The sequence below is a fragment of the Planotetraspora sp. A-T 1434 genome (assembly GCF_025420585.1).
GTDB lineage: Bacteria > Actinomycetota > Actinomycetes > Streptosporangiales > Streptosporangiaceae > JAOEGB01.
Map to the genome: position 1 here is coordinate 113,398 of NZ_JAOEGB010000010.1, position 57,530 is coordinate 170,927.

At 68.8% G+C, this 57,530-nt stretch carries 51 protein-coding genes and 1 tRNA gene (1 of these 52 running past the window's edge); 25 read left to right on the top strand and 27 right to left on the bottom strand.

Annotated elements, in window-relative coordinates; genetic code table 11:
- A protein-coding gene (locus N5079_RS15085; protein WP_410007793.1) for a TatD family hydrolase crosses the window boundary here: on the top strand, positions 1-296 show its 3' portion. It extends 598 nt beyond the left edge of the window; only the last 296 of its 894 coding nucleotides appear in the window; its start codon lies beyond the left edge, outside the window; the stop codon is at positions 294-296.
- Positions 297-406: 110 nt separating this feature from the next.
- Here the strand turns inward: N5079_RS15085 and N5079_RS15090 are convergent, their stop codons facing one another.
- Together N5079_RS15090 and N5079_RS15095 are read right to left on the bottom strand one after the other, a co-directional pair.
- A complete protein-coding gene (locus N5079_RS15090; RefSeq protein ID WP_261584381.1) occupies positions 407-1,870 on the bottom strand; it encodes an FG-GAP repeat protein in 1,464 nt (487 codons plus the stop codon).
- Complete coding sequence (locus N5079_RS15095) at positions 1,867-3,483, bottom strand: serine/threonine-protein kinase (RefSeq protein ID WP_410007791.1); 1,617 nt, start codon at positions 3,481-3,483, stop codon at positions 1,867-1,869. The genes N5079_RS15090 and N5079_RS15095 overlap by 4 nt, the downstream gene beginning before the upstream one ends.
- Before the next feature lie 89 nt (positions 3,484-3,572).
- Between N5079_RS15095 and rsmA the strand changes: the two genes are divergently transcribed.
- The gene (rsmA, locus tag N5079_RS15100; protein ID WP_261584382.1) at positions 3,573-4,472 is read left to right on the top strand and encodes a 16S rRNA (adenine(1518)-N(6)/adenine(1519)-N(6))-dimethyltransferase RsmA; all 900 of its coding nucleotides are present in this window, start codon (positions 3,573-3,575) and stop codon (positions 4,470-4,472) included.
- 144 nt (positions 4,473-4,616) lie between these two features.
- Here rsmA and N5079_RS15105 read toward each other — a convergent pair whose 3' ends face one another.
- The 4 genes from N5079_RS15105 to N5079_RS35355 all read right to left on the bottom strand — a co-directional run bounded on the left by N5079_RS15105 (position 4,617) and on the right by N5079_RS35355 (position 9,877).
- Positions 4,617-5,981, bottom strand: a complete 1,365-nt coding sequence (locus tag N5079_RS15105) for an FG-GAP repeat protein (protein ID WP_261584383.1) — start codon at positions 5,979-5,981, stop codon at positions 4,617-4,619.
- Positions 5,978-6,463 (bottom strand): hypothetical protein, encoded by a 486-nt coding sequence (locus tag N5079_RS15110; RefSeq protein WP_261584384.1) that lies wholly within the window; start codon positions 6,461-6,463, stop codon positions 5,978-5,980. Before N5079_RS15110 ends, N5079_RS15105 begins: the two co-directional genes overlap by 4 nt.
- Before the next feature lie 144 nt (positions 6,464-6,607).
- Positions 6,608-8,272 carry a hypothetical protein gene (locus tag N5079_RS15115; RefSeq protein WP_261584385.1) on the bottom strand — a complete coding sequence of 555 codons (1,665 nt, stop codon included), beginning with the start codon at positions 8,270-8,272 and terminating at the stop codon, positions 6,608-6,610.
- 69 nt (positions 8,273-8,341) lie between these two features.
- The gene (locus N5079_RS35355; protein WP_315967838.1) at positions 8,342-9,877 is read right to left on the bottom strand and encodes a serine/threonine-protein kinase; all 1,536 of its coding nucleotides are present in this window, start codon (positions 9,875-9,877) and stop codon (positions 8,342-8,344) included.
- Between the two features lie 32 nt (positions 9,878-9,909).
- Between N5079_RS35355 and N5079_RS15125 the strand changes: the two genes are divergently transcribed.
- Together N5079_RS15125 and N5079_RS15130 are read left to right on the top strand one after the other, a co-directional pair.
- A complete protein-coding gene (locus N5079_RS15125; RefSeq protein WP_261584387.1) occupies positions 9,910-10,842 on the top strand; it encodes a 4-(cytidine 5'-diphospho)-2-C-methyl-D-erythritol kinase in 933 nt (310 codons plus the stop codon).
- Between the two features lie 80 nt (positions 10,843-10,922).
- Positions 10,923-12,749, top strand: a complete 1,827-nt coding sequence (locus N5079_RS15130; protein ID WP_261584388.1) for an ABC-F family ATP-binding cassette domain-containing protein — start codon at positions 10,923-10,925, stop codon at positions 12,747-12,749.
- 243 nt (positions 12,750-12,992) lie between these two features.
- Here the strand turns inward: N5079_RS15130 and N5079_RS15135 are convergent, their stop codons facing one another.
- Together N5079_RS15135 and N5079_RS15140 are read right to left on the bottom strand one after the other, a co-directional pair.
- Positions 12,993-14,504 carry a trypsin-like serine peptidase gene (locus tag N5079_RS15135; RefSeq protein ID WP_261584389.1) on the bottom strand — a complete coding sequence of 504 codons (1,512 nt, stop codon included), beginning with the start codon at positions 14,502-14,504 and terminating at the stop codon, positions 12,993-12,995.
- A gap of 339 nt (positions 14,505-14,843) precedes the next feature.
- On the bottom strand, positions 14,844-15,407 hold the full coding sequence (locus N5079_RS15140) for a MarR family winged helix-turn-helix transcriptional regulator (RefSeq protein ID WP_261584391.1): 564 nt from the start codon (positions 15,405-15,407) through the stop codon (positions 14,844-14,846).
- Positions 15,408-15,493: 86 nt separating this feature from the next.
- Here N5079_RS15140 and N5079_RS15145 point away from each other — a divergent pair, with 86 nt between their 5' ends.
- Together N5079_RS15145 and N5079_RS15150 are read left to right on the top strand one after the other, a co-directional pair.
- A complete protein-coding gene (locus N5079_RS15145; protein WP_261584392.1) occupies positions 15,494-16,252 on the top strand; it encodes a trans-aconitate 2-methyltransferase in 759 nt (252 codons plus the stop codon).
- Between the two features lie 166 nt (positions 16,253-16,418).
- A complete protein-coding gene (locus N5079_RS15150) occupies positions 16,419-17,870 on the top strand; it encodes a CYTH and CHAD domain-containing protein (RefSeq protein WP_261584394.1) in 1,452 nt (483 codons plus the stop codon).
- Positions 17,871-17,915: 45 nt separating this feature from the next.
- Here the strand turns inward: N5079_RS15150 and N5079_RS15155 are convergent, their stop codons facing one another.
- The 4 genes from N5079_RS15155 to N5079_RS15170 form a co-directional block, all read right to left on the bottom strand.
- Complete coding sequence (locus N5079_RS15155; protein WP_261584395.1) at positions 17,916-18,836, bottom strand: NUDIX hydrolase; 921 nt, start codon at positions 18,834-18,836, stop codon at positions 17,916-17,918.
- A 9-nt stretch (positions 18,837-18,845) separates the two neighbouring features.
- Positions 18,846-20,948: an RNA degradosome polyphosphate kinase gene (locus N5079_RS15160; protein ID WP_261584397.1), complete on the bottom strand. Its 2,103-nt coding sequence runs from the start codon at positions 20,946-20,948 to the stop codon at positions 18,846-18,848.
- A 58-nt stretch (positions 20,949-21,006) separates the two neighbouring features.
- Positions 21,007-22,140 carry a TetR/AcrR family transcriptional regulator gene (locus tag N5079_RS15165; protein WP_261584398.1) on the bottom strand — a complete coding sequence of 378 codons (1,134 nt, stop codon included), beginning with the start codon at positions 22,138-22,140 and terminating at the stop codon, positions 21,007-21,009.
- A gap of 127 nt (positions 22,141-22,267) precedes the next feature.
- Complete coding sequence (locus tag N5079_RS15170) at positions 22,268-23,206, bottom strand: acyl-CoA desaturase (RefSeq protein ID WP_261584399.1); 939 nt, start codon at positions 23,204-23,206, stop codon at positions 22,268-22,270.
- A gap of 286 nt (positions 23,207-23,492) precedes the next feature.
- On the opposite strand from N5079_RS15170, the gene N5079_RS15175 reads away from it, so the two are divergent.
- From N5079_RS15175 to pth, 6 genes are all read left to right on the top strand, one after another.
- Complete coding sequence (locus N5079_RS15175; RefSeq protein WP_261584400.1) at positions 23,493-24,362, top strand: helix-turn-helix domain-containing protein; 870 nt, start codon at positions 23,493-23,495, stop codon at positions 24,360-24,362.
- A 110-nt stretch (positions 24,363-24,472) separates the two neighbouring features.
- Positions 24,473-24,544: transfer RNA gene (locus N5079_RS15180), tRNA-Gln, on the top strand.
- A gap of 171 nt (positions 24,545-24,715) precedes the next feature.
- Complete coding sequence (gene glmU, locus N5079_RS15185; protein ID WP_261584401.1) at positions 24,716-26,176, top strand: bifunctional UDP-N-acetylglucosamine diphosphorylase/glucosamine-1-phosphate N-acetyltransferase GlmU; 1,461 nt, start codon at positions 24,716-24,718, stop codon at positions 26,174-26,176.
- Positions 26,177-26,457: 281 nt separating this feature from the next.
- A complete protein-coding gene (locus N5079_RS15190) occupies positions 26,458-27,435 on the top strand; it encodes a ribose-phosphate diphosphokinase (RefSeq protein WP_261584402.1) in 978 nt (325 codons plus the stop codon).
- Positions 27,436-27,836: 401 nt separating this feature from the next.
- Positions 27,837-28,463: a 50S ribosomal protein L25/general stress protein Ctc gene (locus tag N5079_RS15195; RefSeq protein ID WP_261584403.1), complete on the top strand. Its 627-nt coding sequence runs from the start codon at positions 27,837-27,839 to the stop codon at positions 28,461-28,463.
- Between the two features lie 81 nt (positions 28,464-28,544).
- Entirely contained in the window at positions 28,545-29,159 is a 615-nt protein-coding gene (gene pth / locus N5079_RS15200; protein WP_261584404.1) for an aminoacyl-tRNA hydrolase, read from the top strand.
- On the opposite strand, the gene N5079_RS15205 is transcribed toward pth, so the two are convergent.
- Complete coding sequence (locus tag N5079_RS15205) at positions 29,134-29,847, bottom strand: exonuclease (protein ID WP_261584405.1); 714 nt, start codon at positions 29,845-29,847, stop codon at positions 29,134-29,136. The two genes, pth and N5079_RS15205, sit on opposite strands and share 26 nt — an antisense overlap.
- A gap of 108 nt (positions 29,848-29,955) precedes the next feature.
- Between N5079_RS15205 and N5079_RS15210 the strand changes: the two genes are divergently transcribed.
- From N5079_RS15210 to N5079_RS15240, 7 genes are all read left to right on the top strand, one after another.
- Complete coding sequence (locus N5079_RS15210) at positions 29,956-31,419, top strand: sugar transferase (RefSeq protein WP_410007792.1); 1,464 nt, start codon at positions 29,956-29,958, stop codon at positions 31,417-31,419.
- Positions 31,420-32,271: a 3'(2'),5'-bisphosphate nucleotidase CysQ gene (locus N5079_RS15215; protein ID WP_261584406.1), complete on the top strand. Its 852-nt coding sequence runs from the start codon at positions 31,420-31,422 to the stop codon at positions 32,269-32,271. It abuts the gene before it with no gap.
- Between the two features lie 18 nt (positions 32,272-32,289).
- Complete coding sequence (gene cysD / locus N5079_RS15220) at positions 32,290-33,204, top strand: sulfate adenylyltransferase subunit CysD (protein ID WP_261584407.1); 915 nt, start codon at positions 32,290-32,292, stop codon at positions 33,202-33,204.
- Between the two features lie 220 nt (positions 33,205-33,424).
- Complete coding sequence (cysN, locus tag N5079_RS15225) at positions 33,425-34,687, top strand: sulfate adenylyltransferase subunit CysN (RefSeq protein ID WP_261584409.1); 1,263 nt, start codon at positions 33,425-33,427, stop codon at positions 34,685-34,687.
- 181 nt (positions 34,688-34,868) lie between these two features.
- Entirely contained in the window at positions 34,869-35,780 is a 912-nt protein-coding gene (locus N5079_RS15230; protein WP_261584410.1) for a sulfotransferase, read from the top strand.
- Between the two features lie 26 nt (positions 35,781-35,806).
- Positions 35,807-36,811, top strand: coding sequence for a glycosyltransferase family 2 protein (locus N5079_RS15235; RefSeq protein ID WP_261584411.1), 1,005 nt, complete (start codon positions 35,807-35,809; stop codon positions 36,809-36,811).
- Positions 36,811-37,803 (top strand): WecB/TagA/CpsF family glycosyltransferase, encoded by a 993-nt coding sequence (locus N5079_RS15240; protein WP_261584412.1) that lies wholly within the window; start codon positions 36,811-36,813, stop codon positions 37,801-37,803. Before N5079_RS15235 ends, N5079_RS15240 begins: the two co-directional genes overlap by 1 nt.
- Before the next feature lie 165 nt (positions 37,804-37,968).
- On the opposite strand, the gene N5079_RS15245 is transcribed toward N5079_RS15240, so the two are convergent.
- The 4 genes from N5079_RS15245 to N5079_RS15260 form a co-directional block, all read right to left on the bottom strand.
- Positions 37,969-38,544, bottom strand: coding sequence for a DUF6082 family protein (locus N5079_RS15245; protein WP_261584413.1), 576 nt, complete (start codon positions 38,542-38,544; stop codon positions 37,969-37,971).
- 224 nt (positions 38,545-38,768) lie between these two features.
- Entirely contained in the window at positions 38,769-39,311 is a 543-nt protein-coding gene (locus N5079_RS15250; RefSeq protein WP_261584414.1) for a DUF6879 family protein, read from the bottom strand.
- A gap of 39 nt (positions 39,312-39,350) precedes the next feature.
- Entirely contained in the window at positions 39,351-39,590 is a 240-nt protein-coding gene (locus N5079_RS15255; protein WP_261584415.1) for a hypothetical protein, read from the bottom strand.
- A gap of 226 nt (positions 39,591-39,816) precedes the next feature.
- Positions 39,817-40,581 (bottom strand): MerR family transcriptional regulator, encoded by a 765-nt coding sequence (locus N5079_RS15260; protein ID WP_261584416.1) that lies wholly within the window; start codon positions 40,579-40,581, stop codon positions 39,817-39,819.
- Between the two features lie 559 nt (positions 40,582-41,140).
- Between N5079_RS15260 and N5079_RS15265 the strand changes: the two genes are divergently transcribed.
- Positions 41,141-42,157, top strand: a complete 1,017-nt coding sequence (locus N5079_RS15265; RefSeq protein WP_261584417.1) for a Ca2+-dependent phosphoinositide-specific phospholipase C — start codon at positions 41,141-41,143, stop codon at positions 42,155-42,157.
- A 70-nt stretch (positions 42,158-42,227) separates the two neighbouring features.
- Here N5079_RS15265 and N5079_RS15270 read toward each other — a convergent pair whose 3' ends face one another.
- A complete protein-coding gene (locus tag N5079_RS15270) occupies positions 42,228-42,908 on the bottom strand; it encodes an NADPH-dependent F420 reductase (protein WP_261584418.1) in 681 nt (226 codons plus the stop codon).
- A gap of 401 nt (positions 42,909-43,309) precedes the next feature.
- Between N5079_RS15270 and N5079_RS15275 the strand changes: the two genes are divergently transcribed.
- On the top strand, positions 43,310-43,438 hold the full coding sequence (locus N5079_RS15275; RefSeq protein WP_261584419.1) for a hypothetical protein: 129 nt from the start codon (positions 43,310-43,312) through the stop codon (positions 43,436-43,438).
- Positions 43,439-43,754: 316 nt separating this feature from the next.
- Positions 43,755-43,964: a hypothetical protein gene (locus N5079_RS15280; RefSeq protein ID WP_261584420.1), complete on the top strand. Its 210-nt coding sequence runs from the start codon at positions 43,755-43,757 to the stop codon at positions 43,962-43,964.
- Positions 43,965-44,326: 362 nt separating this feature from the next.
- Here N5079_RS15280 and N5079_RS15285 read toward each other — a convergent pair whose 3' ends face one another.
- The 3 genes from N5079_RS15285 to N5079_RS15295 form a co-directional block, all read right to left on the bottom strand.
- On the bottom strand, positions 44,327-45,172 hold the full coding sequence (locus N5079_RS15285) for a bifunctional 5,10-methylenetetrahydrofolate dehydrogenase/5,10-methenyltetrahydrofolate cyclohydrolase (protein ID WP_261584421.1): 846 nt from the start codon (positions 45,170-45,172) through the stop codon (positions 44,327-44,329).
- Entirely contained in the window at positions 45,169-45,789 is a 621-nt protein-coding gene (locus N5079_RS15290) for a cyclodeaminase/cyclohydrolase family protein (RefSeq protein WP_261584422.1), read from the bottom strand. Before N5079_RS15290 ends, N5079_RS15285 begins: the two co-directional genes overlap by 4 nt.
- A 206-nt stretch (positions 45,790-45,995) precedes the next feature.
- A complete protein-coding gene (locus N5079_RS15295) occupies positions 45,996-46,829 on the bottom strand; it encodes a TIGR02391 family protein (protein ID WP_261584423.1) in 834 nt (277 codons plus the stop codon).
- A gap of 259 nt (positions 46,830-47,088) precedes the next feature.
- Between N5079_RS15295 and N5079_RS15300 the strand changes: the two genes are divergently transcribed.
- From N5079_RS15300 to N5079_RS15310, 3 genes are all read left to right on the top strand, one after another.
- Entirely contained in the window at positions 47,089-47,478 is a 390-nt protein-coding gene (locus N5079_RS15300; protein WP_261584424.1) for a hypothetical protein, read from the top strand.
- Positions 47,479-47,966: 488 nt separating this feature from the next.
- On the top strand, positions 47,967-48,323 hold the full coding sequence (locus tag N5079_RS15305; RefSeq protein ID WP_261584425.1) for a nucleotide pyrophosphohydrolase: 357 nt from the start codon (positions 47,967-47,969) through the stop codon (positions 48,321-48,323).
- 105 nt (positions 48,324-48,428) lie between these two features.
- Positions 48,429-50,288 (top strand): DUF2075 domain-containing protein, encoded by a 1,860-nt coding sequence (locus N5079_RS15310; protein ID WP_261584426.1) that lies wholly within the window; start codon positions 48,429-48,431, stop codon positions 50,286-50,288.
- Positions 50,289-50,450: 162 nt separating this feature from the next.
- Here the strand turns inward: N5079_RS15310 and N5079_RS15315 are convergent, their stop codons facing one another.
- The 6 genes from N5079_RS15315 to N5079_RS15340 form a co-directional block, all read right to left on the bottom strand.
- On the bottom strand, positions 50,451-51,386 hold the full coding sequence (locus N5079_RS15315) for a sulfotransferase (RefSeq protein WP_261584427.1): 936 nt from the start codon (positions 51,384-51,386) through the stop codon (positions 50,451-50,453).
- Positions 51,383-52,879 carry a lipopolysaccharide biosynthesis protein gene (locus tag N5079_RS15320; RefSeq protein WP_261584428.1) on the bottom strand — a complete coding sequence of 499 codons (1,497 nt, stop codon included), beginning with the start codon at positions 52,877-52,879 and terminating at the stop codon, positions 51,383-51,385. Before N5079_RS15320 ends, N5079_RS15315 begins: the two co-directional genes overlap by 4 nt.
- A complete protein-coding gene (locus N5079_RS15325; RefSeq protein ID WP_261584429.1) occupies positions 52,867-53,724 on the bottom strand; it encodes a sulfotransferase family protein in 858 nt (285 codons plus the stop codon). The genes N5079_RS15320 and N5079_RS15325 overlap by 13 nt, the downstream gene beginning before the upstream one ends.
- A gap of 63 nt (positions 53,725-53,787) precedes the next feature.
- Complete coding sequence (locus N5079_RS15330; protein ID WP_261584430.1) at positions 53,788-54,927, bottom strand: hypothetical protein; 1,140 nt, start codon at positions 54,925-54,927, stop codon at positions 53,788-53,790.
- Complete coding sequence (locus tag N5079_RS15335) at positions 54,924-56,273, bottom strand: hypothetical protein (protein WP_261584431.1); 1,350 nt, start codon at positions 56,271-56,273, stop codon at positions 54,924-54,926. The genes N5079_RS15330 and N5079_RS15335 overlap by 4 nt, the downstream gene beginning before the upstream one ends.
- Positions 56,270-57,484 (bottom strand): Wzz/FepE/Etk N-terminal domain-containing protein, encoded by a 1,215-nt coding sequence (locus N5079_RS15340; RefSeq protein WP_261584433.1) that lies wholly within the window; start codon positions 57,482-57,484, stop codon positions 56,270-56,272. The genes N5079_RS15335 and N5079_RS15340 overlap by 4 nt, the downstream gene beginning before the upstream one ends.
- Positions 57,485-57,530: the final 46 nt, after the last annotated feature.

Sequence of the window (57,530 nt, forward strand, 5' to 3'; positions counted from 1 at the left end):
ATGCCGAGATGGCGAAGCGGTGTTCGGACGCCGGATACTTCATGTCGTTCTCGGGGCCGGTGACGTACAAGAACGCCGACTACCTCCGGGAGGCCGCCCGCGTGGCGCCCCTGGAACTGATGCTCGTGGAGACCGACGCGCCGTACCTTCCTCCGGTGCCGCACCGGGGCAAGCCGAACGCGCCCTACCTCATCCCGCTGACGCTGCGCTGCCTGGCGGAGGTCAAGGGCGTCGAGGTCGCGGACCTGGCCGCCGCCATCACCGCCAACGGCGAAACCGCCTTCGGAGCCTGGTGACCCGCACTCGGACGCTCAGCGGCGCCGGTAGGCGCGGCTGAGCCCATCGTCGCCGCAGGTCAGGGCACTAGTCCGGTCGGGAGGGGAGACCGGCGACGCTCCGCCCGCGCTTATCCCGCGACGGCGGAGCCGAAATCGGCCGAGGCGCCGCCGTCGATCTTCCCGGGGCCGTAGTACACGGGGTCGCCTTCGCTGATCAAGGCCACGGCGCCGGTCGGGCCTCTGTCAGGGACGCCGATAAGGAGCCGTTCACCCGGCGACAGCGCGTTCTGGCCGCCGAGGTCCGCGACCGAGGCGCCGAAGCGCTCCTGGCGGCCGCTCGGCAGCCACATGGTCTCGTCGGCCCCGTTAAGGAAGATCCATCGCACGAGTCCAGACTCCTTTGGGCCTGACCCGGCCGTCGCGTACGGGCTGCCGACGGCCAGGGACAGGATGCCTCTGGGGCTCCAGAAGGCGAGGCTCCACCCTCCCAGCCCGCCGGATCGCCCCTTGACTGTCCGCACGGGGGTCAGCTCGCTGCTCCCCTTCCTGACGAACACCTCCACGATGCCGGGTTCCTTCCCGCCCGCGTCGGCCAGCGGCGCGCTCGCGGCGAGGTAGCCGTCGCCCTTCCATTCGGCGTAGTCCAGCGCGTATCCGAACCGGTCGCCCGAGGCCTCCCGGACGGTGGCCGACGCCTGGCGGAGATCCCATTTCCGGCTGGTGTAACGACCCGCGGCGCCCCGGACGTCGAAGATCACGCCTACCATTCCGGCGTCGATCTTCCCGGACGCGACCTGCCTGCCGGTGCCGTCGTCGTTCTCGTACGGCACGCCGACGGCGAGGTCCAGCTCGCCGGGCTTGCCACCGAGGTGGCCGAGGGCGAGGGCCCAGCCGTACATGTCGCCTACCTCGCTGTTGCCGATGACGCCCTCGGAGTCCTGAGTGATGACCGCGGTAGCCTTCGCCGTGTCGCCCACGTCGAACAGGTGGACGGCTCCCGAGTCCGTCACGCCGTCCCGGTCGGCGTGCGGCTCGCCCACGGCGACGAGCGCGCCGCCTTGGGCCGCCTGCGACGGTGGTAGCTCGGCCGCCGCGAGCGACCAGCCGAAGTGAGCGTTCGCCTGAGGTTCCCGGGGAAGTGGCGTGACCCGTGGCGGGCCGTTCGGCGTGCCGTAGAAGACGTAAGCGGCCCCGGCGTCCGTGCCCCCGCCTGAGGCATCCGCGTACGGCGCGCCCACGATCACGTCCAGGCATCGGTCACCGTTGACGTGAGCCGTCCGTACGGACCATCCGAACCCGTCGCCCGCCTTGCCATCGGGGCTCTGGAGCACCAGGACGCCGCCCCGCCCGCCATCGAGCAGGACATGTACGGCTCCCGCACCCTCGGCGACCGCGCCGTCCCCGCTTGTGCCCTGGCCACCCCGGACGTCGGCGAACGGGTCACCGACGACGGCGTCGTCGGTCCCGTCGCCGTCGAAGTCGGCCGCGGACGCCTCCGAGCAGTCGGCGCGGGCAAAAGCCGTACCAGGGCTGGACAGCCCGGTGACGAGGAGAGCGAGGAGAAGCGCCGGCACTGCGCGCAGGAGCCTCACAGCTGCACCTCTACACCGTCGGTGAGAACGAGTCTCGTGGGCTTGCGGCCCGGCGGAAGATCGAAAATGAGGACTCCGTCAACCTTGGCGCCCGGCACGAGAGCGGTCGGCAGGGGAGTGGACGCCTTGTCGGCGTCATGCTCGCCTCCCCGGTCGTCGAACAGCCGGGGGGACATGGTGGAGACAGGCGCGAGGTCGCCTCCCAGGTTCACCATCGTCCAGCGCACGACGCAGAGGCCGCCCTTCGTCGCGGTGACGCTCTCGTAGGCCGGCAGCCCGCAGCGTGGCTGCTGCGGCACGAGTATCTGGGTGTCCAGCGTGAAGGCGCCGGGCGTTCGGGTGCCGGGCGTTCGGGTGCCGGACGTTTGGGTGCCGGGCGTTTGGGTGCCGGTCCCGGCTAGCCGGATCCGCCGCCCGACATCCGCGCCCACGGCGGGGGCCTTCCCGGCCGCCGGTGCCTTGGCCGCCACGACCGTGCCGGCGTCGCCCGGCCTCTGACGGGCCGTGACCAGCACGCCTACGGTGACGCCCAGCGCGACCACTACGGCGGCCGCGGCGAACAGCCAGCGGCTCGCTCTGGAACGCCACCGCGTGGCGAGGCCCGGCTCCGTCGCGGTGGGAGCGCCGAGGATCTGAGTCGCGTCGGGCTCCGCCGCGACATTGGGCGGGGGCTCCCACGACTCGGTGAGCATCTCCGTGGCCGTCACGGCAGGCGACGGTCGGTCCGGAACCGGCGCGACGCCGCCGACCAGCGCGAGGAGCAGGTCCTGCGCGCTGGGCCGCTGCGCGGGGTCGGGGTGGGTGGCCCGGCGGGTCAGCTCGTCGAGCGGCGGGGGCAGGACACCCAGGTCGGGGCCGTTGTTGACCACGCGGGCGGCGAGCGTGACCGCGTCGCCCCGGCCGTAGGGGTGGCGCCCGCTCCCGGCGTAGCCCACCAGGCATCCCCAGGCGAAGATGTCCGTCGCCGGGGTGATCTCCTCGCCGCGGACCTGTTCGGGAGCCCACCACCCCGGGCTGCCGAGCAACTCGCCCGACTGCGTGAAGCTGTGCGTGGTGTCGAGCGCCCGCGCGATCCCGAAGTCGATCACCCGTGGTCCCGACATGGACAGGATGACGTTGGCGGGCTTCAGGTCCCGGTGGACGAGCCCCGCGACGTGGATGGCTGCCAGCGCCGCCGCCACGCCGAGCGCGACCCCGTGGAGCGGGCCCGCCCCCAGCGGGCCGTACGTCGTGATCTGCCGCGACAGCGGAGTCCCGGCGATGTACTCCGTGACCATGTACGGCCTGCCGTCCGCGGCGTTGCTGTTGTCCAGCACCTGGGCGGTGCAGAACGAGGCGACCCTGCGGGCGTTGTCCACCTCGGCGTGAAACCTGGCGGCGAAGTCGTCGTCGGCCGTGAACTCGGTCTTCACCACCTTGACCGCGACGACCTGGCCGGCCGGGGCCACGGCGAGATAGACGGTGCCCATGCCGCCCTCGCCGAGCCTGCCCAGCAGCCGGTAGGGGCCGATCGCCGCCGGGTCGTCCGGGCTGAGCGGTTCGGCGCCGGTGGGTCGCATGGGCGCGCCTCCTTGCCTGGCGGCGTCGGTGCCGCGCGTCGCCACGTTATCCACGTCCGCTCCCTCCGTATATGGCATGTTCGGCACCGAAAGAAGAATGGATGGCCGTTGGCCGGGAGTACCAGGTAAATCGACACGCTCGCATGCAGGACACTGGAGGCATGAGTCTGCTCGGCCCGGTCGAAGTGCGCACGTTGGCGGAGAAGCTGAACATCCGGCCGACGAAGAAGCTGGGGCAGAACTTCGTGATCGACGGCGGCACGGTCCGCCGGATCGTCCGGGTGGCCGAGGTGACCCCTGACGACGTGGCCATCGAGATCGGGCCGGGGCTGGGCTCCCTCACGCTGGCGCTGCTTCCCCAGGTCGCGAAGGTCGTCGCGGTCGAGATCGACCCGGTACTCGCGGAGCAGCTGCCGTTGACGGTGGCGGACATGGCTCCTGAATACGCCGACCGGCTGTCCGTGGTCCACGCCGACGCTTTGCGGGTCCGTCCGGGTGACCTGGCGGCCCGGCCGACCGCGCTGGTGGCCAACCTGCCCTACAACGTGTCCGTTCCGGTCGTGCTGCACCTGCTGGAAGTGCTGCCGTCGTTGCGTCGCGGCCTGGTGATGGTTCAGGCCGAGGTGGCCGACCGGCTCGCGGCGACGCCCGGCTCGAAGATCTACGGCATTCCCTCGCTCAAGGCGGCGTGGTACGCCGACGTCCGCCGCGCCGGGCCGGTCGGCCGCAACGTCTTCTGGCCGGCGCCGAACGTCGACTCCGGGCTGGTCTCCCTCGTGCGCCGCGACCCCCCGGAGACGACCGCGACCCGTCAGGAGGTCTTCGCCGCCATCGACGCGGCGTTCGCGCAGCGCCGCAAGACCCTGCGGGCCGCCCTCGCCTCCTGGGCGGGTACGGCCGCCGCCGCCGAGGAGGCGCTCGTCAAGGCCGGGGTCGACCCGTCCGCGAGAGGGGAGCAGCTCGGCATCGACGACTTCGCCCGCATCGCGGAGCACTCTCCCGTAGCCCACTCTCCCGCAGCCGCCAGACGATCCAGCCCGTAGGGTCACAGAGGCCCCCGCGGCTCCCGCGGCCGGCGATCCCGCGTCCGCCGGGCGGGAGCGCCGTGGCCGGGGAGTATCGGTAGCCGGGGGCGTATCGGCCTGGGATCCGCGCGACGGCGGCCGCCGCAAGGGGTGACGGCTCGCTCAGCCGACAGAGGCGCCGAAGTCGAGCGCGGTCCCGGCCTCGTGCGGCCGGAGTCTGCGAGTAGGGGAGACGCCCGGAGGCGGCGGGACGTAACCGTCGCCGGGGGCCAGCCAGGTCATCTCGCCCCCGCCCAGCGGGATGAGGGCCGCGGCTCCGGTCGTGCCCCGGTCGGGGGCGCCGACGAGGAGCCACCCGCTGTCCGTGCCGGTCACGGCCCAGCCGAAGTGGTCACCGGGGCCGCCTCCTCGGATGACCTTCCCGGCCCCGCCTTCCAGCGGCACCGTCGTCACCAGCCCGCTCCCGGAAGGCACTCCGCCATACGGGGCGCCCACGACGAGGTCGCCCCCCACGACGCCGAGGGAGAAGCCGTGAGACGCGTCCCCCTTCAGGACACGGAAAGGCCGGACCCCGCCGCCCGGCGGCGCGCGAAAGAGTTGCACCTGGCCGGCTCCCGGCGCTCCGGCCGCGAGGTAGGCCACGCCGCGCCACTCACCGGTGGCCACGGCGTAGCCGTACCGCCCGCCGGGTGAGGAGAGCCTGAACTGCTCGCCTCGGGGAGCTGGAGAGGTCACATCGCTCAGCACGGTCACGGCCCCGGAGTGCGGCACGCCGCCCGGGCCGGTTTGAGCACCCGAGCCGTCGTCGTTCTCGTACGGCGCGCCGACCGCCAAGTCAGCGACGCGGGTGTCGCCGGCGAGACGGCCGAGGGAGAGCGACCAGCCGAACATGTCCCCCGGCTCGCTGTTGCCCTGCACTCCGGGCGAGTCCTGGGTGAAGCGCCGGGGAGTGCCCGCCAGGCGGCGTCCGCTGAGGCGGAACAGATAAACGGCTCCCGAGTCGGGCGCCCCAGGGCTGTCCTCGTGTGGCGCCCCGATGGCGACCATGCCGCTCCACGCGGACACCGACCAGCCGAAATGCCCTTGAGGGTGCCCCGGCGCCCGCAGCACGGTGACCTCGTGGCCGCCGCCCCAGATGATCTGCGCGTATCCGTCGTCTCCGGGGCTGTAGGTGTAGTCAGGCACGTCCGTCCGTTCGCTGGCGATCATCTGAGGGCTGCCGACGACGAAGTCTGTGCAGCCGTCCCCATCGATGTCGTACCGGGCGATCGGGCCCGCAGGGGTAGTGGGAAGCCGCGCCTGTATCAGGCGTGGGCGGACGCGGGGAAGCCCGTCGCCGGTCGCCTCCAGGGAGTACACCGCTCCCAACCCCGCTGAGCCGTACTGTTGCGCGTTGGGATCGGCCACGACCAGCTCCATCGCGCAGGCCGGAGTGCCGCCCGACGCCGATGCCGACGCCGGGGCCGGGATCGGGAGGAGCATTCCGCCGAGAACGGCCCCGGCGGCCAGCGCTCGATGGATCCTCACAGCAGCACCCGGACAACAGGGCCGCCGGGAACCAACCGGCCCTCCAGCCGGACCGGTCGCCGTTCCTTCGGCATGCCGTACTTCACGATCAGCGGGGCGACGCGCCGGCCCGGGAACAGAGTGGGCAGCGGTTCGGCGGTTTGTAGCACCGCGTCGTGGCCGCCGCCCGTGTCATCGATCAGCTCGGGGAACCGCTCGGTGAGGTGGATGGTGGCCGGTCCGGGGTTGCCCAACAGCACGATCATCCGGCAGGTCTGGCGGTCCGGATGGCGGAACCCTCCCACGTAGTTCGGGTAGCCGCAGCCGTGGGTCTGGATGATCATCCAGGGCGCGTCGAAGTCCGGCCCGAGCGGGATCCTCCTGCCGAGATCGGTCACCTGGGCGGCGGCCGGTCGTGGTCGGCGCGGCACGTCCGAGCGGGTCACCGCCATCGCGCCCACTACGACGAGCGAGGTGACCACCACTGCGGCGAGACACACCACGGCTGTCAGCGGGCGAGGGCGACGCTTCGGGTGGCGTTGTGGCGGGTCTTTTGGTGGGTCTTTTGGCGGGTCTTGGGGCGGCCCTTGCGGGCGGCCGACGCCTCCGACCTGGGTGGGCAGATCCCGTATGTCCACAGCCGCTCCCTATCCCGCCAGGGTGGCTCCGAAGTCCAGTCCGAAGTCCAAGGGGTTCTTTCCACTTGGATCCGCGTGCGGGGGGAAAAGTTCGTGGGGATTTCCACTTCCCATCACGGTCACCGCGCCCGTGACACCCCGATCGGGAGCGCCAACCAGGAGCCAGTCGTCCCCGGCCCCGCTCACGCTCCACCCGAAATGGTCGTACGCGCCGGGCTGTGCCTCCCTGATCATTCGCCCGCCGGACACGCCCTCGATCGGAAGGAGGTGTACGGCACCGCTCTCCGGCGCCGTGGGATAGCTCTCGCCCGGGACGCCGACGACGAGAAAGGCCCCACCCAAGGCCGCGGCCCATTCCCCAGACGAGGCCCCGGACGAGGCCCGGGAAGAGGTCCCCGACGAGTCCGGGCCCAAGAACGTCGAGGAGCCCGTCAAGGAAGCCGCGGGGGAGGCGGCAGGGGAGGTCGTGGAGAACGCCACCGCGAAGCCGAACCTGTCGCGCTCGTCCGTGGTGTCCCCCACCTCGGCCGTTCCCTGGCGCAGCACCCGCAGAAAGCGCGGGCCCGTGCCGGTGGTCTCGAAGAGCAGGACCGCTCCCGCGTCGCGCACGCCGCCGGGGTCCGCGCCGGGCGCGCCCGCGGCCAGATATCCGTGGTCTCCCTGCCGGCCGTACGCCACGGAGTAGCCGAGATGATCGCCCGTGGCCGGAGACAGTTCGTTGGTGACCGAGGAGAGATCCCAACCGGCTCCACTGTAGGACCAGGGCCGCGTGGACACGTCGTAGATCACAGTGACCCCACCGGAGTCCGTCGCGCTGGTCTCCTCCCGGTCCTCGAAAGGAGCTCCCACCGCCAGGTCCACTGAGTTCGGATAGCCGCCGAGCCTGCCCAGTGCCACGGACCACCCGAACATGTCGCCCGCCTCACCGCTGCCAGGAACCCCGGGCGTGTTCTGCGTGATCCGCTGGGGCCGGCCCGGGTCCCGGCCGCTGAACTGGTACACGTACACGGCGCCCGAGTTGGCCACCTCGTCGGCGTACTCGTGCGGAGCGCCGACGACCAACGTGCCGCCGCCTCCTGCGCCGCCACTGAGCACGCTGCCGCCACCTGTGCCGCCTGCCCCTGTGCCGCCTGCTCCTGTGGCACCGACCGGTGCGATGCCGAATCCCGCGCCGCTTTCCGGGCCGTCGCTCACGGCCACGGACCAGCCGAAGTGGGCGCCGGTACGCGCCATGGGGGCCTTCAGCTCCAGCCGGGCCGCGCCGGTCCGGCCGAAGTCCCGCCCACCCCAGTAGACGTAGGCCACCCCTGCTCCGCGGACCTGTGCGGAGCCGGCGGTGCCGTACGCGAAGGGGTTGGTGACCACCAGATCCAGGCAGCGGTCGCCGTCGAGGTGGCCCGCGCGGGCGGTCCAGCCCGGCGCTCCCGCGGCGAACTCCTTGATCACCGGGTTGAGCAGCCCGGCGGATCCGCCGCCCAGCAGGAACAGCCTTCCCGCCCCGTCCGCGCCGAACGGATCACCCGCGACGGCGTCGTTGTCGCCGTCTCCGTCGAAGTCCGAGGTGCCCGCGTGCGCGCACTCGTCCTGGCCGCGCCGGTCGGGCAGGTCTGGCGCGGGCGACACCGCGCCGACGGAGGTCAGCAGGAGCATCGCGACGAGAAGCAGGCGTCTCACAACCGCAGCCCTCCCAGACAGACCTTCACAACCGCGCCCTCACGCAGGGCTCCCGCGGCGGCGCACCGTTCACAGACGCACCTCGATGTCGTCGCCCCCGGCGACCACGGATCCGGTGAGGCGGGCCGGCGTGCGGTCGGCGGGGATCGCGTACTCCCCGCCCAGCCGTAGCATGTCGCCGGGCTCGATGAAGGCCGCCTCGGGCCGGAGGTTCCGTACGGCCTTGTGCGTGACTCCCTGGTCGTCCACCAGATCGAGGGGGCCCGCCAGATCCACCGCCGTGCCGCCCATGTTGACCACCAGCCAGCCGACCCGGCAGGAGGTTTCGCGCTCTCCGCTCTCGCAGGCGGGCCGCTGGACGATGACCTGGACGTCTCCTATTTCGATGTGGCGGCCGATGTCGTTCGCCCGGCCCGCGCCGGAAGGCTGCCCGTCCTGTCGGCTCGCGCGCAGCCCGATGAGCAGACCGGTCGCGACGGAGAAGATCACCGCGACGACCAGCGCGGTGGTCAGATGCCTGCGGCGTCTCTTCGGAGCGGGGAGGAGGTTGGGCGGGGGATCCCAGATGTCCTCGATCACGTCGGTGACCTGGGTCGTCGGCTCGGCGCGCCCGCCGACGAGGGCGAGCAGGAGCTCCTGGGCGGTCGGCCGGTGCCGCGGCTCCTGATGCAGCGCGCGGCGGACCAGATGGTCGAGCGGCTCCGGCAGGCTGCCGAGATCGGGCTCGGTCTCCAGCACGCGGTGGGCCAGCACCATCGGGTCGCCCTCTCCGAAGGGAGAGCGGCCGTTTCCGGCGTAGGCCACCAGGCAGCCCCAGGTGAAGATGTCGGCGGCGGGGGTGATCGGCAGGCCGCGCAACTGCTCAGGGGCCCACCACCCCGGAGTGCCGACGACCTCACCCGTCTCGGTGTGCCCGTGGGTGGCGTCCACGGCCCGGGCGATGCCGAAGTCGATCACGCGTGGCCCGGACATCGACAGGATCACGTTGGCGGGCTTCAGATCCCGGTGGACCAGCCCGACCGCGTGGATCGCGGTGAGCGCGGCGGCCACGCCGAACGCGACGCCGTGGAGGGTGGCCGGTTCGAGCCGGCCGAACGTGGCGATCTGGCGGTCGAGCGGCGTCCCCTGGATGAACTCGGTGACCATGTAGGGCCGCCCGTCGGCGGTCTCGCCGTGGCCGAGGACCTGGGCCGTGCAGAACGACGCGACCGCCCGGGCGTGCTCCACCTCCGAACGGAACCGTGCGGTGAAGTCCTCCGCCACGGCGTACTCCCGCCGGATCACCTTGACCGCGACCAGCCGGCCGTCCTCCGACGCGCCGAGGTACACGGTGCCCATCCCGCCCGTGCCGAGCCGGCCGAGCAGAGTGTGGTCGCCGATGGTGGCGGGGTCGCTCGGAAGGAGGGGGTCGCTAGCGGGGGTGCGGAGGTCTATGGGCGCTCCAGATGACCTGTGGATTGCCGCAACCGTACCGTGACCTGTACGGCTTTCGCCCTGGTTTAGGTGGATCTCTTGACCGGCGTAGGGCCAGGTCACGTTAGGCTCGGGTCTCGTGACCGCAGTGAGCCGGCGCACAGGGAAGAGTCGGCGAGCGGGCGCGATCACATGGTCTCGAGTGAGGAAGCGGTGAGCGAGCGATGAACAGGGTGACCGTGCGCGTCCCCGCCAAGGTCAACCTCCAGCTCGCCGTGGGCCCGCTGCGCGACGACGGCTACCACGACCTGGTGAACGTCTTCCACGCCGTCTCGCTGTTCGACGAGGTCACCGCCACCGAGCACGAGCCCGCCTCGTCCACCCCCGCGGCCGGGATGCTGACGGTCAGAGTCGAGGGCGAGTCGGCGGCTGACGTGCCGGCGAACAGCGACAACCTGGCCATCCGGGCGGCCCGGGCGCTGGCCGGGTGGGCCGGCCGCTCCTACGGCGCCGACCTGCTCATCCGCAAGTCGATCCCCGTGGCCGGCGGGATGGCCGGAGGCAGCGCGGACGCCGCCGCAGCGCTGGTCGCCTGCAACGAGCTGTGGGGCCTCGGCCTGCCGCTCGGCGACCTGATGGAGATCGGCGCCGACATCGGCAGCGACGTGCCGTTCGCCCTCTTCGGCGGCACCGCCGTGGGCACCGGGCGCGGCGAGAGGCTCACGGCCGTCGAGACGTCCGGGGCGTTCCACTGGGTGTTCGCGCTGGCGGACGGCGGCCTGTCCACTCCCAGGGTGTACGGCGAGTGCGACCGCCTGCGGGAGCTCGCGGGGGAGACCGTGGCGTGGCCCGCCGTGAGCGAGCCCCTCATGGCGGCCCTGCGGGACGGCGACGCCAAGGCGCTCGGCCTGGCCCTGGCCAACGACCTCCAGCCCGCGGCCCTGGCGCTGCGCCCCTCGCTGGCGCGCACCCTGGACGCGGGCCGGGAGCGGGGAGCGCTCGGCGCGATCGTCTCCGGCTCGGGCCCCACCTGCGCCTTCCTCGCCGAGTCCGAGACGCACGCCGCCGAGCTCGCCGCCGCCCTCGAAGCCGCCGGAGTGTGCCGCTCCGCCGTCACCGCCTTCGGCTCCGTCCCCGGGGCCGTGCTCGTCCACTAGATCACCGCTGGATCACACCAGATCTCCGCGGATCGGCCGAATAGGCTCGCGGGACGGTTGCCGGATAGGCTTTACGGGCGATGAACCTGGTCAATCTTGAATCCGTCTCCCATGCCTTCGGGCCCAAGCCGCTGCTCACCGACGTCTCCCTCGGCATCGAACAGGGCGACCGGGTCGGCGTCGTCGGCCGCAACGGCGGCGGCAAGACCACACTGGTCTCGATCATCGCCGGGGAGCTGAAACCCGACAGCGGCCGGGTCACGCACAACCGGGGGCTGCGGGTCGGCATCCTGTCCCAGCGCGACGACTTCGATCCGGCGGCAGCCGTACAGGACCTGGTCCTTTCGGACAGGGCCGAGCACGAGTGGGCCGGCGACCCGGCCATCAGGGAGATCCTCGCCAACCTGCTCGGCGACATCGACCTCTCGGCGCACGCCGGCGCCCTCTCCGGTGGCGAGCGGCGCCGTACGGCTCTCGCGAAGCTGCTCATCGGCGAGCACGACCTGATCATCCTCGACGAGCCGACCAACCACCTGGACATCGAGGCCATCGCCTGGCTCGCCGGGCACCTCGCGCAGCGGAAGTCGGCGCTGCTGGTGGTCACCCACGACCGGTGGTTCCTGGACGCGGTCTCCACGCGGACGTGGGAGGTCGTGGACGCCTCCGTCGAGCGCTATGAGGGCGGATACGCGGCGTACGTCCTGGCCAAGGCCGAGCGGGCGCGGATCGCCCAGGCCGCCGAGGACCGCCGGCAGAACCTCATGCGCAAAGAGATCGCCTGGCTGCGGCGCGGGCCGCCGGCGAGGACGTCCAAGCCCAAGTTCCGCATCAACGCCGCCGAGGCGCTGATCGCCAACGAGCCGCCCCCTCGGGAGACCGTGGAGCTGCTCAAGTTCGCGTCGGCGCGACTCGGTAAGACCGTCTACGACCTCGAAGACGTGACGCTCCACGCGGGCGGCCCCGGGACGGGCCCGCTCGTGCTCGACCACTGCACCTGGCAGTTCGGCCCCGGCGACCGGATCGGTCTGATCGGCGTCAACGGCTCGGGCAAGTCGTCGGTGCTGCGCCTGCTGTCCGGGACCGTCGCGCCCGACTCGGGCCGGGTCGTGCGCGGCAAGACGGTGCGGCTCGCGCACCTGTCCCAGGAGCTGGCCGAGCTCGACCCCTCTCGCCGGGTGCTGGAGACGGTCGAGGAGGTGCGGAAGTACATCACGGTCGGCAAGAAGGAATGGTCGGCCTCCCAGCTCCTCGAACGCCTCGGATTCAAGGGCGAGGCCCAGTGGAAGGTCGTCGGCGACCTGTCCGGTGGTGAGCGCCGCCGCCTCCAGCTCCTCAGGCTCATCATGGACGAGCCCAACGTGCTGCTCCTCGACGAGCCCACCAACGACCTCGACATCGAGACGCTCACCGAGCTGGAGGACCTGCTCGACGGCTGGCCGGGCACGCTCGTGGTGGTCAGCCACGACCGCTACTTCCTGGAGCGCGTCGCCGACCGATCAGTGGCCCTCCTGGGCGACGGCAGGCTCTCGATGCTTCCCGGTGGCGTGGACGAATACCTGGAGCGGCGCGCGGCCGGTGGGGCGCTGTCCGCCCGCGCCGCGGCCTCGGACGGTACGGCTCCCGCCGCCGCGGCCGAGGACGGCACGCCGAACGGCCAGCCGGCCGCGTCCGGGGGGATGTCGGCAAAGGAGCAGAGGGAGCTCCAGAAGGAGCTGAACCGGCTGGAGCGGCAGCTCGACAAGCTCGGTGAGCGAGAGGCGAGCCTGCACGCGCAGATGGCCGAGGCCGCGAGCGACTTCGAGCGCCTGGGCAAGCTCGACGCGGAGCTCCGGGAGGTCGGCGTGCAGAAGGAAGCGGTCGAGCTCGAATGGATGGAGCTAGCCGAACGCCTCGACGCCACCCCCTGACCTACCCCCGCTCGTGATCATGCACCCCCGGCCGTGACCACGCACCCCCGCTCGTGATCATGCCCAGGTTCCCGGACGCACGGCCTGACCTGCCGCGATCCTGGCCGTGATCATGCACGCTGTCCCGCGCACGCCCGCCAGCCAGGCGCGACGCGGTCCGTGATCTGGCACTGAGAACGCGAAAGGGCCCGGCGGGATGCGCCGGGCCCTTCCGTTCGACCACTAGATCATCTAAGGGATGACTCAGACGATCTTGCCGGACCAGAGGTTGGCCGCGGACTTGTAGACGCCGTACAGCTCACCGTCGAAGTACGGGGAGATGCTGGTGTCGATGCGGTTGTTCTTGTCGGTGTCGGAGACGCCGATGGTCACACCGTTCAGGTAGCCGAGACGACGGCCGTTCTTGTAGCTCAGCAGCCAGGAGGAGCCGATCGAGCCCTCGCCGGTGAAGGACGACTTGACACCCACGAGCTCCTCGCCCTTGATGGCGGCGGCGGAGGCGGCGAAGGTCTTGCCGTACGACCACTTGAGGGTCTTGCCGGTGTAGGCGTAGTTGCCGTCCGGGTGCGATCCGCTCGGGTAGCCGAACACGAAGACCGGCTTGCCGACCTTCTGGTTGTAGGCGAGACCCTGGCCACCGACGTTGTCACCGAGGCGGCCGACGTCCGTCAGCGCGATCGACAGGATCCTGCCCTTGAGGACGTAGTCGGTGTCGAAGACGCCCCAGAAGGTGGCCTTGTACTTGTCCTCGCCCTTGGTGAAGTAGAAGACCGTCTGCTTCTTGGCGTCGGTGGAGTTCCAGCCGCCGTTGCCGTACTCGGCGTCGGTGGCCTTGGTGACGACGGTGCCCCACGTGTTGTCGCTGAAGGTGGAGGTGCCGTGGTCCTTGGCCTGGTTCTCGAGGGTGGTCCGCGCCGAGTCGATGGTGCTCGGGTCCACCGCGAGCTGGGCGACGCTGGCGTCGACCTTCTGCGAGTCGGCGGTGCCGACGGTCACCTTGTGGGCCCAGTCCACCACGGGCTTGATCCAGAGCCTGGAGTAGCCGTTGGTCTTGTCGGCCTCGAGCTCGGCCTTCTTCTTCTCGGCCAGGTCCTTGGTCTCGAAGGTCTGCGAGACCCAGTCCTTGGCGGCCGACGTGGGCAGGACGCCGTTGTACACGGTCACGAACGCGTAGTCGCGGTCGCCGTCCTCGTAGACGTCGTAGTCGTAGTGCGTGAACGCCTGCTTGCCGACGTAGATGCCCCACGGGGTCTTGCCCTGGTAGTAACCCGGGATGAAGACCCACTTGTCGAGGGTGGCGGCGTTCGACTCGGTGTCGTACACGCAGTGACCGGCGGTCGCGACCAGGTTGTGGTACGCGGACTGCACGGAGGTCGCGGTGCACCAGTGCGGCTTGTGGTCGGCGCCGATGAAGAAGACCTTGCCCGTGGTCTTGGGCAGGTTGATGTTCTTCGACTTGGCGGCCGACTTCTTCTCGTCGCCGATCGCCGGGACGACGCCGGGCTTGCTGTCCGCGGCCGGGCCACCCGTCGAGACGTGCTTGGCGACGACCTTGGTCTCCACGTCGTACGGCGTGGCGTTGATCAGGTTGGCCTTGTTCTCGCCGTACCAGAACGCGGCCACCTGCTTGGCGGCGAGGTTGGTCTTGGCCAGCGGGTCGGCGGAGACGTCGCCGGAGGCGTGAGCAGGGGCGGCGATAGCAGCGGAGGCCAGCAGCCCAGCTGCGACGCCACCAAGTGCGAGGGTGCGCTTCAAGGGGGATCTCCCTGGTCTGTCGTGAGGCGGCTCTTGCGCCCCATGCGTCAGTAAAGGAACGGTTGACAAGTTATAAGAGAAATCGGGTGGGCATCTGGTAACCAGCCGTGCTTTTTGTGGCGAGGCGGACTGGGGCCAACAAAGGCGGCGATAGCGGCCGTCGCACGCGACAGAAGTTTGCGCAGATCACCAGTCATGTCGCGCGGAGAGCGCTTACAGAGCGTGATAGATCGATCCACTCGGCGATGTGACCTAAATCACATCACTGACATGAAACCGGAAAGCCTTGTGACCACGTCTGAGCCTGCCGTGTTAGCGAGCGGATCGTGGGGGTAACAGCTACTGCACTCCGCTGTCGGAGGCGTCAAAAGGGGCGTCAAAAGGGACGAGCAGCGTGCGCAGCAGGCCGGCGAGGGCCTGCTGCTCATGCTGTTCCAAGCCGGCCAGCAGCTCGCGCTCGCGTCGCAGCAGATCGGTGAAGGCGGCGTCGACCCGGTGCAGTCCGGCGGGGGTCAGGCGGACGAGCACTCCGCGCCGGTCCTCGGGGTCGGGCCGCCGCGTCACGAGCCCGGACGCGGCGAGCCTGTCGATCCGGTTCGTCATCGTGCCCGACGTGACCAGGGTGGCCCGCAGCAGCGTTCCGGGGCTCAGCTCGTACGGCTCGCCGGCCCGGCGCAGGGCCGTGAGCACGTCGAACTCCCATGACTCGACGCCCTGGTCGGCGAAGGCGGCGCGGCGCTCCCGTTCCAGGTGCCTGCTCAGCCGTGACACCCGGCTCAGCACCTCCAGCGGAGTCACGTCCAGGTCGGGGCGCTCCTGTCGCCACGCCGCGACCAGCCGGTCCACCTCATCCTCGACCTGCCTGGAGTCCTCGACCTGCCTGGAGTCCTCGACGTGCGTCATGGGCCGAGTCTAGCTGTCTTGACATCGAGATATCCTGCCCGATATCAACTATCTCGATATCAAGATATCTGCCTCGCGGAGGAGCGATGAAGCACGACATCTGGGATCCGGCGGTCTATGAGAGGTACTCCGGCGAGCGCTCCCGCCCGTTCTTCGACCTGATCGCGCGGGTGAACCCCGCCGACCCCCGATCCGTCGTGGACCTCGGTTGCGGCACGGGGGAGCTCACCGCGACGTTGTGCCGCCGCTGGCCCGCGGCCACCGTGCATGGCGTCGACTCCTCACCCGCCATGATTGAGAAGGCGCCGCCCGGGCCGACCTTCGAGGTTGGGGACCTCCGGGACTGGCAGCCCGCACGGCCCGTGGATGTGATCGTCTCCAATGCCGCCCTCCAGTGGGTGCCGGAGCACCGCGATCTGCTCGACCGCTGGATCGGCTACCTGGCACCCGAAGGCTGGCTGGCGTTCCAGGTGCCGGGCAACTTCCACTCGCCCAGCCACGCGCTCATCCGCGAGCTGTGCCGTACGAAATGGCGGGATGAGCTGGGCGACCTCGCCCGGGACGCCCCGGTGGGGGAACCGGTGGACTATTTGCGCCGGCTCGTCGCCCTCGGCTGCACGGTGGACGCCTGGGAGACCACTTACGTCCACGTCCTGCCGGGGGAAGACGCCGTGCTCAACTGGGTCAAGGGCACCGCCCTGCGGCCCATGCTCGACCGGCTCTCCCCAGACCGCCGGGCGGCCTTCCTCGCCGACTGCGCCCGCGTCCTCGCCGAGGCCTACCCACGCGAGCCGTACGGCACGGCGTTCCCCTTCCGGAGGATCTTCGTCGTCGCCCATCTTTGAGCCGTTCGTACGGCATTGCCACACGCATGATCACGACGCGCTTTTAAGCAGTTCATCAGGCGGGGCGGGAACGTGTGCATGATCACGACGGTGTTGGGGCGGCTGAGTGTTTACCTTCTAGTGGCATTATGGCCACAAATCGGCAGCAATCCGTTCAGGGGGACTTGTGGCCATCGAGATCGAGGACAAGTTCGACGTGCCGGCCGAGTTCGCCGTGCCGGACCTGAACGACGTCCAGGGCTGCGCCGAGGTCGCCCAGCCGCTCAGCCACCGGCTCGTCGCGCTCTACTTCGACACCGCGGACCTGCGGCTGGCCTCCCGCGGCATCACCCTGCGGCGCAGGCGCGGCGGGGACGACGACGGCTGGCACCTCAAGCTGCCCAAGGCCAAGGGGGCACGCCAGGAGATCACCCTGCCGCTGACCCGCGGCGCCAAGGTCGTCCCGCCGGAGCTCGCCGATCTGGTTCTCGCCTACACCCGAGGCGCCCCGCTGGCCCCGGTCGCCCAGCTCGAGACCCGCCGGGGCGTCACCCGCCTCCTCGGCGACGGCGGCGACCTCCTCGTGGAGGTCGCCGACGACCGCGTCAAGGGCACGGTGTTCGGCGAGGAGCCCACCGTACGTCGCTGGCGCGAGGTCGAGGCCGAGCTCAAGGACGGCGACGAGGGCATGCTCAAGCGTGTCGGCAAGCGGCTGCGCAAGGCCGGCGCGTCCCCCGCCGGCTCGGCCAGCAAGCTGGCCCGGCTCCTCGGCGACATTCCGGCGCGGCAGGTCGCCGAGCCCCCCGCCGGGTCGGCCGGAGCGGTCGTCCTCGGCTACCTCAGGAAGCAGGTCGACGCGCTGACCGCCCAGGACCCTCGGGTGCGTCGAGCCGAGGAGGACGCCGTCCACCAGGCCAGGGTCGCGAGCCGCCGCCTCCGGAGCGCGCTCAAGGCGTTCAAGTCCCTCGTCACCGACACCGACGACCTCCAGCAGGAGCTCAGATGGCTCGGCGAGGTTCTCGGGGAGGCCCGCGACCTGGAGGTCATTCGGGAGAGGTTCTCCGGCCGCCTCGACGGCCTCGGCCCGTCACTGGTCGTCGGGCCCGTCCGCCGGCGGCTGGGAGACGACCTCCTGGCCCGCGAGCACGACGCGTACGGCCGGATCCGCCAGGCTCTCAGCGGCGACCGCTATTTCGCGCTGCTCGACGGCCTCGACAGGCTGGTTGCGAATCCCCCGCTGACTCCGCTCGCCGGCAAGGACGCCGCCAAGACGCTGGAGAAGATCGCGGACAAGGGCTGGAAGGGGGTGGCGGACACCTACGACGGCGCGCGCCGCATCGACGACGCCGAGCAGCGCGAGATCGCGATGCACGACGTCCGCAAGGCCGCGAAGCGCGCCCGTTACACCGCGGAGGCGGTCGGCCTGCCAGAGGCGGCCAAGCGGGCGGCGACCGTGCAGGAGGTGCTGGGCAGGCACCAGGACGGCGTGGTTGCGCAGGAGGTCCTCGCGCAGGAGGCCGAGGCCGCGCGGCAGGCGGACGAGGACACCTTCACCTACGGCGTCCTCGTCGGCCTGGAGCGCGCGGACGCCGAGCGGGCCCACGAGGAGTTCCCCGGGGTGTGGGCCACGCTGGCCTGATCACCACGTGACCGACCGTCTCGTGAGGGTCGCGTGCGTGATGCCTCAGGTGATGTAACGCTCCACGTTCACGACCCGGCCGCCCACCCGGTTGAGCACGGCGAACGCGCCCTTCTGGAGGTGCAGGTCGGCCGGGAGGGTGTCCAGCCGGCCCTCCAGGGCCATCGTAAGCAGCTCGGGCAGGACCTTGCCGTGGCTGCACACCACCGCCGCCTCGCCCGAGTCGAAGAGCTTGCGCACCAGCTTGTCCGCGTCCTTGGCGTCATAGCCGCTCTCGGACAGCGACTGCTCCTTGCGGATCTCCAGCCCGTGGCCGGTGGCGTACGGCTTGAGCGTCTGCGTGCAGCGTTTGCTGTGCGAGCTGACCAGCGTGGCGGGGCGGTAGCCGTACAGGGCGCCGGCGAGTGTCTCCGCCTGGGTCGCGCCGCCCTCGTCGAGGGGACGGCGGTCGTCGTCGCCCTTCCACTCCTGCCGAGACCCGGCCAGGCCGTGCCGTACGAAGATCAACGGGGTGGTGATGAGCGGCGCGGCGGTGAGGGCGCGCAGGAGGCCCGCGTCCCACTCGTAGGTCAGCCGCCGCCTGGCCTCCTCCAGGGGGAGCCAGACGACCTCGTCCACCTCGTCCACAGCGACGGCCGTGACGTCGCCTCCGGCGTCAGCGGCGTCAGCGGCGTCGGAGGCCCGCGCGGCCCAGTAGTCCACCCGCTTGAGGCGGCCGTCCTTCAGGTAGTGGATCGGCGGCAGGCAGCGGCCCAGCACCACGTCGAGGCCGGTCTCCTCCGTCACCTCGCGGAGCGCCGCGGAGATCACGTGCTCGCCGGGCTTCAGCTTGCCCTTGGGGAAGCTCCAGTCGTCGTACTTCGGCCGGTGGACCAGCGCGACCTCGGGGTCGGCCTCGTCGCCGCGCCAGACCACGGCCCCTGCCGCGCGGATCATGTCGGTCGGTCGAACCTGGGGCTCGATCATCGGTATCCCTCAGTCAAGCGTCGTCGAGTCGTCCACGGTCCGCCACCGGCGGGTCGCGATGAGGTGGTGCTGGAGGTCGACCTCACCCCGCTGACGCACCCACTTGCCGTCGGAGTTCAGCGTCCACGCCGTCGTGGTCTCGTTCATGGCGAGGTCGAGCAGGTCGCAGAGGTACTCCCGCTGCTGGGGGCTGGTCACCTTCACCAGCGCCTCGACGCGTCGGTCGAGATTGCGGCGCATGAGGTCGGCGCTCCCGATCCAGATCTCCGGTCGCCGGCCCCCACCGAACTCGAACACCCGGGAGTGCTCCAGGAACCGGCCGAGGATGCTCCTGACCCGGATCGTCTCCGACAAACCCGGAATTCCCGGTCGAAGGGCACAGATGCCCCGGACCCACAGATCCACCGGCACCCCGGCCTGGGACGCCCGGTATAACGCGTCGATGATCGGCTCGTCCACGATCGAGTTCGTCTTGATGCGGATCCGTCCCCTGCGGCCAGCCCGGTGGTGTTCGATCTCCCGCTCGATCCTCGCCAGCAGGCCCTGCCTGAGCGAGGTGGGGGCGACCAGCAGCCTGCGGTAGTCGGCCTGGTTGGAGTATCCGGTGAGGTGGATGAACAGGTCGGTGACGTCCTCGCCGACCTGCGGGTCCGCCGTGAGCAGGCCGAAATCCTCGTACTGCCGGGCGGTCTTGGGGTTGTAGTTGCCGGTGCCGATGTGGCAGTAGCGCCGCAGCTCGCCGCCGGCCTCCTGCCTGACCACCAGGGCGAGCTTGCTGTGCGTCTTCAGGCCGAGCACACCGTAGACGACGTGGCAGCCCGCCTTCTCCAGCTTGCGCGCCCAGGAGATGTTCGCGTGCTCGTCGAACCTCGCCTTGATCTCCACCACGACGACGACCTGCTTGCCGGCCTCGGCCGCGTCGATCAGCGCGTCGACGATCGGAGAGTCACCGCTGGTCCGGTAGAGCGTCTGCTTGATCGCGAGCACGTCCGGATCGGCCGCGGCCTCCTCGACGAACCGCTGCACGCTCGTGGCGAACGAGTCGTACGGGTGGTGAAGCAGGATGTCCCGCTCGCGGAGCGTGGTGAAGAGGTCGTCCTCGGCGCTGATCGCCTCCGCGGGCACGAAGGCGCGGTAGTGGAGCTCGCTCCGGTCGAGATCGGCGATCGCGTGCAGCCCGGTCAGGTCGAGCGGCCCGGGCAGCCGGTAGATCTCGTGGTCGGCCACCCCCAGCTCGTCGACCAGCAGTTCGAGCACCTCGGGGGTGATGGTGTCCTCGACCTCCAGCCGGACCGGCGGCCCGAACCGCCTCCTCAGCAGCTCGCGTTCCAGGGCCTGCATCAGGTTCTCGGTGACGTCCTCGTCGACCTCGAGGTCCTCGTTTCGCGTCACCCGGAAGACGTGGTGCTGGACGACCTCCATGCCCTTGAACAACTCGCCCAGATGGGCGGCGATGACGTCCTCCAGCGGCACGAACCGGTCCTTGGACGCGGTCACGAATCTCGGAAGCTGCGAGGGCACCTTCACCCGCGCGAAGACCGTGTGGCCGTTGGCCGGGTTGCGGACCGTGACGGCCAGGTTCAGGGAGAGCCCGGAGATGTACGGGAACGGGTGAGCCGGGTCCACCGCCAGCGGGGTGAGAACCGGCCGGATCCGCTCCCGGAACAGCTTGCGCAGCGCCATCCGCTCGTCCCGGGCGAGATCGTCCCAGCGGACGATCGCGATCCCCTCTCCGGCGAGCTGCGGGAGCACCTGATCGTGAAACACGGAGGCGTGCCTGCGCGCCAGCTCGTCGGCGATCGCCGCCATCCTCGCCAGCTCCTCGCTGGGCTTGAGGCCGCTCTTGGTCCGCAGCAGCAGTCCGGTCGCCATCCGCCGCTTGAGGCCGGCCACCCGCACCCGGAAGAACTCGTCCAGGTTGCTGGCGAAGATGGCGAGGAACCGCACCCGTTCGAGCAGGGGGACGGACGGGTCCTCGGCCAGCTCCAGCACGCGCTCGTTGAACTGGAGCCAGCTCTCCTCCCGGTTGAGGAATCGATCCTGGGGCAAGGGCGCGTCTTCGGGCGGGGTGACATCCTCGGATTCAGCGACGGGGGAGGTTTCTGCCGACATATGACGAAATATGCCCTAAGTTGTTGAACGGAACGTTAACTTCCACTCAACGAAACCGTCAGTTCGCCCGATCTGAGCCGGTTTCGACCTGTTCGGGAGCTGCGCTCTGCCTCTCCCGTTCCTCCCGTTCCCGCTGTTTGTCCTGCTCCTTGAGCTCGCGCTCCCTCCGCTCCCTGAGCTCCCGCTCCTGGCGCTCGCGGGCCTTCTCCTGCTCCTTCAGCTCGCGTTCCCGCAGCTTCTCCTGCTCGCGCTGAGCCTTCTGCTGCTCCTTGAGCTCCCTCTCCCGGGCCTTCTCCTGCTCACGCAGCTCGCGTTCCCGCGCCTTCTCCTGCTCGCGCCGGATCTTCTCCTGCTCCTTGAGCTCGCGCTCGCGCGCCTTCTCCAGCTCCTTCAGCTCCCGCTCCGTGGGCCGGGCCGTACGGGCCTCCGCCGAAGGGGCGAGGACCAGGCCGCGAGAAGCGGCGGTCAGGCCGGGGTTGGGGTTGAGGCCCGTCAGACCGTTCCAGGACAGGTTCACGAGGTGGGCGGCGACCTCCTCGCGGCGCGGCTTCCGCACGTCGAGCCACCACTGGCCGGTCAGCGCCGTCATTCCGACGAGCATCTGCGCGTACATCGGCGCCAGCTTGGGGTCGTAGCCGCGGTCCTTGAACTCGTCGGCGAGCACGTCCTCGACCTGGCTGGCGATGTCGCTGATGAGGCTGGCGAACGTGCCGGTCCCCGAGGCGGCGTGCGAGTCGCGCACCAGGATGCGGAAGCCCTCGCTGCTCTCCTCGATGTACTGCAGGAGGGCCAGCGCGGCCCGCTCCAGCTTCACCAGAGCGTGCGTGGCCGACAGCGCCTGCGTGACGAGGCTCAGCAGCCGCTGCATCTCCCGGTCGATGACGACCGCGTAGATGCCTTCCTTGCCGCCGAAGTGCTCGTAGACGACCGGCTTGGAGACCTTGGCGCTCGCTGCGATCTCCTCGACCGACGTGCCGTCGAAGCCCTTCTCCGCGAAAAGGGCGCGGCCGATCTGGATCAGCTGTTCGCGCCGCTCCGCGCCGGTCATGCGTCTTCGGGATCGGGAGGACTCGCTCACGGCTTCAATCATGGCCTCTCTGCGCGTGTCGCCCGAGTCCGGTACGGCTTTCGCCCGAGTCGCGGGCGCCTTACGCGCCTGTACGGCGACCGCCGACGCCCTGGTGAGAGGCACGGCGGTAGCCGTACGGGTGTCGGAATCGCTCCCGACGGGCGATAAGCGTGAGGGGGACGGCGAGAGGTGTGAGGGGGATAGGGCCGCCGGGTGATTGACGGCGGCCCACCCGTCCGCTCCGGCGGGGTCAGTCAAGTCGCTTCGCCGCCAGACGCTCCGGATTCGGCCACCGCACGTCGTAGACCCAGCCGGCCTTCTCGAACCAGCGGATCAGGCCCGCGCTGAGGTCGATCTGGCCCTTGAGCACGCCGTGCCGCGCGCAGGTCGGGTCGGAGTGGTGCAGGTTGTGCCAGGACTCACCGAAGGACGGGATGGCCAGCCACCACACGTTGCGGGACTTGTCGCGGACCTCGAACGCCTCGTCGCCGAAGACGTGGCAGATGGAGTTGATCGACCAGGTGACGTGGTGCAGGAGGCCGATGCGGACGACCGTGCCCCAGAAGAACGCGGTCACCGCACCCTGCCAGGACCAGGTCAGCAGGCCGCCGAGGACGGCGGGCAGCACCAGGGAGGTGATCGCCAGAGTGGGAAACCACTTGTGCAGCTTCATGACGTCCGGGTCCTTGACCAGGTCCGGGGCGTACTTCTCCCGGTTCGTCCGCTCGGTCTCGAAGAGCCAGCCCATGTGCGCGTAGAGAAGACCCTTGGAGAGGGCCTTGAAGCCGGTGCCGAAGCGCCACGGCGAGTGCGGGTCACCCTCCTTGTCGGAGAACTTGTGGTGCTTGCGATGGGTGGCGACCCAGTCGAGCACGGACATCTCCAGCGAGAGGCTGCCGGCGATCCCGAGGGCGATCTTCATGGCCCGGTTGGCTTTGAAGGACCCGTGGGTGAAATAGCGGTGCAGACCGACCGTGACGCCCAGCCCTGAGACCATGTAGAAGACGAAGGCGATCGCGATGTCCGTCCAGCCCAGGCCCCAGCCCCATGCGAACGGCACGGCCGCGATCAACGCGATGATGGGCGCTCCGACGACGACGCCGAAGGTGATCAGCTCGGCCCTGGTCTTCTTCTCGGGGTCGAATTCCGGCTTGGGCTGTGGTGCAGGGCGTTCGGTCAGGACGGTCATGGGCTACCTCGCGGTCTGGGAAGAATGTCCGGCTACGCAACCGTAACCTACGCCATCGTAAGTTAGGAATCCCCGAGAGCGAATGTGGGGAAGGTGACGCTCGCGCATACATCTCGTGGCGAGTCCACGCCTTGCTCGAAGGGCGCCCATCTGCTAGAGCCCCATGCCCACCACGCCCTGCCCGTGCGGCTGCCCGCACGAGATGCGTACGCAACCGAGATCTGCCCCTCATGTCATTTGAGTAACCACATTAAAACTGTCAGTCACTCGAACTATGGTTCGGATTATGATGGAGACCTCCCACCGGACCCCCACGCCGGAAGCTCTCCGCGCCCAGGCGGTGGCCCTACGCGAGTCCGGCAAATCCCGCATGCAGATCAAGGAAATTCTCGGTGTTCGGAGCAACCAGGCCCTCAGTGAGCTGTTGAAGGGGACCGTTCCGCCCGAGTCGCTGTTCCGCCCGAACGCGAAGGACGACCTTCATCGACGTGCCCGCGAGCTACGGGCTCAGGGGTGGACCTACAAAGAGATCGCCACCGAGCTCGGCGTCTCCAAGTCCTCGGTGTCACTGTGGGTGCGCGACCTGCCCCGAGAGGGGCGGCTGAGCTATGAGGAGTTCCGCAAGAGGAACGACGAGGGCAGACGCCGCTACTGGGAACAGGAGCGCCTCACCAGAGAAGCGGCCCGCCAGGCCGTGACTGACGCCACGGCGCGTCTGGTCGGGCGGTTGGCTGAGCGGGAGATCCTGATGCTCGGCGCGATGGCCTACTGGTGTGAGGGGGTAAAGAACAAGCCTTATCGTCGCAATGACCGTGTGACCTTCATCAACAGCGATCCCGGCTTGATCAGGTTCTTCCTTCGGTTCCTGGAGGTCGCTGGTGCGGCGCCCGAAGATCTCATCTTCCGGGTGATGATCCATGAGAGTGCGGACGTAGCGGCCGCGCACGCCTTCTGGCAGGAGATCACCGGGGCCGATTCCACACTGTTCGGCAGTCCGACTCTCAAGCGCCACAACCCCAAGACCGTGCGGCGCAACGTGGCAGAGGGCTATCACGGCTGTCTCCGCGTGGATGTGCGCCGATCGACGTGGCTCTATCGTCAGGTCGAGGGATGGATGAAAGGCATGGTGGACGAGGCTGGACGAGGCTCTTTGTAGCTTCTGGTCCCGCGCGTGCTTATGCGATCGGCGGGAGGCATCCTTCGCCGGTAAGGTAGTGGAGACTGCCGGGACGGTTATCGGAGATTTGTCCCGGGAGTCGTAGTTTTTCCGGCGTTGGGTAATTGGCAGCCCGCAGGGTTTTGGTCCCTGTTGTCCAGGTTCGAGTCCTGGCGCCGGAGCGGTGCCGAGATCTCGTCTGTAGTCGGTCGGGCAACCGGGCTGGATTGGATCGGGGGCGTGGAAGGTAAGCTCACCTTGTCGAGCGGGTGACCGTGCGGTGCCCTGGTGGTGGCCGCGTGGGATCCGGAAGCCGACTCGTCTCAGTCGCGACGCCGAGGGAGCCTCAGTCCGTGAGTGTGCCGCGCCCGGCCGCCGTCATCGTCCTCGCCGCAGGTGAGGGCACCCGGATGAAGTCGAAAACCCCCAAAGTGCTCCACGAGCTGTGCGGTCGCGCCCTCGTGGACCACATGCTCACCGCCGCGAGGGGCCTTCAGCCCGAGCGGCTGATCGTCGTCATCGGCCACGCCCGCGAGCAGGTCGAGGCGCATCTCAGCGCGACGGCCCCCGACGCGGTGCCGGTCGTCCAGGAGAAGCAGAACGGCACCGGCCATGCCGTCCGCACCGTGCTCGAATCGGTCGGCGCCATCACCGGAACGGTCCTCGTGACGTACGGCGATACGCCGCTGCTGCGCACCGAGACCCTCGCGGCCCTGCTCGAACGGCATGCCGAGGACGGCAACGCGGTCACCGTGCTCACCGCCGAGGTCCCCGACCCGACCGGGTACGGCCGGATCGTCCGGGACGAGGGCGGCGCCGTGCTGGAGATCGTCGAGGAGAAGGACGCCGACCCCGGGCAGCGGGCGATCCGGGAGATGAACTCGGGGGTCTACGCGTTCGACGGGTCGCTCCTCGCGGACGCGGTCAAGCGGGTCGGCGCGGCCAACGCCCAGGGCGAGGAGTACCTCACCGACGTGCTGTCCATCCTCCGCGAGGACGGCCACCGGGTCGGGGCCCACGTCGCCGGCGACTATGTCGAGGTCGAGGGTGTCAACGACCGCGTGCAGCTCGCCTTCGCCCGGCGGGTGCTCAACGAGCGCATCCTCAAGGCGCACATGAAGGCGGGCGTCACCGTAATCGACCCCGCGAGCACGTGGATCGACGCCGAGGTGACGCTGGAGCCCGACGTGGTGCTCCATCCCGGCACCCAGCTCCACGGGTCCACCAGGATCGCGTCCGGAGCCGAGGTCGGCCCCGCGAGCACGCTGACCGACACCGTGGTCGGTGAGGACGCCGTGGTCCGCAACGCCGTCTGCGAGAGCGCGGAGATCGGCCCGCAGGCCACCGTGGGCCCCTTTGCCTACCTGCGCCCCGGAACAGTCCTCGGCCGCAAGGGCAAGATCGGCACGTACGTCGAGACCAAGAACGCGACGATCGGCGAGGGGTCCAAGGTCCCGCACCTGACCTACGTCGGCGACGCCACGATCGGGACCGGCTCGAACATCGGCGCCGCCTGTGTCTTCGTGAACTACGACGGCGTCAGCAAGCACCACACGACCGTGGGTGACCACGTCCGCGTGGGCAGTGACAACATGCTGGTGGCGCCGGTGACGATCGGCGACGGCGCCTACACCGCGGCCGGTTCCGTCATCACCGACGACGTCCCGCCTGGGGCGATGGGGGTGGCCCGGGCCCGGCAGCGCAATATCGAGGGGTGGGTTCCGCGCCGCCGCGCCGGGACTCGCTCCGCGGACGCCGCCGCTCGTGCGGTGGCGGCCCAGGAAGACGCCGTCCCGGGACCATCTGAGGAATAGCACCCAGGAGCAGCACCCCCCAGGAGTTGCACCCCGCGTACGGCATGTCATGACATGGCATTAGCCGTGCCACATCAGGAAACAGAACAAGGCGCGGCCAGACCGCGTAGCGCCCGAGGGCCAGGCCAGGAGGACACCGTGAGCGAGCACGGGCGAGCGAGCAGGGGCGAGCGAGCAAGGGGCGAGCAAGCAAGGGGGCACAGCGTGGTGCCGCGTAGGCGGGACGAGGCGACCCGGGACAGAGCGGCCGGCAGGGCGGCACGGCAGTCGAGGAGTGCGGCATGAGTGGCATCAAGACCATGGGTGAGCGGAACCTGATGTTCTTCTCCGGACGCTCGCACCCCGAGTTGGCGAGCGAGGTGGCGGCGGAGCTCGACGTGGAGATCACCCCCACGGCGCTGCGCGACTTCGCCAACGGCGAGATCTATGTGCGTTACGAGGAGTCGGTGCGCGGCTGCGACGCCTTCGTGATCCAGAGCCACACCGCGCCGATCAACAAGTGGATCATGGAACAGCTGATCATGGTGGACGCCCTCAAGCGGGCCTCCGCCAAGCGGATCACTGTGATCATGCCGTTCTACGGCTACGCGCGGCAGGACAAGAAGGGCCGGGGCCGGGAGCCGATCACCGCCCGGCTGATGGCTGACATGTTCAAGCAGGCCGGGGCCGACCGGCTGATGTCGATCGACCTGCACACCTCGCAGATCCAGGGCTTCTTCGACGGGCCGGTGGACCACCTGTTCGCGATGCCGGTCCTGATCAACTACCTGAGGGGCAAGCTCGACCCGGCGACCACGACGATCGTGTCGCCCGACACCGGTCGCGTGCGGCTGGCGGAGCGCTGGTCCGACTCGCTCGGCACGCCGGTGGCGTTCGTCCACAAGCGGCGCGACCTCGAGGTGGCCAACCAGGTGAAGGTCCACGAGGTCGTCGGCAAGGTGCGCGGCAGGACCTGTGTGCTGATCGACGACATGATCGACACGGGCGGCTCGATCTGCAAGGCGGCCGACGCGCTCTACGAGCACGGCGCCACCGACGTGATGGTGGCCGCGACGCACGCGGTGTTCTCCGACCCGGCGGTCGATCGCCTGAAGAACTCGCGGATCTCCGAGGTGGTCGTCACGAACACGCTGCCGATCCCGGAGGAGAAGCGGTTCGACAGCCTCACTGTGATGTCGATCGCGCCCCTGATCGCCCGCGCCATCACCGAGGTCTTCACCGATGGCTCCGTCACCAGCCTCTTCGAAGGCGACAGCTAGCCCTCCCTCGTCGTGATCATGCAGGTTTTCCTGGGCGGCTCGGGGACGTCCGGTTCCCCTCGTCGTGATCATGCATGGATTCCGCCGCATGTGGTCTGATCGGTGCCGTCGCTGTTCGTGATCATGCAATGTCCGTCCGGCGGGCGCGCTTTCGTAGCGCATGATCACGCTGAAAGTATGCGCAGGTCGCGGGCCGTACGCGGGAACACGTGCATGATCACGGCGAGAGGGGTGGCTGGTCGGCGGGGCAACGCGGGAATGTGTGCATGATCACGGCACGTGGTGCATGATCACGCGGGGGAGGCGGTAGGGTGTACAAGTTGCGCTCGTAACGCCTTCCGCTAGGGCGGGTGAGGGGGAGCGCTCAATCCATCGATCGAGTCATCCCTAGGAGATGTGCCGTGTCCGAGGTTAAGATCGCCGCTGAGCTCCGCACGGAGTTCGGCAAGGGCGCCGCTCGCAAGATCCGCCGGGAGCACAAGGTTCCGGCTGTGCTGTACGGCCACGGCACCGACACCCAGCACCTGACCCTGCCGGGCCACGAGCTGCTGCTGGCGCTGCGCACGCCGAACGTGCTGATCCGCCTCCAGGGCGACGGCATCAACGAGATCGCGCTGCCGAAGGGCGTCCAGCGCGACCCGATCAAGGGCTTCCTGGAGCACGTCGACCTGCTCCTGGTCAAGCGGGGCGAGAAGGTCACCGTCGAGATCCCGGTCACCGTCACCGGTGACGTGATCGGCGGTGCGATCCTCGACCAGCAGCTCGTCACGGTGTCCGTCGAGGCCGAGGCGACCCACATCCCGACCGGTGTCGAGGTCGACGTCGACGGCAAGGACGTCGGCTACGCCGTGCACGCCGGCGAGCTGGCGCTGCCTTCGGGCGCGACCCTGGCGGGCGACCCCGAGGCGCTGGTCCTGCACGTGATCGGCGCTCCGACGGTCGAGCTGCCCGAAGAGGGCGAGGCCGCCGAGGCCGAGGCCGAGGCCGCCGGTGAGGGCGAGGCCGCCGAGTCTGAGGCCGGCGAGTAGGACGGTTCGTGAGAGAGTCCTCCACAGGATGTCCTGTGGAGGACTTCTCCATGTGAGGCTGAAGGGTGGGGTTGGACTGCGATGTCCACGCCGGTGAGCGCTGAGCGGTGGCTGGTGGTCGGCCTGGGCAACCCCGGGCCGGAGTACGCCGGGAACCGGCACAACGCCGGATTCATGGTGCTGGACGAGCTGGCGGCGCGGGTCGGCGGGCGCTTCAAGGTCCACAAGTCGCGGGCCGAGGTCGTCGAGGGCCGCCTGGCCGGGGCGCCGGTCGTGCTCGCCAAGCCCCTGTCCTACATGAACCTGTCCGGCGGTCCCGTCAAGGCGCTGGCCGACTTCTACAAGGTCGCCCCGGAGCGCGTCATCGTGGTCCACGACGAGCTGGACATCCCGTACGGCGCGTTGCGCGCGAAGGTGGGTGGCGGGGACAACGGCCACAACGGGCTCAAGTCGATCACCAAGTCGCTGGCGACGAAAGACTACCCGCGGATCCGCTTCGGGATCGGCCGCCCGCCGGGCCGGATGGACCCGGCGGCCTACGTGCTCAAGGACTTCGCCACGGCCGAGCGCAAGGACCTGCCGTTCCTCGTGGACCGGGCGGCCGACATGGCCGAGTCGCTCATCACCGCCGGTCTCGAGGCGACGCAGAACAGGTTCCATGCCGGCGATCTCAACCCCGCGAAGCCTCCCCGCTGACCTCCGCCTGCGTAGCCGCCGACGCCGCGAGGTCCGGCAGAGGCTTGGTTTCCGCCGCCACCGTGATGTCCGACGGCGACTGGGGGCCGGCTGACGCCTCGGCGGCCGTACGGCCGGGGCCCGGCCAGAGCATGAGGTTCTGGAACAGTTCGGCCTGCTCGATCGCGTCGTCGAGCGCGTTGTGCGTGTGGTGGCGGGTCGACCGCACGTCACGCGGCATCTGCCGTTTGGTCGACCATGCCACCGGAACGCCCGCCTTGGCCGTATAGAGGGTCTTGATATCAATGCACCGGGAATGCCCAAAAGGCGACTCTCCGGTGAATCGCATGAAGTACCAGTACATCCACATCCAGTCGAAGGACAGCGGGAACGCGACCAGCACCGGCAGCGTGCCGCCGCAGACCTCCCGGATCCAGGCGGACGCGGCGGCCATGGCCTCGCCGGGGTCGCGGCCCTCGCGGAGCAGCGCGTCACGGTCGAGTCCGCTCACCGCGAGCGCCTCGGCCACGAAGTCGTCGCTGATCGGCCTGAGCTCCGCATAAAACGTGGCCGACTCCGGATCGACCTTCTCGAACCGCCTGCCGCCCATCCGCCCGGCGACTGTCATGCCGAGACTCACCATGGAATAGGGGCCCGGAATCGGGCCGTCGGCCTCGATATCGACAGATATGTAGGTTTCGGCTTTCACGAATTCCCCTCGAAGCCAGGCCACATGGCCGCTAGCATTCCCTCACTGTCAGTGCCGACACGGCTGCAACGTGAAGCGGCCGATGCTGCGACGAGCATGGAGGCGTGCGTGCTGGACGGCGAGGTGTCGGCGGTCGCCGTCGGCAGGTCGCGAGAGTCGCCCGCCCACCCGACCCCGCGGCCGCCACGCTGGGCTGTGCGGTATCGCGTCCACGCTGCCGTCTGCGACATGGTCTGTGCCCTCCTCGCCGGGATCGCCGCCGTTTTCCTGCGGTTCGGCGACCTTACTCCGTATGTCATGCCGTACGTCGTGCTGAGCGGCGCGCTGCCGGTGCTCTGGGTGGGAGTGGTGGGCCTCAACCGGGCCTACGAGCCGCGGCTGATCGGCGTGGGATCGGAGGAGTTCCGCCGGATCGCGCAGTGCGGCTTCACCCTCATGGCGGGAGTCGCCATCGCGGCGTACGTGACCAAGACCGAGCTGGCCCGCGGCTACGTCGTGGTCGCTCTCCCGCTCGTGACCGTGTTCACGCTCTGCGCGCGGTACGGCCTGCGCCGCGGGTTACACGGGCGCCGGGCGCGGGGCGAGGACTGCATGCGCAGGGTCGTGGCGGTCGGCCATCCGGCCGGGATCGCCGAGCTGGCCGCCAGGTTCCGGCGGGAGCGCTACCACGGCATGGAGATCGTCGCCGCCTGCCTGCCGTACGACGCCTCGGGGAAGGAGGTCGAGGGAGTCCCGGTCCTGGGCGACTTCACCGACGTGCCTCTCGTCGTCGGTCAGGCCCGGGCGGACACCGTCGCGGTGCTCGCCTGCCCGGAGCTGGACGGAACGGCCCTGCGCAGGCTCGCCTGGCGGCTGGAGCGGACCCGCACGGACCTCGTGGTCGCTCCGGCCCTCATGGAGGTGGCGGGCCCCCGGACGACGATCCGGCCGGTCGCCGGGCTCCCGCTGCTGCACGTCGAACATCCCGAGTTGGCGGGCGTCCGTCAGCTCATCAAGAACGTCTTCGACCGGCTCGTGGCCGGGGTCGCGCTCATCCTGATGTCGCCGGTTATGGCCGCGGTCGCGATAGCCGTACGTACGTCGAGCCCCGGGCCGGCGCTGTTCCGGCAGACGCGGGTGGGGAAGGACGGCGTGGCGTTCACCATGCTGAAGTTCCGCACCATGCGGCAGGACGCGGAGGCCCGGAAGGTCGAGCTGGTCAGCGACGGCCACGGCGTGCTGTTCAAGATCCGCCAGGATCCGAGGGTCACGCCGCTGGGGAGCCGGCTGCGGCGGCACTCGCTCGACGAGCTGCCCCAGCTCATCAACGTGCTGCGGGGCCAGATGTCGCTTGTCGGGCCGCGCCCGCCGCTGCCCGAGGAGGTCGCGAGGTACGGCGACGACGTCCGCAGGAGGCTCGTCGTCCGGCCGGGGATGACCGGCTTATGGCAGGTCAACGGCCGGTCCGACCTGTCGTGGGAGGAATCGGTACGGTTGGACCTGCGTTATGTCGAAAACTGGTCTCTCATGCTGGATCTGCAGATCCTGTGGAAGACATGGTCTGCGGTGGCACGCGGGGCGGGAGCTTACTGAATGACGATACGGGACGACCATTCCCTCGCTGGGGACCTGGCCACGGAGGCGGGGGAGCGGCTGCTCGAGCTCCGCGCCCGATACGGCTTCGACGACCGTCAGGCGTTGAAGGACGCCGGTGACCGGGCGGCGCACCGCTTCCTGGTCGAAGCGCTGGAACGCCTGCGGCCGAGCGACGCCGTGCTGTCCGAGGAGGCCACCCGCGAGGAGCGGATGGACCCGAGGCGCCTGGCCGCCGAGAGGGTGTGGATCATCGACCCGCTCGACGGCACCCGCGAGTTCGGCGAGTCCGGCCGGTCCGACTGGGCGGTCCACGTCGCCCTGTGGGAGCGCGAATCGGTGCCGGAGCACGGATCGCGGGGATCGCTGACGGGTCCCGGGTCGGTGACGGCCGGCGCGTCGGTGACGGCCGGCGCGTCGCTGACGGCCGGCGCCGTGGCACTCCCGGCGCAGGGCCGTACGCTCACGACCGCCGAGCCGCCCGTCCTCCCGGAGTGGCCGGGCGGGGGAGAGCGCTTCCGGATCGCGGTCAGCCGCAGCCGGCCGCCCGAGTTCGTGCAGAAGCTCGCCTATCTCGTCGGGGCCGACCTCGTGCCGATCGGCTCGGCGGGCGCCAAGATTTCCGCTGTGCTCACCGGCGAGGTCGAGGCGTACGTCCACGCGGGCGGCCAGTACGAGTGGGACTCGGCCGCACCGGTCGCCGTGGCGCTCGCGGCGGGGGCCCACGCCAGCCGGATCGACGGCACGCCGCTGACCTACAACCAGGCCGACCCCTCGTTGCCGGATATCCTTGTCTCCCTACCGGATCTGGCGCCAACGTTGCTCGCCGGGATCCGTGACCTGCACCGCTAGTCTCCCGAAGGAAGCCCAATGCTTCAGCGTGACTACACCACGTCACAGCTCGACGTGCTCGAAGCCGAGGCGATCCACATCATGCGTGAGGTCGCGGCCGAGTTCGAGCGCCCCTGTCTGCTCTTCTCCGGCGGCAAGGACTCGATCGTCATGCTGCGCGTCGCCGAGAAGGCGTTCTGGCCGGCGCCGATCCCGTTCCCTCTGATGCACGTGGACACCGGTCACAACTTCTCCGAGGTCATCGACTACCGGGACCGCCGGGTCGCCGAGCTGAACGCCCGGCTTGTCGTGGCGTCGGTCCAGGCGTCCATCGATGCCGGGCGGGTCGTCGAGGACACCGGGCGGCGGGCGTCCCGCAACCGGCTCCAGACGACCACGCTGCTCGACGCGATCGAGGAGAACGAGTACGACGCGGTCTTCGGCGGGGGCCGCCGCGACGAGGAGAAGGCGCGGGCGAAGGAGCGGGTGTTCTCCTTCCGCGACGACTTCGGCCAGTGGGACCCGAAGAACCAGCGGCCCGAGCTGTGGAACCTTTACAACACGCGGATCCGCAAGGGCGAGCACATCCGGGTGTTCCCGCTGTCCAACTGGACCGAGCTGGACATCTGGCACTATATCCGGCGGGAGGACATCGAGATCCCGTCGATCTACTTCTCGCACACCCGGAAGGTCTTCGAGCGGGACGGCATGCTGCTGGCCGACGACGAGGTGGTGCAGCGCGGCGAGGACGAGCCCGTCTTCGAGGCCGTCGTCCGCTACCGGACCGTGGGCGACATGACCTGCACGGGAGCGGTGGTGTCCGCCGCCACGACCGTGGAGGAGATCATCGAGGAGATCGCCGTCACCCGGATCACCGAGCGCGGGGCCACCCGCGCCGACGACCGGGCCTCCGAGGCCGCCATGGAAGACCGCAAGAAGGAAGGCTACTTCTGATGGCCACCTGTGCCTTCCGCGGCCAGGCCGCCATGGAGGACCGGCAGCGTGAGATTCGAAGGCGACTTCTGATGGCCACCTGTGCCTTCCGCGGCCAGGCCGCCATGGAGGACCGGCAGCGTGAGATTCGAAGGCCACTTCTGTCGGCCACCTGCCTTCTTCCCGGCGGCGGGAGCCGTACGGGATCAGGGGACGCTGGAGACTCTGGGGAGCGGGAGTAATGGACATCCTTCGTTTCGCCACCGCGGGAAGCGTGGACGACGGCAAGTCGACGCTGATCGGGCGGCTGCTCTTCGACTCCAAGGCGATCTTCGAGGACCAGCTCGAAGCGGTCGAGCGCACCTCGCGCGACCGGGGCACGGAGTACACCGACCTGTCGCTGCTGACCGACGGCCTCCGGGCCGAGCGTGAGCAGGGCATCACGATCGACGTGGCGTACCGCTATTTCGCGACGCCGAAGCGCAAGTTCATCATCGCGGACACGCCCGGCCACATCCAGTACACGCGGAACATGGTCACCGGCGCATCCACCGCCGACCTGGCGATCATCCTGATCGACGCGCGCAAGGGCGTGCTGGAGCAGTCGCGGCGGCATGCGTTCCTCACGACGCTGCTCCGGGTGCCGCACCTCGTGCTCGCGGTCAACAAGATGGACCTCGTCGACTATTCGGAGGCGCGGTTCGAGGAGATCCGCGAGGAGTTCACCGCGTTCGCGTCGAAGCTGAACACGAGCGACCTCACGTTCATCCCGATCTCGGCGCTGCATGGCGACAACGTGGTCTCCCGGTCGGAGAACATGCCGTGGTACGAAGGCTCGTCGCTCCTGCACCACCTGGAGCACGTGCACATCGCCTCCGACCGGAACCTGGTGGACGTCCGGTTCCCGGTGCAGTACGTCATCCGCCCGCACAGCGCGACCAGCCAGGAGCTCCACGACTACCGGGGATACGCCGGCCAGGTCGCCGGGGGCATCCTCAAGCCCGGTGACGAGGTGATGCACCTGCCGTCGGGCCTGACCACGAGGATCGCGGGGATCGACACGTTCGACGGCAAGGTCGATGAGGCGTTCCCGCCCATGTCGGTCACCCTCCGGCTGGAGGACGACATCGACATCTCGCGCGGGGACATGATCTGCCGCCCGCACAACCAGCCGCACGTCGCGCAGGAGATCGACGCGATGGTCTGCTGGATGGCCGACGGGGTGAAGCTGCAGCCGCGTTCCAAGCTCGTCATCAAGCACACGACGAGGACGGCGCGGGCCCTGGTGAGGGATCTGCACTACCGGCTCGACGTCAACACCCTCCACCGGGATGAGTCGGCGACGGCGCTCGGCCTCAACGAGATCGGCCGGGTGTCGCTGCGCACGACCCAGCCGCTCTTCGTGGACGACTACGCCAGAAACCGCCTCACCGGCGGCTTCATCCTCATCGACGAGGCCACCAACGGCACCGTGGCGGCCGGCATGATCGTTGACGCCCACTGACGATCTCCCCCAGCGGACCGGCCTCCTGACCGGTCCGCTGACCGGTTCGCTTGCCGTAAAGATGTGCAGGCCATCGCCTCGGGCGTCGCTCGGTAGATCCTTTGGGGATCGTCGCATGTATCGTTACGCTCCGCGCTAAGGTCGCCACGTTCCGTATCCACAAGGTGGAGGGCGCGTGGCCGTGGCCGACTCTCAGCCGGTGATCTTCGTGGGAGGGCTGGGTCGCAGCGGCAGCACGCTGTTGGAGCGCCTGCTCGGTGAGATTCCCGGCGTCGCCCCGCTCGGGGAGGTCGTCCACCTCTGGGAGCGCGGTGTCCTCGCCAACGAGCCCTGCGGCTGCGGGCAGCCGTTCGCTGAGTGCCCCTTCTGGGCCAAGGTGGGCGCCCGGGCCTTCGGCCGCTGGCGAGCGACCCAGGCCCACTGGCTCCCGCGTCTCCGCACCCGGGTCGACCGTACGCGCCGCATCCCGGGGTTCGTCTGCGGACCGCTCACCCGCGAGGCCGAGCTGGCCGAATACGTGTCGGCCTACTCCCGGATCTACGGCGCCGCGGCCGAGGTCGCGAACGCCCGAGCCGTGATCGACAGCAGCAAGCATGCCTCCCTGGCGTACTGCCTGTCCGCGATCATCGACGTGTGGGTCGTCCATGTCGTCCGCGACCCACGGGCGGTCGCGGCCTCCTGGCGGCGGAAGGTGCGGCGGCCCGAGGACGGGCAGCCCATGACCCGCTGGGCGCCCGCCAGGACGGCCGTCCACTGGCTGGCGCAGAACCTCGCGTTGGAGGCCCTCCGCTGCCGTGGCGTGCGGGTCGTCCGCGTCCACTATGAGGACCTCCTCGACGAGCCCGTCAAGACGATGACGAAGTTGGCGGCCAGGCTCGATCTGCCGTCCTCCGGGGAAGCACTTTCCTTCCTCGACGACCGCCAGGCGCGGCTCGGCGTCGCGCATACGGTCTCCGGCAACCCCATGCGATTCGCCGTCGGCCGGATCGAATTCCGCGACCGCCCCACCGCGCTGCCCATCGCACAGCGCTGGCTGGTCACCGCGCTGACCTGGCCCCTTCTCCTCTTGTACGGCTACCGCCTCACGTACTGACTCGCCTACCGATCGGAGCTTCCGCGTTGAACCCGTCCGTGGGGGTCGTGATCCCCACCCGAGGTGACCGGCCCGGCCCTCTCGCCGCCGCGGTGTCAGCCGTACTGAACCAGTCCCACAGCCGCCCACCCGAGGTCGTCGTGGTCGTCGACGGACCCGCCGACGAGGCGGCCGAGCCCGGCGCGGCGGGGAGGGCACCCGCGGTGGCTTGGCCGTACACCACGGGGAAGCGGGTGGCCACGGGTGAGAAGCGGGCGGCCATGGTGGCCGAGCAGTTGGCGGACGTCGTCGCGGCGTTTCGCGGAGGCGTCCGGGTCATGCCGAATCAGCAGAGCCCCGGCCTGCCCGGAGCCAGGAACACCGGCATCGCGGCCCTGAGCACGGACCTGGTGGCCTTCTGTGACGACGATGACGTATGGCTGCCGGGCAAGCTCGCCCCTCAGCTCGCGGCGCTCGCGGCGGAACCGGAGGCACACTTTGCGAGTTGCGCGATCGAGGTCGAGTACGGCTCCCGCCGCGTGGCCCGCCTCGCCGGCACGGACCGGGTCACCCGCGAGCACCTCAGCCGGTCGCGGATGATGATGGTCCACTCTTCGACGTTCCTGTTCAGGCGGGGCTCGATCTGGGTGGACGAGAGCGCCCCGAGCGGTCAGAACGAGGACTGGGACCTCGCCCTCCGCGCCGCCGGGCGGCACCCGATCGTCAACGTCGACCGGCCGCTGGTGCGGGTCCGCTGGGGGGCGTCCGACTACGTCACGAAGTGGGCCGACCGGATCGCCGGCCTCGAATGGATGCTGGCCCGGCATCCCGAGCTCACGACCGACCGGCGCGGCGCCGCCCGGATCTACGGCCAGCTCGCCTTCAGCCATGCCGCTCTCGGCCACCGCGGGGAGGCGGCCCGCTGGGCGTGGCGCACCTTCGCGGCTCGCCGTGGAGAGCCCCGCTCGGCCCTGGCACTGGCCGTGGCCGCTCGTCTGGTCTCCCCGAGCAGGATCCTCCAGGTCCTCAACGCCCACGGCCACGGCATCTGATGGCCCGAGATCTGCTGCTGCCCCAAGAGCCGCCCCCCGCCGCGACGACCGTGCCCACCGCTGCCCCGCTCGAAGCGGCGAAGGGGAGGCCGAGCCGTACGGCAGGTGCCGCGCCGCCGGGGGCGGAGACGCGGACCTCAGAGGGTGTGGCGACTCTATGCGGGGCGGTGGCCGGAGATGCGCGGGTCGCGGTCGCCGGGGTCGAACTCGACGCCCTGACCGAGGCCCAGGTAGTGCAGCACGTCGTCGAGGCGCTGCATCACGGTCGCGGGGGGCACATCGTCACCCCGAACGTCGACATCTGCCGGGCCATCTCACGCGACGCCGAACTCCGCGAACTGGTGGCCAGTGCTGATCTCGCCGTGGCGGACGGCATGCCGCTGGTGTGGGCGGCCCGCCTGCTCGGCGACCCGCTGCCCGCAAGGGTCACCGGAGCCGACCTGATCTGGTCACTCTCGGAGGCGGCGGCCTCCCACGGCTTCCCGATCTATCTGCTCGGCGGACCTCCCGGAGTGCCGGACACCGCGTCCGCCGCCCTCCGGGAGAGGTGCCCGCAACTCGTCGTCGCGGGGGTGGACGCTCCGCCGTACGGGTTCGACACCTGCGACGAAGAGCTGGCGGAGGTGAGGAAGAAACTGGTCGACGCCGGGCCGCTTCTGGTCTTCGTCGGGCTGGGTTTCCCGAAGCAGGACCGGCTGATCGCCGCCGTCCGGGCCGACCTGCCCGGGGCGTGGTTCGTCGGCTGCGGCTCTGCGATCGCCTTCGCGGCCGGCTCCGTACGGCGAGCACCCGCGTGGATGGGCGATCACGGCCTGGAGTGGCTGTTCCGGCTGCTGAGCGAGCCGGGCAGACTGGCCCGCCGCTACCTGATCGACGACCTCCCCTTCGCCCTGCGGCTCCTCACCGGCTGCCTGCTCCGCCGTCGGGAGCCGGTCGCCCAGGTGCATGAAGGCGGATGTTCGCCAGGTGATGCGGGTAGGTCCCAGCGGTAAGCCGGCCCATGGCTGCCTGCTTCGCCCGCTCAGAGCGCACAGGAAGCCCGGCGGCTTCCCGCGTGCGGCGCCCACTCTTTGACCTCTTCCAGCCGGCCGTTCTCATTCGTACGTCCTCGTGTCGATGTCCGCGCGTGTCCCACCTCGGGTACGTGACCCCAGCAGTCATCTGACAGGCCGTCGCCTGTGAGCTGTAGGCCGACGCGCGAAAGCATCGGACAGCAGGCGATGAAGGCCTTTGGCCTTGAGGGGCGGAGCGCTGGAGAACGCCTTGTCTACTTCGGCGGTGAAGAAATCTTCCGCCCCGTCTCCACCCGTCACCGCGACGCGGGCCGCGCGAGCCTTCCGCCAGAAGGAGTACATGTCTGGGCTGGCCATCAGATAGGAAAGCGCGCCGCGCAGTTCGGCCAGCTCAATCGTGTGGGTCTCGTACGCGACTTTCTGGAGATTCAGAATGAGATTGCAGTAGTGATCTTTCTTGGTTCCGGTGACTCCGGGTGCCATCTCGGGCCAGACCTGACGAAGCTCCGGGTCGTCGATCGCCATTCTGATGAGGTCGGTGTGTAGCTCGCGTAGTGCGATCTCGCTACTCCGCAGCTGCTCCTCGCGTGCGATGGTCAACTCCTCGCGCTGGTTCCGTAGCTCGCGGCCCTGTAGAAAGAGGGTCAGCGCGATGGCGACGAAGGCGATTCCCGAAAGAAGACACCGACTGGGGACATGGCTTGCCCAATCTGTGCCCACCGGTCGAGCTCCTCGTCATCGGCACGGAGAAGGAGGAGGACGGGCACGACCACGCCGCCTGTCACCACTGCGATTCCAAGCAGCAGAGCAGCGCAAATGAGAAGAGCCCTCAACCATGGATGGCGCATCGATGAGACCATATACAGAAGGCACTTCATCGTCCAGGGACGGTTGATCGGGCGCACCACGATTGCGGGGCGTGGCCTCAGTAGTCGTCGCTGTCCTTACTTGGCGGCCAGGAACTGCCCAAGTGTCAGGGCCACGCGCCGAAGCCCCGTGGCCGTCCTCTCCAGAGAAGCGAGGACCGCGGGGTCCTCAGTGACCCAACCACCCGACTGTAGGCCAGTGTCGCCATAATCATGAATCAACGCCGTGTGACGGTCGAATAGCAGGAAGTCGAAGTAGTCGTCGCCGGTAAGGCCTCGGACGGCGTCGCAGCGCACGATTTCGATTACTTCGCCCATCTTGGCGCGGATTCGATAGGCCAGTAGTTCATAATTTAGATACGGAGTGAGCGGCTCTTCGACGAGACGTAGTCTCGCGTACTCGATGCCTCGACTTTTGATGTCATCGTAGAGAGGCCTGTCCGCCTCGGCTTCATTGAGCAAGAGCTCCTCGGCCTGGGCGACGTCGCCTCGGCTGTATGCCTCCTGAGACCTGTTGGTTTCAAGTTCTTGATACGTCTGGCGGCATTCGAGCTTGAGAAATCTCCACTCCATTCGCGACCAAGCCTGTGAGAATCGTCGGCCGAACTCGTCGAGGCTCAACCGCTTAGCATTTTTTGTCGCCCAATGTGGTGGATACATCTAACTATCCGGAATGTCCTTCTTCGCCGATATAAGGGTGGCCCGTGAGATCCGCACGATTCGTTCGTCGGCCGCGCATCTCGCGTCTTTCATGGGCTGGAGGCCGAGCCGATCAGTGATATCGGTTCCGATAACGGCGAAGCTCCCGTCGTCCAGCTCAAGAATATCCGGAGATCCGCTTACGGCCGTAGTGTCGCCACGCTCGACGGGAGTGACACCCAGCCGTCTGATAGCTCTCATTGCTGTCTCAATCCTGACGAATAAATGTGCTATATCTATATCACCCCATAGGTTGTGCGACAAGATATAAGGGCAGGCGGCTTCGCTTATCGGACGTCCGATAAGAAGCGCACGGCGGTGTCAAGAGGGTGCACCTTTATCGAAATAGCGGAAAAGGTGTTTCTGAGGCGTGCGCGCTGGGTGGGATTCCGCTGCTGCCAGCCTTGACCCTGTGGGGTTCGCTGTGTCAGCGGGCCTGGCGAACCCGCTCGATGTAGGCGACGAGGCTGGTCATCTGATCGGCGGACCACGGTAGGCGTTGGCTGAGATCTGTGCTGTTCTCCTGCCACATCGTCTTGGCGGCGGCCTTGACCCGCTCGTCGCCGCCGTGGAAGACGTCTCCCAGGGCGTCCCAGCGTTCGACCAGGTCCTGAACCCGCGGGTCCTCGACGGGCGTGTCCCCCTGCACGTGTCGCAGCAGTTCCCCGACGAGTCCGGACCATTCGGCCTTGGCCTTGTCGACCGCCTCCGGGCTGAGTACGGCTCGGCGCTCGGCCAGGCGGCCCCGCTGGTCCTGCGTGAAGTGGGCCTCGAACACCGACATCATCTCCAAGGTCGTCATGAACTGGTCCTGGCCGGGCATCGGCGAGCGCTCGATCTGGTCCAGCAGTCCGTGAAGCCGCTGCGTCAGCTGCCGGATCCGGTGGGCGTGCTCCTCCACGTCGCGGAGCTGAGCGGCGAGTAGATCCCGCATCGTCGCCAGATCGTCAGCGGAGTCGGCGAGCAGCTTTGCGATCTCCTCCAGCGAGAGCCCGAGCCCGCGCAGCGCCCGCACCCGATACAGCCGCCGGACCTCCTCCCTGGTGTAGCGGCGGTGCCCCGAGGCGGTGCGCTCGCTCGCCCTAAGCAGGCCGATCTGGTCGTAGTGGCGGAGCGTCCGCACGGTCAGCCCGGTCGCGTGTGCCAGCTCTCCGATGCTCCACCGGCGGCCGGCGTCGTCGCTCCCGATCACGCCGCCAACGCTAGAACCTGACGTCACGTCCGGTTCAAGCCCTGTGTGTCATCTCTGGCCTGTGCTACATCTCTGGTACGGGCACCGCACCCGGCTTAAGCTCCGATCATGTCCAATGACCGCTTCGAACCATTTCCCGGATCGCTGGACGCTGACAGCGTGTCCGCTCAGCGCTGCACCTGGCATACGCCTGATAACCAGCCCTGTACGCAACCACCTCGCAATGTCGTACGGACTCGAGATGGAGCGCGTTGGTCAGCCTGCGAGACGGCGGTTCGAGAAATCGCCGCTAAAGAAGGCGTTCCCCTGCCCTCTGACCTCGTATGACATGGTCTGACGCGACACCCTTCAGGTCCCCTGGGCCGTAGGACTCGGGGCTCCCGATCAGGGCTTCACGGCGGAGATCCGTCTCGTGTTCGGCTGTCATTGAAGTGCCGTTCACCGGTGGGGACGGCCAGGAAACGCACACTTACTGTGTGGCGATTGAGCAAAGCAAGCGCTTTGTCAAGCCGCCGCGCTGCAGCGCAGCAGTGGTCCCCTCAACCCCCCGGAGGCCTTTGTGCGTTTCCCCCCGTTCCCCCGCATCTCCCGCTTCCGTCGCCTCGCCATGCTCGCCGGGCTGGTCACGGCCATGACCTTCGCGACCGGCATCAGCCCCGTGCAGGCCGGCACCCCCACGCTTACCGACTACTTCTACGGCGGCGTCCACAACGCGTACGACAGGGCGGCCTACCCGTACCTCATCGACGCGCTCGACGCGGGCGACCGCATGATCGAGATCGACATGTGGACCTTCTTCGGGCAGTGGACGGTCAGCCACTCCAACCCGTTCGGCAACGACAACAACTGCGAGCAGGGCGCGACCATCGGCCAGTTGCGGGACTCGGCGCGGAGCAAGCCGCTGACCGACTGCCTGGACAACATCAAGGCCTGGCACGACGCCCACCCGGACCACGAGCTCCTGATCATCAAGCTCGAGATGAAGGACGGCTTCCACGACAACCGAGGCAAGGGGCCCGACGAGCTTGACACGGTGTTCCGTACCCGCTTCGGCAGCGCGATGATCACGCCCGCTGCTCTGATGAACGGCTGGGCCACTCCGGACGAGGGCGCCAAGGCGCACGCCTGGCCGACCCAGCTGCGCGGCAAGATCATGGCGTACGTCATCAGGGGCACCGCCGAGAACGACAGCCTGCCCACCGAGGTCGAGTACGCCCAGCACCTGCGCGCGCATCCGGCGGACGCGCAGGTCTTCCCGGTCCCCAATACGGCGTACGGCACGGCCGATCCGAGGCAGGGCTACGACGCGTCCCTGCGCCCGTGGTTCGTAGTCTTCGACGGCAGCGCGACCGGCTTCGCCGGGCTGTCCGCCGAGCAGCGGGCGTTCTATCGCGACTACTTCACCACCGTCACCGACGCCCACAGCGTCTCGCCGACGCTGGACACCTACAACCCGACCCCCGAGCAGGCTCTGACCCGCACCAGGCTGCTCGGCTGCCTTGGCGCCACCGTCATCTCCAGCGACTGGCGACACGTGCCCGGCTGGCAGGGCCCCCACGACCGGAGCTCCTGTTAACCCCTGCTCCTGTTAATCCCCGCTCCCGCAGGGCCCGGCCGCGCGGCCGGGCCCTGGACGCGGCAGGGGGTCAGCGGCTGGCGGCGGCAAGGGCCTCACGGAGCACCGCGGCGTCGGCCTGCACTCCCGGTGTCTCCCAGACTTTCTCGTCGCCCCCCGAATAGATCAAGCCGTACGCGGGCGTCCCCGGCTGAAAGCGCCATCCCTCGGCCAGCGTCCCCGCGTCGACGGCGTCGTAGCCGATGCGGTCGAGGAAGGCCGTCACCTCGCCCTTCGCGCCCGCGTCGTCGCCCGCGATTGCGAGCGCGCTGCGGTCCGCGGCGCCGGACGGCCGGGCGAGCTCCCGCAGATGCTCGAAGTAGATGTTGTTGAAGACCTTGACGACCTTGGATGACGGGAGATGGCGCTGCAGCAGTTCGCTGGACGTGGTCGATTCGTCGTCCAGCTCGGGGAAGTTCCCATCCCGCTGGGAGTAGTAGTTGTTGGTGTCGATCACGGGCTTGCCGGAGAGCGGCTCCACGGGAACGTCGCGATAGGCCCGCAGCGGAATGCTCACGACCACCAGGTCGCCGGCCGCCGCGGCCTCGGCAGAGGTCGCCGCACGGGCCCTCGGCCCGAGCTCGTCGACCAGCTCCCGCAATGTCTCCGGACCGCGCGAGTTGCTCAGCACCACGTCATAGCCGGCCGCCACGGCGAGCCGGGCCACTGTGCCGCCGATGTTTCCGCTACCGATGAATCCCACAGTCGTCATGCGCGTTCCCAACTTTCGCCCGGCACCCGGTATTCCCTATCAGCTCCGATGGTTTCCGGCCAGCGCCCGCCGAACCCCTACCTCCTCGTCGTGGCACTCTTACCTGGAGATCGCCTGAGGGCCTCGACTCGGGCGATGTCGTCCGCGGGACAGCACCGCCGATCATTCTGGTGAGCATTAAGTAGGGGGTACTCTCCCGCGCCGCCTGGATCGGGCGTGACCATGAAGTCGATCTCTCGGGGAGCATCCCTGTCGCGCGGTCAGCCCGGGACGGTCAGTGTCCCAGGCGGCCGAAAGGGAGGACGGCATGGCGAAGGAACAGGTCGGCGAAATTCGCATCAGCAAGCGGATCGTCCGGATCGGGCACGAGGTCTACCGCTGGCGGCGCGGTCGTCGCCGCCGTGGAGTCCCAGCCGGGCCGGTTGAAGTCGCTCGGCAGCGCTATCGCCGGCGGCGCCAAGGACGCCGTCCTGTCAGTGGTCAAGGACGGCGTGGCCGCCCTGATCGTCGCCCTCGTAGGCCGGATGTGAGCGGGGGTCCTCACTGTTGTGGCCCGTGGCCTCACCAATGAGAATCGCTTCCAGAATCAGAGGCTTCGCAGCCCGCTGATGGCCGTCTGCGTACTCCGGTGCCCCACCCGACGGTTACCGCAGACGCCTTCAACCGTCGCCGTCGCGTTTCGGATCTCCAACCGCATTCGCTACTATCGATCTATGACTGCCGGGTTGGCCATGTGCCGCACACAGAACGGACACCCGGCCGCTGCTTGATCACCGCGCGGGCGAGAGGTCCGCCCCCGTTACGAGAAGTGCGTACAGCCACTCGTAACGGAAGGAGGTGACATACATGAGCTGGCAGTCTTTCCTCGCCCGTCACCAGGTTGGTGACGTCATCGAAGGCGTGGTGACCAGGGAAGTGCCGTTCGGTTCGTTCGTCGAGTCCGACGGCTTCACAGGTCTCGCGTACCAGGAGTCCTGGCCCGTCGGCACCCGCGTCTCGGTCCGGATCCTCGCGATCGACCCCGAGAAGCAGCGGTTCAGCCTGGCCTCGGCCTGAGTAAGCGCTGATCCGGGGGAAGCGGACTCCCCCGGATCAGCACCCACCGCATTATCACGGGCCCTCGTCCGAAGCACGTATTCAGCGAAGATCACGACTTACCACGTGATGCGAGGTGACGGGGCCAAAGACAGCAGAACGGATGGCGCAGAAATTTCCGAGCGTCGAGAGCAAAGAGGGCTGCTATCAGTAGCGACGCCGCCGCTTTGCGAAGCGCTCGGAAGTGAGCCCGGGAAGGTCCCTCCGGACGGTGGGGTCCCGGCTTGCGTTTCTCTTGAATGCTCTACCTGCCGCTCAGACGTGCAACCGGAATGATCCTGAAGCATGGATCACAGCCGCAGCAAGGATGTAGTCATCCGGCGTCAGCGGATCGAGGCGGCCTGCAGGGTGTGTTGCAACAGCAGTGCGGTGGTGACCGGACCGACCCCGCCAGGCACGGGGGTCAGGGCTCCGGCTTTCTCGGTGACTGAGGCGGCGTCGGCGTCCCCGACCAGACCACCTTCGGCGGTGGGGTTGGTGCCCACGTCGACCACCACCGCTCCAGGCCTGATGTGCTCGGCAGTGATCAGCCCGGCTCGGCCTACCGCGGCCACCACCACGTCGGCGGTGGAGGTAGCGGCTGCCAGGTCCTTGGTCCGCGAGTGGCACACGGTGACGGTCGCGTTCTTGTCCAGCAACAGGTGGGCGGCGGGCTTGCCGACCACGGTGGACCGGCCGACCACCGCGACATGCCGACCGGTCAGCTCGATCTTGTAGTGGTCCAGGATCGCCACCACCGCCTCTGCGGTCGCCGGGGCGAACGCCGAGAGCCCCGCCGCCAGACGGCCCAGGGACAGCGGGTTGGCGCCATCGATGTCCTTCTCGAACGCGATGGCACCGGCCATGTCCTCCAGCGTGGCCCCGTATGGCAGCGGCGTCTGGAGGATGACGCCGTGGACGGTCTCGTCGATGGACAGCGCGGCCAGTTCGCGGCGGATGTCGCCGGGAGCGGCGTCCGCGCCGAGGTCGATGATGTCGCAGGCTATCCCGACCTTCTCGGCGGCCTTGGCGATCGAGCGGACATACCAGGCGCTGGACTCGTCCGCCGTCGCGACGACGACCGCGAGCTTGGGCGGCCTCCCGGCCGCCGTCAGTTCGGCGGCCTTGGCGGCGGTCTCGGCGCGGATCGCGGCGGCGAGTTCCTTGCCGGACAGGATGGCGGCACTCATTTGCCGATCTCCTCGCGGACGGCGGCTGTGACGCGCTCGGCGCGGGCGACGATGTCGTCGACCTTGGCAACCTCGGTCGCCAGTTCGGCACGGGCCTGCTCATCCTTGATGCCGCCGAGGTTGATCTCGACGTTCACCCGGGCGGTGGTCGCCGCAGCCCGCGCGGCCTCGGTGGCGGCGGCGATGTCAGTGATGACGTTGCGGTTGCCGATGGGCAGGAGTTCCTCGGCCAACTCTGTGATCAGCTGGGCGACGGCGATGACCTCGGCCGGAGGCTTGCCCGCACCGATCAGCGCCCTCGCGATGGCAGCGGAGCGGGCAGCCTTGGCGTCCTCGGTCTCTTTGGAAAGCTTGTAGGCGTCGGTGACCGCGGTGAACGCCGCCGCGTCGTCCTCGGCCAGCCGTAGAGCGGTGGACCGCAGCTCGTCGGTCTCGGCGATGATCCGCTCGATGGTCAGCGTGTGCTCGGCGTGCTTCTCCCCAGTGCTGTATCGAGCGACCATTCCCAGCAGAGCCGCGGCCTGCGCCGCATGCAGAGCCGCCACCGCGCCCCCGCCCGGGGCCGGCACGCGGTCGGCGAGCCGTACCAAGAAGTCATTGATCTTTTCGTCGCGCATGAGCGCTCGTCCTTCGGTCGGTTAGGTCGCAGCGCGGTCACAAAGATCCTCCCACGCCCCAACGTTCGCCCGTATCCGGGCTGCGGTGCCCTGCGCGACAGCCGCGTCCGAACGCTGACCAAACCGTGGTGGTCGTTCCTACGGGTCAGACGACCTCGGAGGAGCAGCGGAGTAGGTGGAGAGATTTCCGCACGGCTTTACGCCGATCAGGTTGGCGGCGTAGCTCTGTCCAGTGCCCTATGGAGCGCGCTCGCGACCGAGAGCCATTCGATGATCTCGTCGACGCTGAAATTGGGGTCGGAAGGTCTATGTGCCCGGGGGTTGCGCGCTGCCCGATATAACGCCATCCCCAAATGCATGTAGCCATCCTGCTCGCTTATATCAGATCTTGTGGCGCCCTTGTTCAGGGCAACAATTCGCTTCTTTCCCAGAACCTCCGCTACCAAAGAAGCCCCATCGTCGTCTATTCCACTGAGTTTTCTGAGTCGAGCTCCGACGGTCTTGCACGCTTCTTCAACAGCTTCATCACCGTGGCCGCCGCGAAGTCTCGCTATAGCGGCTGTTTTGATAACGGGATGCAGGTGCTGGAGGCGAGCTTCAATGGCGGCTGCCTCGCCATGACCCCCGTTGGCGGTCGTGGGGTAGTTGATCTGCTGAAGAATGAACGCCTGGAGATGATGAACCAGTTCTTCACACGTTCTCTTGATTGGGCCCGATGCATATACCCAAGACGTGGTTCTCGGGCTTTTCGCTAGAGTTATTGCTAGGTAAGGATTGGGGGAGTCGTCGTCTTCTTCAAGGCGCGTTATGTCAACTGTGGTAACGTCTCGAATGTCATCGCCAAGATCGATCTTGGCGTTCAGTAGGGAGCTGTATTGTCCATGCAGGTTTCGTGATCCTTCAACCTTTATCTCGGTTTCAGCGTTGGGCCATTGGTCCGTGATTCGCTCAACCTCCCGGATGGTCTTTTCAATAAGAATCCAGTTCTGGTGATGGCCATGCGGGATAAGCGCATTCGCCGAGTAATCTTTCCTCGCCATGGTCAAGCCACCCCGTCTACGAGATCACCTTGAACACCGATGGCGCACAAGGAAGCTGCAGCTAACTCAATCTGACTCGTAGATCATTGTGGCAAGCATAGGCTCCGCTTGCCATCCAGTTGCTGCAGGAACCGGGTATCGCAGATTGGATGGTTGGCGGCGAGCGAGCCTGGTCTGGTCGGAGCGAGGGTGGCGTCGGTCGCCTGCTTGGCTCGGCCAGCCGTACACAGCGGAGCGCGTCTCCGATGCTCCAGGCCATGTGGGCACGCATGTTGAGCGTGGTCGCCGCGAGCGCGGCGTCGCCGGCTTCCAGGGCCCAACCGTGGGAGCGGTCGTTCCAGGCGAGCGCGGCGGCATGGTCTCCGGAGTCTTGGCACATCCACGCGAGGAACTGCGCGTACTGGCCGAGCATCGCGACTACCCGGTCGGCGAGCGGGCCAGAAGCGGCCTGGGCGAGGGAGGATGCGGTATCGAGCTGGGCTCGTACGATCGGCAGGAGCGGCCGGCTACCCAGGGTGTCTTCGACTCGACGGTGCTCCGCCAGGCAGCGTTCGAGCCAATCGATCGTGACGGAGTCCACCCGTTGCGGCTGTTCGATGGCCTTCGTAATGCGCTCGTACAGCTCAGCGTCGGGCGCGACAGAAGGTAGGGCGACCGAGGGAATCGGCGTACCCGGCTGGCGGGATCCTGCGAAGCGACGCCGGGCGGCTGTGGGCCACCCGCGAGCGGCCCTTCGACGCCACGGCGGAGGGGCAGGCGCGTTTCGGACCGTTGACGGTGATGACCTGGCGGAACTGTGCCGGTTGATCGCGGAGCAGGAGAGCTTGGCCGAGCTGGAATCTGCCTCGTGACCGGCGCTTCTGTCAGACGTGCCAGGCAGGCCGAAGGCCGGCGAGCGGTGCGAGGAGGCCGTGCGCCGCATCCCAGTTTCGGTCCTTCACCGAGGTACGGCAGGCGCTCAAGTTGGGCACACCTGGGCCTGTGAGATGACTTCCTTCGAGTCGTTGTCGTACGGTGCCGAGCCGCGTGGCCCCCGCCTCCAGGCACGGCGGCGCCTACCGGATTCACGACCTCGTGCCGCGGCCGACAGCAGCCACCGCGCTGCTCGATGTCAGCTGGTGAGTAGTGTCACGAGACGTGGCGACCGAGTTGGAGCAGTTGGCAGCACGACTACAGGAGTTCGCGCGGGCGCGGGACTGGGAGCAGTTCCACACGCCGAAGAACCTGGCGATGGCTCTCGCGGGCGAGGTCGGTGAGCTGGTAGCGGAGTTCCAGTGGCTGACGCCCGAGGAGTCGGGGAGCCTGAATGTGGAGACCGCCGATCGGGTCCGGTCCGAACTCGCCGACGTGACCGTCTACCTTCTTCGCCTTGCGAACGTGCTCGGCGTCGACCTGGTGGAGGCAGCCAACTCCAAGCTGGACGAGAGCGAGCGCCGTTACGATCCCGAGCTGTATCGCGGCTCCGCCCGCAAAGCACCTCCGCTAACCTCTTGATGACCATGTGATGCGGCCCGACGGGCTTCCGCGTTTGTACGGCTGACGCCGGAGCGGATACGCCCCCACCCGCACGAGATATCTCGTGCTGCCTGGGGGAAGCCCGTGACGGCGTTACGGCTGTCCGTCGAGAACCTGCTCGCGTCGCCCAACGAGGCAGCATTGGCCGAGCAGATCGCCGAGCATCTCCGTATGACCACCGGCCGCGGTGCCTCGCCTTCCGAAGCCAGGTCGTGGCAGCGAAGCCTTCCTCTCCTCGCCCGGGACCTTGCCGATGCCGGCCTGCGGCGGGTGGAAGTGCTGGTGGAGTACAAGCTGCCGTTGACCAGCAAGCGCGCCGACGTAGTGCTGGCCGGCGTCCATCCGCGCACCGGTGAAGACTCCTATGTGGTTGTGGAGCTCAAGCAGTGGAGTCGTGCCGAGCCGTCCGACCAGGGCGAGCACCTGGTCATCGTGGAAGGCATGCCGGGGAGGGAGACACTTCACCCGGCCGAGCAGGTGCGCCGGTATTGCGAGTACATGTGCGACTTCTTGGGTGTCCTCAAGGATCGGCCGAACTCTGTGCATGGAGCCGCCTACCTCCACAACGCCATGGATCTTGACGTGGACGGCCTTGGCGAGCGGGTGCGTGACGAACGGAGCAGACTCTTCACGAAGCAGCGCCGAGGTGAGTTCCACAAGTACCTGCGGGAGCGGCTTGCCGACAAGCCCGGCGCCGAAGCGGCCGACCGGCTCCTGAGCAGCCCGGTAGCGCCGAGCAAGCAGCTCATGGCACATGCGGCCACAGAAATCCGCGAGCGTGAGCAGTTCACCCTCCTTGACGAGCAGCAGGTCGCTTACGAGCTGGTCATGCGTGCTGTCGACAGAGCGCGTCGGGACGATTTCAAGCAGGTCGTCATAGTTACCGGAGGCCCCGGCAGCGGCAAGAGCGTGATCGCCTTGTCCTTGCTCGGCGAGCTCTACAGGCAGAGCCGGACCGCTTTGCACGCGACCGGCTCGCAGTCGTTCACCCAAACCATGCGCCGCTATCCCGGCCGAGGCAGCACGCGGATCAAGAATCTGTTCATGTACTTCAACAGCTTCACCAGCGCCGAGCAGAACAGCCTGGACGTGCTGATCTGCGATGAAGCTCACCGTATCCGCGAGACCTCGACCAACCGATTCACGCCGGCGGCCAAGCGCAATGGCCGCTCACAGCTCGATGAGTTGATGGCCGCCGCCCGGGTGCCGGTCTTCCTGCTGGACGAGCACCAGGTCGTACGGCCTGGTGAAATCGGCACTGTGCAGGTTATCGAGCAGTACGCCCGGTCGCGAGGTTATGCGGTCAACCGTGTCTCCTTGGACGAGCAGTTCCGTTGCGGCGGCAGCCGCAAATACGAGCAGTGGGTGCTGCGCTTGCTTGGTCTTGATGGCGGAGGGCCGGTGGCGTGGGACGGCGACAACGATTTTCAGGTACGGCTCGCGCGCTCTCCTCAGGAACTCGAGGCGGCACTCCACGCCAAGCCAGGCACCGCGCGAATGACCGCTGGGTATTGCTGGCCGTGGAGCGACCCGCGGTCCGATGACTCCCTTGTGAACGATGTCGTGATCGGGGATTGGTCACGCCCGTGGAATGTCAAAAAGGAGCGTGCGGTTGGCGATGCACCGCCCAGCATGCTCTGGGCCACCGAACCGAGCGGTTTCGGCCAGGTCGGATGCGTCTATACCGCTCAGGGCTTCGAGTACGACTGGTCCGGCGTCATCATCGGCCCTGACCTGAGTGTCAGCGACGGAAAGTTGGTCACAGTGCGAAAGGAGAACAGGGATCCGGCTTTCAAGAGCCAGAAGGCGGTGTCAGATGATGACTTCGACCAACTCGCGCGCAACGTGTACAAGGTCCTGCTCACTCGTGGAATGCGAGGGACCGTCATCTACGCTGTAGACCCTGGCCTCCGTGATTTCCTCGCGGAGCTGATCCCTGCTTGATGGTTTAAACGATCAGGTCAGCTGAGTGCTTCCGGCTCGGAACGATCGATCAGCGTTGCCAAGAACGGTCAGGCCCGGTGATGGCTACATGCCGAGGAGCCAGCGGAAACTCGTAGCCGCAGGCGAACTCGCAGTCCACGCGCCATAGCTTCTGGCCGCAGGTCAAGTGGCCGGTAGCGAGGTAAGGGTTTCGACGTGGGCGATCTCCTCGGGCGACAGGCGGCGCCGATATGCGCTGAGTGCTTGGCGGGAGTCCATTGGGCGGTAGGCCGTTCTCGACAGGCCTGTCCAGGTAAAGCCCTTCCGGGGCTTTGGCCCGGTGGGTGGTCTTCCGGTGCAGGCCGCCGCTATCCGTTGGGCTGCGCGAGGCGACCACGGCAGCCTGGACCAGTCGTAAAGGTCGCGGAAGCCGTCCATAGGGGCCGAGGCGAGCTGCTCGTAGCTGACGACCCTGATGTTCGGCGTCCGGGCGGCCAACTCGTCGATCACCTGGCGCGCCACCTTCCACAGCGCCGCCGCCTTGGCGATACGGTCCTGTGAGCCGACGAGGGGCCGCAGTTCCTCCACGCAGGGGTGGGCCCGCACGAGAAGCGGCTGTTCGAGCAGTTCGTGGAAGTACACCGTCCATCCGAGCCGCTGCCAGCTCCCCACGAACGACACAGGGTCCCGTACCAGGATGACGACCTGGCAGCCGAGACGCTTCGCGAACCACTCGGCGGAGAACAGCGCGAAGGGGTCGTCGAGGAGGGCCCGCCTTCCCAGCAGCCGGCCGATACCGAACGCCGTGCCGTACTTGGCCATTCGGGCCAGGTCGTAGGGGCGGTGGTTGCGGCGAAGCTCGGCTATCCAGCGGTAACGGAGCGCGACCGTCCGGGAGAACGCCTCCAGCCAGGGAGTTTCGTTGTCACGGCAGATGTACTGGAACCGGTGGGTGACCGACGCTGCCAGCACGCCGGGGGAGTGGCCGGGCGGGTGCTGCGGGTTGAGGGGCTCGTTGACGTAGACCAGCTGGCCGCTCGCCGCGAGCATCTTCCCCACCCAGCTCGTGCCGCTGCGGGGAAGCCCGGTGACCAGCACGGGCGGCCCGGACGCCGTCATGCGGGCACCCTGGACAGTCGGAACGCCGTCGAGGAGTGCCTGCCGAAGGGACGCAGGCCGTACCGGCGGGAGATCTGGACCAGCGGCAGCAGGTTCTTCACAAGGACTCCGCCTGACCAGCCAAGAGCGGCCCCGAGGGCGCCGTGAGGCGGCACCAGCAGCACGTCGAGCACGATGGTCGCGGCCACGGCGACGGCGGTGTTGACGAGGCTCGCCGTCGTGCGTCCCGAGGCGATGAGCACCACGTCGACCATGCCGCAGGCGGTGGCGACCATCATGGTCCCGGAGAGCACGAGCGCGACGGCCACGCCGCTCGCGTATGCGGGGCCGAAGAGCGGCAGCAACCACGGCGCGAGGGCGGCGTAGCCCAGCCAGATCGGCCATGTCAGCGCGACCAGCCACATCGTCGTGGTCTGGTACAGCTCCCGTGCTCGGGCCAGGTCGCCCTCGGTGAGTGCTCTGACGAGCCGGGGCTGTACGGCCTGCGCCAAGCCCTGGTTGGCGAGTTGTCCGACGACCTTGAACCGGGTCACAGCCGTGTAGACAGCGGCGGGCGCCGGCCCGGCGAGCACGGCGACGATCACGATGTCGAGCCGCTGGAACACCGACTGGATCGCCGCGGCGGCCGAGCGCGGGGCGGTGTACCGCCAGAACGCCCCCGTGTCCTGCCAGAACCTCCCCGCGTCCCGTTCAACTGTCTCAGTGCGTTGTCGGCGAATCCGGCTCACCCAGGAGAACCTGCTGGCGCGCTGCCGGAACGATCTGGTGTCTTGCCGGAACGCCACCACCCTTTCGCGCATGTGCGGCTTCTGTGTCTCTCCGCGGCCGTACGGCTTGCGGCGCCGCAGCCAGAGGGCGGCAAGGAGAGCCCCGGGAAGGGCGGGCAATGCCCATACACCGACCAGGGCCCACAGGGAGATACCCGCGAGGGCGCCAACCGTGACGAGGACGAGTTGGCCCAGCGGTTGGGCGAGGCCGTCGAGCAGCAGGGTCGGCCGCATCGAGCCGAGGCCGCGCGTGACGGACACGAGCACGTCCGCCAGCACGACCACCGGGAGGATCGCGCCCAGCACCACCCATACGCCGCTCGGCACGCCGGTCAGGTCGCGCAGCGAATCGCCGGAGACGGCGACAGCGCACGCCGCCAGGATCGAGAGCACGATCACCGGTGGCAGAGCCGTCCACAGAACCGCCCGCGTGTGAGGCCTCTCGGGCTCATGGCCCTGCTCACGGTTCGTTCGCGCCAGGGCGTAGATCAGGCCGTTGCCGGTGTCGAGACGTAGGATCCCGGCGAGCATGAGGCACAGCGCCGTCGCCGTGAAGAAGGCCCCGGCTGAGTCCGGGTCCAGTGACCTCGTGACCACGAGCACGATCAGGAACTGGCTCGTCGCGTTGGCTCCCGCCGCCGCGATCCCGGCAAGGCTGCCCCGGGCCAGTCCGGCTCGGAGACCGCTGACCGGCGCGGCTTCGAAATAGTCGGTCACCGGCGCCATGAAGGCTCTGCTCCCAGCCAGGGCTCCAGGAGGGCGTCCCAGGGGGCGAAGTACTCGTTGAGCTTCTGCCGTACCTTGGCCGGCATGTCCGAGGTGCGCGGCTGCGCGTTGTGGGCCTCGAACACCGGGTCACCCAACCGAGGGAGTCCTAGGAACTCCAGCACTCGGTCGTACACCGGTTCGGGATCGCGGAAGAATACGCCGCTGTCGAGCACGAGCACCCGGTCGCGGCCGACCAGGAGCTCCAGCCGGGAGAGTTGCTCGGCATAGCGCCCACGGGCCAAGTACGCATGATGCTGGTGGGCGTGGCTCACGTAGTGCGGAGAGGCGCACAGCCGATTGGCTTCGCCCGCGAGCCGTTCCGCCTCCAGATCCAGGGCACGCTCGAACGACGGCTCGGTCTCGAAGCCCCGCGCCAGCTCGTGAGCATGGGCGGAGCAGGCCCGCTCGACCGGGTCTCGCACGAGCACGATGAGCTTGACCCCGGGCAGGTCCCAGGCGATCCGGGCCGCCGCCAGAGGGTGGAACAGGTAGTACGGTGACGACTCGAACGCCTGGGGGCGGTAGCCGTACCGGCGGTGCAGCTTCGCAGCGGTCGCCTTGAGCGGGAAGTGGGCCTGATACCAGGACAGGCTCCGGTCATAGGCCACGTCGAAGTAGTGCACGCCCTTGCGCAGCACCGGCTTCACTATCAGCGGATGCTGGGCGAGCGCCCGATAGAGCGACGTGGTCCCGCACCGCTGCGCCCCGATGATGAGGAATGACGGCAGCATCCGCGCGCCCACGGTGATGCGCCCCGTGGTGAGGGAGACGGCATGCGCCGAGCGCTTGAACGATGACCTCACGGCGATGACCTCACAGCGACCTCGCAGGGGTGGTCCACAGCGATGCACGTCACGGCGATGACCTCACAGCAGGCCCTCCAGGTGGTCGACGACAGGGTTGAGCCATCGGGACGACGGGCCGAGGGGCTCGTGGCCGTCCCGGTGGTGCCGGTCGGCGATGGTGATCAGGTAGTGGGCGGCTGTACGGCGGGCCTCGGCGGTGGACAGACCGAAGGGCTCCAGGACCCTGCCCGACTGCGCGAGGCAGGCATGCGCCGCCGTCGCGGGCTTCATCCGGCGCAGCGCGCGATGGAAGAAGTAGTGCAGGGCGTCGAAGCCGAAGGGCACGCCGCTGCCGAAACGCTCCCAGTCCCACACGAGCAGCCGCCCGTCCGCCGCCGCCGAGACGTTCCACGGCGCGAGGTCCCCATGCCATCCCCACGCCGCCCCGCCGGCGCACGCTCCGGTGCACACTCCGGCGTGATCATGCACAGGTTCCGCCGACCTGGTTTCGACCTGCGAAAACGCAATTCGTGATCGTGCAGACGTTCCCGCCCATGCCCGCTCACCTTGCCAAACAGGGTTCGTGATCATGCGGCCACGGCCGAGGGCCGCGATCTCGGCCACGGCGGTGTTGAGCAGATCCATCGGAACTCGCCGGGACGTGACCGGCAGCGGCGACACCACCAGGACGTCGAGCCCGCGCCAGACCCCCTGATGCTGCACGGTCGGCGGCACGACGACCTTCAGCGGACGGGTGGTGAGCATCCGCAGCACCTCGGCCTCGTGCCGGACGAGATCCCGCGCTTTGTCCGAGTCGCCGACCTTGACGTACCCCACGAGGCCTCCCGGCCCGTGCGCCTCCAGGACCGGCTTGCGGTTGGCCCGGCGGGCCGGCCGTACATGGACGACCACGTGGATGGGCTGGCTCAGCACGTCACTCAGGTACGTCTCGATGGTGTCCGGCCCGTCCGGGACGACCACACGGCGGCCCAGCACCGAGTGCCACGGGGCGCGCGGCACCAGCAGCCGGGGAACCAGCCGGTGCGGCAACACCGTGCGCGCGGTCGTGGTGACTCTCTCCCCGGGCGCATCCCGGATCTCCAGGTGCGGCTCCAGGGCTTCCTGGACCTCAGTGTCTTGCGAGCGGCGCGCGATGGTCTCTGGATAGAGCATGGCGAGGACCTCCTGGAGATATCGCAGGCGAATACGGGCGTCCCTCATGAGTTCCTCGTAAGTCCCCATGTATGCCCCGCCGGTGCCTGGCTGCCGGTCGCAAGTCGCCCCGGCACTCCGTCGCTGGGTAAAAACTGGGCATTCCGCCAGAGGAGGGCGAACGAGATCAGATACAGGCTCAGGGCGCTGATCAGGCCGTCGTAGACGAACATGTAGAAGAGCACAAGGATCATGACGAGTGTCCCGGCCTGGCCGATCGGCGTCCGGTCGCGCCAGAACCGGCGGACCGCGCCCGTGAAGAAGCCGACGTACAGCAGGGCCCCGGCGAAGCCCTGGCTGATCAGCAGCAGCCACAACTGCCCGTCGCTGCCCAGCGGGGGATGGCCGCACTCCTCACACCAGCGGGTCTTGCCCGTCGTGACCGTGCGGTGGTTGCCGAGGGCGTTGCGGGTGTTGCCGTACCCGATGACCGGGGACATGGCGGCCACCCGCACGGTGGACGTCACCGTGAAGGCCCGGATGTCATTGCTCCGTGGGCTGTCGAGCCGCTGGCCGACCATCGTGCTCAGCGGAGACAGCACGAACACCGCCCCGGCGACCGCGACAGCTGTACCGACCACAAGCGGACGGCGGCTCCGAAGCGCGAGATAGGCCGCGGAGATGGCCAGCCCGATCCACAGGCCGCGGTTGAGCGAATAGACGATCGGGATCGCGGCGACGGCGAGCAACAGCGGCGCCACCACCCGCCGGTACGGCCCGCCGTACGCCCACCAGCCGACCACGAACCAGATGACCAGCACAGACACATTGCTGCCCCAGGCGTTGGCCCACTCGAACGGCGCCTCGGGGCGCGGCGAGGCGTGGCCCAGCACGTGCTGGATCTGCGCGGCCGTCGGGTGGATGAGGTTCCGCACGAACGAGTTGCCGCCGATCCACTCCGGCAGCGCCATCTCCAGCGGCGACGTGAACTGGAACCGGGGAGCGAGGACGCCCAGCAGCCCGCCGGCCACCGTCGTCACGAACAGCACGCCGAGCATCCGGACGAGCCTGAGCTGCGGCAACTCCTCCAGGGTCAGATTCCCCAGGTAGAGCACCATGACCAGAAGCGCGACATAGACGGCCAGACGCATCAGGTAGCCGATGATCCGGCCCGGGGCCAGCTCGCCGTACGTCCCCGGCGGCGTCTCCGCGAGCGTGAGCGCGCTGATCAGATATCCGGCCAGCAGCAGCATCCAGAGTCCGAAGCCCTTCGGAATTTTGATCGGCCGCCTTCGCCAGAGCACCACGGCCATCGGTACGGCGAGCACGACGACCGCCAGACCGCCGAAGCCGAGCGCCCACCAGAAGGGATAGCCGACCAGCAGCGCCGCGATCGGCCACACGGCAGGCCTCACGCCGCTTGCTCCGCCGGGTCGGGCTCGGGCACGGACAGCCGGGGCGGTACGGTCACCGCGCCGAGCACCCGGGTGCCCTGCCTGGTCAGTTGCCGTACGGCTCTCGCCACCTGGGTGGAGGTGGCTCTCCTGAGGCCGACGAGCAGCACCGCCGCGTCCGGACGGGCGCCGCGGCGGGTCACGACCGAGACCGGTGCGAGAGGCGTCAGCGCCGAGCCCAGCCCCCTGGCCATCGGCCTGGCGTGGCTCTCCGCGCAGATCCCTTCCAGGAGAAGTGTGTGGTACTCGTCGTCACCCAGTGAGGTCGCCACCGTGGCGGCCAGCTCGGGGAAGATCGACGAGTCGGGCCGGGGCGGCAGCTCGGCGAGCAGCGGCAGCCCGGTCAGCCGCTCCACGTCGGCCGCGGTGCGGAGGCGGGTGTCGAGCCGGTCCCGGCCGAAGGCCGCGCCCGCGCCGGCGAGAAGGCCGAGGAACAGCCCGCTGCCGAGATAGACGAGGACGCTGGGCGCGCTCGGCCTGGTGGGCGGCTGGGCCGGGCTGATGACGGTGCCCGGCGTGATCGCGATGGTCTTGAGCGCGTCGTATTTGAGTGTGAGGCTGGACGCCTGGCGGGCCAGGACGGCCTGCTGATGTGCGGCCATCGTCCGGGCGGCCGAGCCCCGAAGCTGCACAGGACCCGTGGTGACGGTCTTGCCGAGGTCGGCGTTGACCTGGCGCAGCTTGGCGGCGAGGACCTTCAGCCCGGCGTTGATCGTGTCCGTGGCCGCGCGGGAACGGTTGCGCAAATAGGCGTCGGCGAATGCCTGCGCGCCCGCGGCGGCCGACAGCGGATCAGGTGCGGTGAACGAAATAGATAAAATTGCCGAATTAGGCGGAACGTCCACGGTGACCCGGTCCCGCAGGCCCGCCGGATCGGTATTTTTCAGATTCTGACCAGCTATCGACGCGACGACCATGGATTGTGCGATCTGTGATTCGGTGTCGAGATTGAGTGGTTCTCGTTGCCGTGGGGTCACTTGGTTGATCTGCTCCTGCGCGCCGGTCGGAAGCACCTGCACCTGCGCCACCGAGGTGTATTGCGGGGGAGTCCGCACAAACAGCACGCCGCCCCCCGCAACCCCAGCCATCAGGCAGATCACGAAGAGCAGGCGCCTGCGGCGGAGCACCGAACCGTACTCCGCGAGGTCCCGGCTGTGCGGGGGCAGACCCATGGAAACTCTCCGTGCCCTTGGCTGTCTCGCGGCCGTCCGACGCCGG

Excerpts from the sequence above, each read along its gene's own strand:
- rsmA (WP_261584382.1), top strand. The coding sequence starts at position 3,573 with ATGCAGGACACTGGAGGCATGAGTCTGCTCGGCCCGGTCGAAGTGCGC.
- N5079_RS15125 (WP_261584387.1), top strand. The coding sequence starts at position 9,910 with ATGAACAGGGTGACCGTGCGCGTCCCCGCCAAGGTCAACCTCCAGCTC.
- N5079_RS15130 (WP_261584388.1), top strand. The coding sequence starts at position 10,923 with ATGAACCTGGTCAATCTTGAATCCGTCTCCCATGCCTTCGGGCCCAAG.
- N5079_RS15140 (WP_261584391.1), bottom strand. The coding sequence starts at position 15,407 with ATGACGCACGTCGAGGACTCCAGGCAGGTCGAGGACTCCAGGCAGGTC.
- N5079_RS15145 (WP_261584392.1), top strand. The coding sequence starts at position 15,494 with ATGAAGCACGACATCTGGGATCCGGCGGTCTATGAGAGGTACTCCGGC.
- N5079_RS15155 (WP_261584395.1), bottom strand. The coding sequence starts at position 18,836 with ATGATCGAGCCCCAGGTTCGACCGACCGACATGATCCGCGCGGCAGGG.
- N5079_RS15160 (WP_261584397.1), bottom strand. The coding sequence starts at position 20,948 with ATGTCGGCAGAAACCTCCCCCGTCGCTGAATCCGAGGATGTCACCCCG.
- N5079_RS15170 (WP_261584399.1), bottom strand. The coding sequence starts at position 23,206 with ATGACCGTCCTGACCGAACGCCCTGCACCACAGCCCAAGCCGGAATTC.
- N5079_RS15175 (WP_261584400.1), top strand. The coding sequence starts at position 23,493 with ATGATGGAGACCTCCCACCGGACCCCCACGCCGGAAGCTCTCCGCGCC.
- N5079_RS15190 (WP_261584402.1), top strand. The coding sequence starts at position 26,458 with ATGAGTGGCATCAAGACCATGGGTGAGCGGAACCTGATGTTCTTCTCC.
- pth (WP_261584404.1), top strand. The coding sequence starts at position 28,545 with ATGTCCACGCCGGTGAGCGCTGAGCGGTGGCTGGTGGTCGGCCTGGGC.
- N5079_RS15215 (WP_261584406.1), top strand. The coding sequence starts at position 31,420 with ATGACGATACGGGACGACCATTCCCTCGCTGGGGACCTGGCCACGGAG.
- cysD (WP_261584407.1), top strand. The coding sequence starts at position 32,290 with ATGCTTCAGCGTGACTACACCACGTCACAGCTCGACGTGCTCGAAGCC.
- cysN (WP_261584409.1), top strand. The coding sequence starts at position 33,425 with ATGGACATCCTTCGTTTCGCCACCGCGGGAAGCGTGGACGACGGCAAG.
- N5079_RS15240 (WP_261584412.1), top strand. The coding sequence starts at position 36,811 with ATGGCCCGAGATCTGCTGCTGCCCCAAGAGCCGCCCCCCGCCGCGACG.
- N5079_RS15255 (WP_261584415.1), bottom strand. The coding sequence starts at position 39,590 with ATGAGAGCTATCAGACGGCTGGGTGTCACTCCCGTCGAGCGTGGCGAC.
- N5079_RS15270 (WP_261584418.1), bottom strand. The coding sequence starts at position 42,908 with ATGACGACTGTGGGATTCATCGGTAGCGGAAACATCGGCGGCACAGTG.
- N5079_RS15280 (WP_261584420.1), top strand. The coding sequence starts at position 43,755 with ATGAGCTGGCAGTCTTTCCTCGCCCGTCACCAGGTTGGTGACGTCATC.
- N5079_RS15285 (WP_261584421.1), bottom strand. The coding sequence starts at position 45,172 with ATGAGTGCCGCCATCCTGTCCGGCAAGGAACTCGCCGCCGCGATCCGC.
- N5079_RS15290 (WP_261584422.1), bottom strand. The coding sequence starts at position 45,789 with ATGCGCGACGAAAAGATCAATGACTTCTTGGTACGGCTCGCCGACCGC.
- N5079_RS15295 (WP_261584423.1), bottom strand. The coding sequence starts at position 46,829 with ATGGCGAGGAAAGATTACTCGGCGAATGCGCTTATCCCGCATGGCCAT.
- N5079_RS15315 (WP_261584427.1), bottom strand. The coding sequence starts at position 51,386 with ATGACGGCGTCCGGGCCGCCCGTGCTGGTCACCGGGCTTCCCCGCAGC.
- N5079_RS15320 (WP_261584428.1), bottom strand. The coding sequence starts at position 52,879 with ATGGCGCCGGTGACCGACTATTTCGAAGCCGCGCCGGTCAGCGGTCTC.
- N5079_RS15330 (WP_261584430.1), bottom strand. The coding sequence starts at position 54,927 with ATGAGGGACGCCCGTATTCGCCTGCGATATCTCCAGGAGGTCCTCGCC.
- N5079_RS15340 (WP_261584433.1), bottom strand. The coding sequence starts at position 57,484 with ATGGGTCTGCCCCCGCACAGCCGGGACCTCGCGGAGTACGGTTCGGTG.